Source organism: Capnocytophaga sp. oral taxon 332 str. F0381, from assembly GCF_000318275.2.
Lineage (GTDB): Bacteria > Bacteroidota > Bacteroidia > Flavobacteriales > Flavobacteriaceae > Capnocytophaga > Capnocytophaga bilenii.
This window is the reverse complement of sequence record NZ_KB291331.1, coordinates 1-48,064: the sequence shown is the minus strand read 5'-3', so window position 1 is coordinate 48,064 and position 48,064 is coordinate 1. Positions and strand designations below refer to the sequence as shown.

Sequence of the window (48,064 nt, the reverse complement as noted above, 5' to 3'; positions counted from 1 at the left end):
AGATAACTGTAAACCTTTTTTAGGACGTGACAGAAGATAAGGGGAAAGATAGCCCTCTAAACCCCTTCAAATCAAAGAAACTCCAACGTTTAAAGACGTAACACCTACTTATTAAAAACTGTGTAATTAAACAATAATCGTATCTTTTATTAAGATTTTTGTAAGAAAGCCTTAACATCGTATTTTGTTGATAGTAAGTGAGTTTAAAAAATATTTTCCTATTTGATATAGTTTGGCACGATTTTTTCATATTAAAATATGTAACGTTTGATTTACACTTGTGTATACTATAGAATAGATGAATGATGATTTCTAAATAAGATTGGTATAAAATTAAAATACTGAGAAGAAATTGCTAAAAGAAACATTGTTAGATAAGAAATCATTAAAGCGAAACATTCTGAAAAAACTAAATTACATTGTGTTGTTGGGAAACAACTCCTATAGAGAACATTGCTAAAGTTTTTAATTGCTTACCAAGTCATTCATTGGGACAACTAACACGAAGTTAGTAGTAGTATTTATATTATATGCATTGAGAAAGGCTTCCTTTTTTGTGAAAGGAAGTCTTTTTTTACGAATATTGTGTTTTGTATTGTTTTTTTTTGTACATTTGCACGCTTTATAAACTTATAAATAATTTTATTATACAACAAGCAATTATGAAAAATTCCATTCTTTTAGTGGAGGACGATATAGTTTTCTCAAAGATGCTAAGTCGTTTTTTAGAACGTAATGGTTATGATGTAATAGGGTGTTATACGCTAGAAGAAGCGGGAAAAAACCTTGATATGTCAATAAAAATGGTTTTTACAGACCTTAGATTACCCGATGGAGATGGTATCAGCTTCCTCAAACGTGTAAAAAACGCTTACCCTACAATGCCTGTAGTGGTAATGACAAGTTATGCCGAAGTATCTACAGCGGTAGAAGCTATGAAATTAGGAGCTTTTGATTATATATCGAAACCTTTTCAGCAAGAAGACGTGCTGAATGTAATAAAAAACGCCCAAAATAGTATGCACAACATAGCTACAGCGGGCACTATTTTTACCGAAAAACCAGCCGATAATAGCGTACCTGCTAAAGTAGCCAAACTACCTGTTATAGATGACGATAACCCTTATATAGAAGGGGTAAGTGCCGCTTCTAAAAAGTTAAGCAAGTTTATCAACCTCGTAGCGCCCACCGATATGTCTGTTTTGATAATGGGTGAAAGTGGTACAGGTAAAGAAGTGGTTGCAAAATCTATCCATATGAAGAGTAGCCGTCGCAATAAGCCTTTTATACCAGTAGATTGTGGTGCTATTCCTAAAGAAATAGCAGCAAGTGAGTTTTTTGGGCACGTAAAAGGTTCGTTTACAGGGGCTATTACCGATAAAAAAGGTCATTTTGAGGAGGCTAATGGCGGTACTATCTTCCTTGATGAAGTGGGTAACCTAAGCTATGAGAACCAAATACAGCTACTGCGCGCTTTGCAAGAACGCCGTATAAAACCAATAGGTAGCTCTAAAGAAATAGAAGTAGATATCAGGGTGTTGGCAGCTACCAATGAAGATTTGTTGGAGGCTGTGAAAAAAGGCGAATTTCGCGAAGATTTGTACCATCGCTTGAATGAGTTTTCTATCAACGTGCCTTCATTGAATGAGCGAAAAGACGACTTGATGATTTTTGCATCTTACTTTTTAGAAAAAGCGAACCAAAAATTGCATAAAAACGTGCAGGGCTTTACCGAAAAAGCAGTGCAAAAGATGTCGATGTACACTTGGGGGGGTAACTTGCGCGAACTCTCAAATATGGTGAAACGTGCTGCACTACTTGCTACGGGTAATTATATTACAGAAAATGAGTTGCCCGATATGGTGATACACGAAACGCGTCATTTCCCTACCGAGCGATTTACGTTTTCAACTAAAGAAAATGAACGCGAACTCATTATAGGGGCATTGCACGAAACGCAAAACAATAAGACGGAGGCTGCAAAACTATTGGGCTTTACGCGTAAGACACTTTACAACAAGCTAAAAGCGTATAACATTGACGAATTTTAGTATAAGACAAATAACAAATGAGAAATAGCAACATTGCCAAAGTTTTTTGAACTTTGGCAATGTTTTTTCTTTATGAGATGCTATTCCAAGCAGCCGCTCATTACCTTAGAGGAAGCCAGAGCACAAGCACAATGGCTAAAAAGAGTAAGTGTTTCAAAAAAGAAGAAAAAAAGAGAGAATTATGAATTTTGAATTATGAATTATGAATTTTGAATTGGTGGGGCGAGCAGTGATTGATTATCAGAGCGATTAAGAGGGTGTCCGAAAAGTTTTGTTTTGTGAAGGCGATTTGCCAATCGCCCCTACAATGTGAATAAAAGCGATTGATTATCAGAGTAATTAACTTTGGCAAACTCTGAAAGTTTGCCAAAGTGTGTGGCGTAATCGTGCTTTTAAAACTTTTCGGACAGGCTCTGTGTGGTGCAATCATACTTTTAAAAGCTTTTCGGACAGCTTCTTTTTATATAGAACCTAAATTAATTGATATAGGGGAAGCAAATCAGAAATATGCTCCTCCTTTTGATAACTAATAAATAGATAGAAAACAAAATACGCTTTTTAGTTCTATATTTGCAGAAAAAAAACTATTCTTATGATAAAAACCACTATTTTCATCTTGTTTATACTTATAGCCTTATGGCTTACGGGCTGTTGGGGGTATAAAGCAAAACAAAATAAGGCTAATACTAATGCTGAGCCTGAATATGAATGGGGAGTAGCGGTGAATACTCCCATAGGTTACCCTATACGTTTTTATGCCGCTATGGTAGGTGGAAGACCCATTGTAAGAGAGTTGTACACTGAAAAAGAAGAACCCGATTGGGGAAATGCTTTTGGTTATGAAAGCACTTCAATGGACAAGCTACCTAAAAGCGTAGATATGGTATGGCTCTCCTATAAAGAAGATTGCTTCTATAGGCTCAAAACGGCTATTGATTACGAAAAGATAGCAAAACTTTTTAGAGAAGGTTTTAATCAGAGAGTACCTAATGGAGAAGTAAGACATAAAACCTATGATACTATAGTAGTGGGTATTGCCCCTGGTGGCGTAGTAGTGTTATGGGTAGGTAGAGGTTATAAAAAAATTACTGAAATAGGAAGATACCAAGCCGAAAAAATAGATTTGAAAGAGCCACCTGGCTTAGATAGTCACGAACGCCTTATATTTAGCAAAGAGGATAGAGAAGAGGTTTTAAATAGTGACTTAACAATTCCTAAAGCAGTACGCGAAGCCAATAAAAACAAACCTATCCCCTTTGGCTTATGGGATAGTTATAGAAACCATCAATACCAATGGTTCCCTGTCTATGAAATTCCCAATGGAAAAATAGGTGATGTCAATTACCGCTATTGGAATGGAGAAGCTGGAGCTACCTTGTATACTGATTTCGTTTCCTATATGGGTAAAGAAGATTTCTTCTATTTAGAAGAACCTATTCAAAAACGTCCCTTGTTTAAAGAATTAGTAATTTGGTATAAAGCAGAAAACGGAGAAAAATATTTGGCTGAAGTAAGTTTTGATTGGGAAGCAGTAGTAGCAGCTTATCAAGAAGTATTTGGAAAAGAAGCAGATAAGGTAACCGCTCACTTAGATATTCGCGTAAATCGCGACAATAGTTATCTCACTTTTCAGTTGATAGGCGACAATGGCGAACAAACTTTTTTAGAACCTAAAACATTAGAAATTTCAAAATTTACAGAGGAAGATGTTATTCCTCCCACTCCTTTTGATTAGAAAAAAACGTAATGGGTATATATGATATTTTTTTTTTTGAGAAAAACACCTTTGGGCTATGTCAGATGCAACCACTACCAGGTGGGGGCTATAAACCCTGTCAGGCAATGGTAACTCAATGGAGCGGTGCTTATGAGAACGTTACCTATGAGGAAAACAACGGGCATCCCCTTTTAGAGGACAGTAAAGCCACCTGCCCCATAGGCGGAAAGGACTGTATCAGCATCATCAACCACGGACAAGTAGCTGAGATAACAGAGCAAAACATTCGTAATGCACGACAGGAGGTAATAAACATCTTGTTTCCATTAATGCAATTAGAAGAGAATGATAACTTTGTAAAAACGAGAACACCTTGTATTAAAAAGGCTTATTTTACAGATGAGCGAGGAAAACGAATCAGTGAAAAGAACTTTCGGCTTAATGATAGTTTATGTTTGGAGATGACGGGGAATTATCTCAAAGATGAAGTGGTTAATATTGAGTTGCCTAATGACACGGTTGATTTTCAGCATGATGAAAAGATATTAGAAGAGAAGATACTCCGTGATTACAAGCTTAAAGCCGACCGAGATAAGATAATACTAAAAATAGTGAGGTTGCAACCTACTGCTGTCGTTACAGCTATAATCACATTAAAGAGCACCAATCAGCAATTAACAGCTGAACTTAAGCAATCTGAATGGGACACTGAAACAATGGACTTGCCACAAAGAATCTTTCAAAGAGGAGAGTATGATTGTGTGCCCACAATGGCTCAAATTGCGGCAAATTACTTGGGTTTTTCTAATCCTAACTTTAGGGAGGATCAGGACAAAAGAAAAGATAGTGGGCTTAGTGCTCTTAATAGCATTGGATATTTAACGACAATAGGTTTTGATGTGAAGGCTTTTTTAGACAACCCTAATGACCCTTATTTTGCGAAGGGGATTCCTGATAAGAAAAAGAAAGAGGCAATACAATTTATAGTAGAGAGCCTACAAAACAATAAGCCTGTATATTTATGCTTTGCAGATGAGGAAATGCAAGAGAAGGGAATGGGGCACGCTATACTGGTTACGGCAATTAGATACAAGCTCGATTTTTCAACCTTTGGCTATATAGAATTTAGAGACCCAAGAAGAGATAAAAATGGAGAAGGTGTACTTTCAAGTTTTAACAGCTCACAATCTAAGGTGTATATAATTCTAGCCTTATCACGAAAAACAAATGACTTAAATAACACATCAGAAAAATGAAAAAGTTTTTATTGTATTTATTTTTACTGTTCTCTTTCACTGCTATAGCCCAGATAAAAACAGACACCATAGTGTTTTTCTATAACAAGTCGGCTTATGATAGTTTGGCAAAGGTGCACGTAAAGAGGTTATTGGAAGTTTCTAAAAAATACGAAAAGATATATAAAGATACTAAGTATTACACAGGAGATTTTGACAGCATAGAACGTTTCTCTATGCCCGAATTCCACTTTAAAAAAAGTGTTGTCGATTATGAAGATGGTGAAAATCTCATTTCTTATATTGATTTTAAGAACAACCCTGAAGAGCAATGCATTATGACAGTATACAAAAATAGAATACTGTCTTTTACCTCGGTTGATTCAGATGTAATAGCAAGGACGAATCAGGGCGACTACAATTATATAGGTCATTTGGGGTTTAGGCACATAGTGGATTATACAGTTTTTTTTAATCCTCTGTTAAGAGGGACTTTTTGCTTTCATATAGATGAAACCCTATGTATTTTATTAGGCAATAAGGTTTTTGCTGTACGGTATTGGCCAGATCATATAGAAATAAAAGAGTTTAACGAGTACTTTCTCCCTAAACTAAACCTAATAAAAGAAAGAGCCAAAGAGAAAAAAAAACATTATTCAACACACGAATACATACCTGAGCGACCAGTGGAGAAAAGGGTGCGGTTAAAAGTAATTGAAAGGTAGTAAAATATAGTTAACAACTTAAATAACACATCATAAAAATGATTACATACAAAGGAAATACAACCCCAAAAGTAGGTGATGATGAGTGGTATGAGTTAAGTGCTACCACCTTGCCTGAAGATACCGAAATCCATTGGCGACTTTTTAGAGAGGTTGATGGTGAGTGGATAAAAGTAGACTTTGAAGATATAGGCAGAAAAATCCGATTAGAGTTTTCCCAAAAAGCATTGGGAGAACGCTTTTTATTGCGTGCCTATACCGCAAAGGGAGAACGCCTTACTTTGGAAGGCTTAGAAATCATTCCAAGCAAAGGAGAAGCAAAAATCACTGACTTACTCATTAGGGATAGCAGCAAGAAAGCGACTAAAGAAACTTATGGCTTTGGAGAACAAATTACGGTCTGTGTAAAAGCTATTGATATGCAAGGAGAAGAAGTTACTCTGCAAATATGGGATAAGAAGGTAGGCACAGAAGCTCCTAAAGAAGTGCCTCTTTGGGAAGGTAAAGGTAAAATACCTCTCAAAGGTGTTCTATGGTTTGAAAATATTACGTTAATGGATGTAACTGCAATGTTCTTAGGGAAAGAAAAAAACTACTATCTAACCCTTAGTATTGATGGAAAAATTATAGATGCAAAGAAAAACACACCTTTAAAGTTAAAAGGGTTTCAAGTAAATAAGCCTTCTTTAGGAATTTCTCCTGTTTTGGTAGGTACACCTGATAGAGATTTTTCTTTAAAAAGTGAGGAAGAGCGAACAATTGAGTACACTATAGAGTTGTTCGACCACAAAAACAACCCTATTGCTAAATTAAAAGATACAGATGATATTTATTATCAAGAAAAGTTTAAAATCACTGTCAAACCCGATAGAAAAATAGAAAAAAAAGTACTTTTTCTGAATATAAAAGACTCTAAAGGAGAGCGTATTGCAAATAACTTAGAAGCCAAATGGGAAGAAAAAACAGAAAGGTTTGAGTGTAATTTCATTTTTCCATTATCTGCATATAATGAAAAAGACGAAGAATATGTTGAGGAATATAAAACAGTAAATAATAAATTAAAGAAATTTGAATTAGATATTGAAGATACTTTAAAAATAAAAAATGGCAATGGAGAAAAAGAAAATAAATATATTATAATTCCTTTTACTTACAAGAGAAACTATGAAGAATTAATAGGACGTCGGTCAGCATTATTATCTAATAAAAGTTGTGAAGATCATTATATTGAAAATGGAGAATATAAAAGTATTTCTTCTGTTGTAGATGATTTCATAAAAGAATTAAATGATAACTCAGGGAATTTCAATAATTTTGTTGCTAAAAAAGCTACTGAACTATGGAAAGCGGCTGTTGCTGATAGTCATAAATCAAATAAATATAGTAACATCGACGATCGTTCTCTTTATTGGGCTAGAATAAAAATGCAAGTAGCTCTAAAACGGCATCCTGCATTTAAAAATGACATTGATCACAACAAAAATAAGATAAAAGAAGGTAGCAAATTAGAGAAGATTATCCGCATATTTGAAAAAAATAGCCGTAATTATAAAATAAGTTTCTCTGAAGCAGGTAATAAGAAACGAGTATTAGTAACAGGATTTGATCCTTTTTCTTTAAATAATAATATATATAGAAGCAATCCGAGCGGTGTATGTGCCTTAGCTTTTAATAAAACAATAATAGGAGATTATTTTATACAAACTTGTATCTTTCCTGTAAGATATGAGGATTTTGATCAAGGTTGTGTAGAAGAGGTGGTTTCAGATCTTATTGCTAAAAAAGAAGTAGATTTTATAATATCTTTAAGTTTAAATGGAAGTTGGTATCATTTTGATATTGAGCGATTTGCAGCAAAAAACAGAGGTGGGGGGCAGGATAATATGAATATCGGTATTTACAAGGAAAACGATAAATCAAGATTTAAAAACAATGAAATAATTGGGAAGGAATTTTATGAAACTACACTACCTGTTAATAAAATTATTACAGATGAAATAGCAAGTCATTTTGATGTCAAAAAACAAGTGTTTTTTTATGACCAGAGTTATGAGTCTACTACAGGTGTAGAGAAAAGTGTTCCTAAAAAAATTTCAGACATCCTTGGAGAGAAAACAATATTAGATGAAGAAGATATAAAAGTAGCTAATATTCATAATAAAAATGAAAATTGTATAGATATAACACCTGAAGGGAAGAGTATAAGAGGATCTGGAGGGAATTATCTTTCTAATGAGATATTTTATAGAATTGCAAGGGTTAGGGATAAAAATTTTAGTAATATAAAAACGGGACACATTCATATAGCTAATCCAAAAGAGGATGCATATATTCCAGATTTATTAAAAATAACTATTAGATTATTTGACAGAGAAGAAATTATTGAAGAAATAAAAAAAATGTTAGAAAGATGTTTCACAAAATAAAATATTTATCATTATTCATACTAAACTATTATTGTTATTCACAAAATTGTGATGGTTCAATTACTTTTAAGATGATAGAAGAAGGAAAGACTATTTTATTTAACAAAGAGCTTAAAGGAGATGTTATTTACGATAAGTCAAAAACTTATACATTAGAAACAATTCCTATTCCTATTCGAGAGATATATTTTACAGGAGACTTTAAAGAGGAAATGGAAAAAATGGTAATAGATGGACTTTCTTGTGTATATTCAGAAGAAATAATCATAAGAAATATAAAAACAAATGAGTTAATGCACATTTTTTTTGAAAATGTGCAGTATTTAATGGGAAGTATAGACTTTGAGATTAGTTTTAGAAAAGGTTTTTATTTTATTGATGTTATGAAGTATAATAATGAAATAGAGTCTATAAAAATATTGTGGAAGTACAAAAAAGACAATACAACAAACTAATCATATTGCTTAAAGAGCAAAAAATCATAGTTAGTAAGATATGAAAAAATCATATATTATCTTTTGGTTTATTTTTTTAAAAAATTCAAGGAGCAAAAAGATAAGAAAACTAGTAATGAATAGTAATAAAAAAATATTAGAAGAATTAAATGAATATTAAGCTTATAGCTATAGGAAAAACCGATAGTGCTGCATTACAGCAGCTTATTAGTACTTACGAAAAAAGATTGGTTCGCTATATTAATTTTGAACTACAGTTACTCGCTGATATTAAAAATAGTAAATCGCTCACTGAGGAGCTGCAAAAAATAAAAGAGGGGGAGCTCATTCTTAGTAATGTAGAGTCTTCTCACTACCTTATTCTTTTGGATGAGCGTGGTAAAGAATATACATCAGTAGCTTTTGCTGATGAACTTCAGAAGAAAATGAATACAAGTATTAAACAGCTTACTTTTGTTATTGGGGGTCCTTATGGTTTTTCTCAGGAGGTATATAATAGGGCTAATGGTAAGTTATCGCTTTCTAAACTTACTTTTTCACACCAAATGATACGGCTCTTTTTTATAGAGCAATTGTATCGTGCTTTTACGATTTTGAGGAACGAGCCTTATCATCATCAATAATTTTTGTATCTTTGCCCGCTTAAAAATAAAAACTATGATAAAAAAATTGTGGCCTTTAGCTATAGGAGGCTTGGCTTTAGGAGCTACAGAGTTTCTAATAATGGGTTTATTGCGTGTAATAGGTGAAGATATGGGTTTGACGGATGCTATTACAGGGAGGTTTATTTCGGCTTATGCTATAGGGGTAGTGATAGGGGCTCCTACGCTCATTGCACTGGCTGCTTCGTACAACCCTAAGAAGATACTATTATTGTTTATGATACTATTTACACTCTTCAATGGGGTTTCTGCCTTTTCTACCAATTACATTACTTTGTTATTAGCTCGTTTCTTTTCGGGCTTGCCTCACGGTGCTTTCTTTGGGGTGGGGGCTATTGTTGCCAAGCAATTAGCTCCTAAGGGTAAAGAGGCTTTTGCTATCTCGATTATGTTTGCAGGACTTACAGTTGCCAATTTGGTAATGGTGCCGTTACTCACTTATGTGGGTGCTATAATAGGCTGGCGTATGGCGATGGGCTGTGTTTCGGCTTTAGGGCTGCTTACGATGTTGTCTATATTTTTCTTCTTACCTAATGTAGAGCATAAAAGGGATATTGGTGTGAAACGTGAAGTACGTTTGTTCTTTAATCCGAGATCTTTATTGGTATTGGCTATTACGGCTTTTGGTTGCGGTGGTCTTTTTGCGTGGTTTAGTTATATACAGCCTTTGATGTTGGAGACGGCTCATATAAGCTCTGATATGAAATCGGTAGTGATGATTGTAGCTGGTGCGGGAATGGTGGTAGGTAACCTGTTGGGAGGGTGGCTTACCGACCGCTTATCGCCTATCAAAGCTACTATTTATATCTCTTTATTGCTTATTACTGTTTTGTTGTTGGTTTTCTTTTTTTCGCATATACAGCCTATAGCGTGGGTACTTACATTCGTATGTGGTGCAATGTCGATGTCATTAGGTTCGCCGCTTAATATGCTTATTTTTCGCTGCGCACCACAATCGGAAATGATGGGTGCCGCTTTTATGCAAGCAGGCTTTAATACGGCTAATTCTATTGGTGCTTATGTGGGCGGACTGCCGCTGCTTTATGGGCTTAGTACTAACTATCCTTCACTGATGGGTGCTGGCTTGGCTACTATAGGATTATTGCTTACTTTCTACTTGTGGCGCGTTATTAGGTTCTAATTTTTTTACTTTTAAGAATGATTCGTGTTGCTCTATAGCTATTTCTATTTTAGTAACAATTTCTTCTACGGTATCATTTTCATAATCTATCTGTAAAGGAGGTTTAATAATCATAGATTGTTGAACCCCTTTCTTTTTTATATTGATACCTTTTTTATCAAACGAACGCCTAAACCCATCAATCACTATAGGCACTACTATGGGTTTGTATTGTTTGATGAGATGTGCTGTGCCTTTGCGGATAGGTTTCCAAGGAGAGGTAGTACCTTGTGGGAAAGTAATCACCCAGCCGTCAGCTAATGCAATGCCTATGTTTTCTACATCGCTTTGGCGTACCTCACGATGTATTTCTTTCCCTTTTTCACGCCACGTTCTATTCACAGGAATAGCACCTGCATAGCCTAATATTTTGGGTAATATCCCCGATTTCATCGTTTCAGAAGCGGCTACGTAATAGATGTTTAACTTCGGATTCCATAAATAGAACATATTATCAAGGGTATCTTTGCGTCCTTTTAGGCTTGCGTTGAACACGTGATACATAGCGGTAACATCGGCAAAGTATGTTTGGTGATTTGATATAAACATTACGTTCTGAGGGGGTAAAGCACGTATAATGTCCGACCCCTCAATCTTTAGCTGATTGAAACCATCATAACGACTATGGGTTATAATTCCAAATATGCGTATAAGCCATTTTTTAACGAAGAGGAAATGCCCAAAAGGGTCTTTTTTGAATAAAACCATCTGAAGTATCCTTATTAGTATTAATAAAAATGCCAATGCACATATTTTTGTACATTGGCAACTTTACTGTTTTTAGTTAATTGAGAAGTTTTTACGGCTACCAATATAGCGTTCTTTACACTCGTGGTATATTTTTATTGCTTCTTCAGCATTACCCCAACCGTGTATAGCTACCTTTTTCTTTTCTAAGTCTTTGTATACACTAAAGAAGTGTTCAATTTCCTTGATAAGGTGCGGGTTTAGGTCGCTAAGGTCGTTCATTTTGTTCCAAATAGGGTCTGATACGGGCACACATATTACCTTTTCATCAGGTCCTTTTTCGTCTGCCATATGGAATACGCCTATAGGCTTTACTTCCATCACACAGCCTGGGAAGGTAGGTTCGGTAACCAAGACCAACACATCTAACGGGTCGGAGTCTAAAGCTAATGATTCTGGTACGAAACCATAATCGGCTGGGTACATCATTGAAGAGAATATCATACGATCGTAACGCACTTTGCGCAAGATAAAATCGTATTCATACTTGTTTCTACTTCCTTTGGGAATCTCAATCAAAACATCAAATGATAGTTCTTTCTTGTCTGACATTTTATTCTTAATTAGTGTTTATTGCCGCAAAAATACAAAATTATTAGCAATTAACAATTATTATAATGTTTTTTTATTATTGAGCTGACCATTCTACCTTGCGTGATACGTACATCACTGTTGCCAAAATAACGAATAGCCCAATGCTTCCTACTAATAAGGCATAATTTTCAAGCTGAATAATCACGTAAATAAAACCGTATAGCGCTGCCAATGATGCAAATATAAAAGTGGGGAACTTCTTATTCTTCAGTATTGAAATGGAGTACAAACTAATAAGCCCTACAGTCATCAAAGAAGATATAAAGTAAGCAAATGAAAAGCTACTATGTTCAGTAATTGAAATAAGGAGCGTATAGAACAGCACAAGTGCTAAGCCTATCATCGTATACTGAAAAATATGTATTTTTATTTTGCTGATAGATTGTATTAAGAAGAAGATTAAGAAAGTGAGGAATATCACCAAATAACCATATTTAGCAACACGTTCGTTTTGTTGATACTCATCTACAGGGATGATAAAATCTACATCGTAAGTGTATGGTGCTATACTGGGTAACGTGCCAAAGGATTGTTGTGCAAATGGTCGGTTGATGTGTAACACGCGCCACGAAGCGGTAAAACCATTGGCATTAATTTGCTTATCATAAGGCAAGAAATTGCCCATAAAGCTTGGGTTTGCCCAGTTAGAGCTAAGGGTACTCTCGGTAGTCTTTCCTATAGGTACTATTGCTATTTTCTTGCTTCCATCGTATTGTATTGAAAATTCAAATGAAGGATTGGCTAAAAACTCTTGGAAGTTGATAAATCCTGTTTCTAAGGATGCTACATCGTCATTATTATCATCGTAATAGCGCTCATCATTGTTGCGTTGTTCGTAAATAGGTTCAAAGGGGTAATCTTTGCCACCTAATTTGATAGTAACACCATTTTTAATACTTGCCAAGTTGGTAGTTCTGATAAGAATAGTAGCCTTGTTCCACTCAATATGCTCATTGGCGATTCCTTTAGTGCTAAAATCGGGGGCTATATAGTTACCTGAAAAATCCATAGTAGCATTAAAAACTACTGTTTCATAGTTATTGCGCTTTTTGGTTTCAGTTTTTACGTTTGATGTATTTTTTAGTACTTCGGGAAAGAAATAAGCATATCTTATTTCAAAAGTGTTGTTACCATATACTTTATAAGGGATTTTTAAGATAGGACCATAGAAGAAAACCTCGCCTCCCCATTTATTAGCAATTTCATTCACTACTGATTCTTGCCTTTCTTTGCGTTCGCTTACTAAGTTCTGTACGAATAAAAGCGGAATAAGCAATACTAAGGTTAATAAGCCTATTAATATCAGTCTAAAGGTATTAGACTGGAATAAATTGTTTGTTGTTTTATCTGTATCCATAATATGAAGAATTTAAATTATAAGAGGCTGTCAATCCAAAACCAACAGCCTCTTAGTAGATTATTTTGCAATATCAGTAATTTCTATATCAAATACTAAGTTGCTATTAGGTGGGATAACACCATCTGCTCCTGCTTCGCCATAACCTAAAGCCGATGGAATAAATACACGTATTTTATCACCCACTTTCATAGTGAGAAGTGCTTCTTTAAAGCCTGGTATAAGTCCTGCTGATGGAGTGTAAGGGAATGGTATAGGTTTATAACCATTTTGTCTGTCACGCAATGCGTTGTATTTACCAAATTGCTCTTCAACTTCTTTGATATTCGAATCAAAAAGAGTACCATTTTGCAAATATCCAGCATAATTTACTAAAACTAATTGGTTTTGTTGAGGTTTTTCTCCACTGCCTTGTACTACACTTAGTATTTTGATTCCTGAAGGTAATGCTTTTAGTTCAGCTTCTTGTTTTTTGAACTCTTCATTAAGTACTTTTGCAGCCTCAATACCTTTTGATTTTCGTACCTCTATGATTTTAAAGTAGTTGTTAAACACTTCTACAGCATTAAACGCTTTAGCGTCTTTACCATTTGCTATAATAGTAATTTTTTTGATTTTAATGTCTTTTTTAGGACGATTTCTTTCATCGCGAGGAGCTTTAGCAATAATATCTATCACCTCATCGCCTTTTACAGTTTCTCCAAAAACAGCGTGTCTACCATCTAAGTGTGGGGTAGGTACTTGAGTAATGAAAAACTGGCTACCATTGGTGTCAGCTCCAGAATTAGCCATAGATAAAATCCCCTTTTTGCTGTGTTTTAAGTTAGGGTCAAACTCATCTTCAAAACGATAACCAGGATCGCCCATACCTGTACCTGTAGGGTCACCACCTTGTATCATAAAGCCGTCTATCACACGGTGGAAGATAGTACCTTCATAAAAAGGTTTCCCTTTGTATTCCTTTTTTACGAAGTTGTTTTTGCCTTCGGCTAAAGTTACAAAATTTGCCACTGTTACAGGAACTTCTTTGTAATTTAGTTTTACTACTATGTTTCCTTCAGTAGTTTCTATATCAGCAAAAAGCCCATCACCTAAGTCTTTGTATGCTTTTTTCTGCGAACTACAACTAAAAAACACAAACATTGCTGATAGCAATGCAATAAAATTCATTCTTCTCATATGCTTATTTTTAATTATTACTTATTCAGGTCGGGGGAGTACTTTTTCTTGGTTCTTTTCTATCTTAAATACCTCTATTTTGGCTATGATAGGCTGATTGTAACTAATTTTATCTTTATCGCCACGATAACCATACGCCACACTAGAAGGAAAAAAGAAAACACCACTTTCTTGTTCTTTTAGCAATTTTAATGCCGAACGCAATCCTTGAAAGAGTTCTTCTTTATCTACATAGTATTTATATTCCCCATCTGGCTTTTCTTGATACAGCTCATTACCTTCCAAATCAGAAAGGCTATAGTCATAAGTAACTATGTCACCAAACTGTGCTGTATAAGTAGCAGTTGCATTTTTAGTAAGGTAGTAGAACTTAAAACCGTGCTGAGAGTCTATAAAAGTATGTATGGTATCTTTAGCTATAATAGACTCTATTTGAGCTTGTTCAGATGCCAATAAGGCTTTGTTTTTAGCTGCCGATTCCTTCAAAAAAGTACTTGTCTTTTTTGTTATGGGGTGTCGTGCTTGATGATCACCACAAGCACTCAGTGCGAGGGTAACTACACTTCCTAAGATGATTTTTTTTAATATATTCATTTAATAAACTGTGGTAATACGTTTCTAAAATAAGCTACTGCTTCAGCCATATTGCCGTCATATCTACCGCCTGCAGCATTCTGATGCCCACCTCCATTGAAGTGTTCACGCGCCAAAATATTTACATCTACATCTCCTTTAGAACGCAATGACATCTTTACGTAGTTTCCTTCCTGAATAAAGATAACAGCCAATACTGCATCTTTAATAGTAAGTCCGTAATTTACAAACCCTTCTGTATCACCTTTCCTAAAGTTATGCTGTTGTAATTCGTCAGCTGTAAGGGTTATATAGGCTGTGTGATATTCAGGCAAATAAATCAAATTCTTCAGTGCTACACTTAATAGCTGTAAACGATCATAAGAGTTGGTATCATACACATTAGTATTTATAAGGCTGTTATCAGCTCCTCTATCTACAAGGGCAGCCGCTATTCTTAGGGTTTCGCTGGTAGTAGTAGGATATTTAAAATTACCTGTATCGGTCATCAAGCCTGTATATAGGCAAGTAGCTATATTACTGTCAATAAGTTCTTTATCACCCATAGCTTCTATAAAAGCATAAACCATTGCACAAGTAGAACTTTCTTCAGGAGATGAAAAAGTTACTTGCGCGTAGTCATCGGGTTCTAAGTGGTGATCTATCATTACAAAAGTAGCCTTGTGCTCTTCTAACAAAGGTGCAAGCCCATCAGCACGTTTTAGATTATTAAAGTCGAGTGTAAAGATAAGTGAGCTGCTTTGTAATTGTTGCTGTGCCTTTTCGGGGGTACTATCATACACTACAATTTCTTGAGCTGCAGGTAACCACTTCAAAAAGTTTGGAAAATCATTAGGTGATACTACAGTAGCATCATATCCCTTGTTTTTTAGGTAAATACAAAGCCCCAAACAACTCCCTATGGCATCACCATCGGGGTTTTTATGAGGGATAATGCTTATTTTAGGTTGAGCTTGTAAGAGTGTTTTTACAGCAGCTATTTTAGTAGAGTTCATTATAATTTAGCTTTTAATTTTTCTATTAGTTTTGGTACTATTTCAAAAGCATCACCTACAACACCATAGTCGGCAGCTTTAAAGAAAGGAGCTTCAGGGTCCGTATTGATAACCAATTTCACTTTAGAAGCGTTTACTCCTGCCAAGTGCTGAATAGCTCCTGAAATACCTACTGCAATATACAAATTAGGGGCAATAGGCTTTCCTGTTTGTCCCACGTGTTCAGAATGAGGTCTCCAGCCCATATCAGCTACGGGTTTAGAGCAAGCTGTAGCTGCTCCTAATGTTTGCGCCAACTCTTCTATCATTTTCCAGTTTTCAGCTCCTTTTAGTCCGCGACCTCCCGATACTACTACTTGCGCATCGTCTAATGATATTTTATTGCCCAACTTTTCGGTAGCAATAACTTCTATATCAAAATCCTCTGCTGTAAGGGTAGGAGCAAAGGGTACTATTGTAGCTTCAACAGTATTTTGCTGGGGAGCAAAAGCATTGTTGGCAAGACTTATGATTTTTATAGGTGTTGTAATTTTTTCAAGTGTGATGGCTTTATTGCTAAAAGCGTTACACTTCAGTACAAAGTTACTATCGGGTAGCGAAATTACATTATTGGCATACCCAGCTTGTAGCCTGATTGCCAATAGCGGTGCAATGCTTTTAGCTGCTAACGAACTACTGAATATCACCGTTGTAGCCTGTGTTTGTTCAATAGCTTGGGTAAGTATATGCGCTATGGCTTTAGCCGAAAAGTGTACCAAACGTGGCTCATTTACTGCAAGTATTTTATCTACTCCATAGTTGCCTAATATTTCTGTATCATTAGCATTGATAGTTATGGCAGCTACTGTTGTATTTTGCTCAGTAGCGAGTGCTTTGGCATAAGTAGCTACCTCATAGGCAGTTTTTTTTATCTTCCCCTCTTCTGTATCTATATATATAAGAATCATCTTTTCTATTTTTGAATGTTGTTAATTATCTATTGCTCAAAATTACTTCTGCCAAAGTATCTATATCATTAGCATCAATCATTTTGATAGCTTGTTTGGCTGGTAGTTTTTCAAAACCTTCAGTTGTTACACGCTCTGGAGCATTTTCAGCAGGTAGTACATTAATCACCTTAGTGCGGGCAGCCATTAGGTTACGCATATTAGGAATGCGAAGGTCGCGCTCAAGGGTAATCCCTTTTTGTCCGCCAACTACCAGCGGTAGGGCTGCTTTTACCTTTTCTTTACCACCATCTATTTCGCGTTCGGCAGTGGCAGTGTTGCCTTCTATTTCCAATCCTACACATTGGTTAATAAATGGATAATTTAGCAAAGCTGCTATATACCCACCTACTTTACCACCATTGTAATCAATAGACTCTTTTCCTGCCAAAACAAGGTCGTAATTACCTTCTTTGGCTATTTTTGCCAATTGGGTAGCCACCATAAGAGCATCGGTGGGCGAGGCATCTACACGTATAATATCGTCAGCACCCACTGCTGAGGCTTTGCGCAATATAGGTTCGGTTTCAGCAGTACCTACATTGGCTATAGTTACGCTACCACCTAATTTTTCTTTTAGTAAGATTGCCTTTGTAAGGCAAAACTCATCATTGGGGTTGATGACAAATTGTACCCCAGATGGGTCAAACTTGCGTAAATCACTTGTAAAGTTTATTTTAGAAGTAGTATCGGGGACACTACTGATGCATACTAATATTTTCATATGTTATAATACTACTAGTTTTGAACGGGTAAAATTACGGCTTTTTGCGCTAATGAGCAAACTATTTTATAAAAAAAATGTATCTTTGCAGCCTAACTAATTGAAAATCTAATATAAAGCAATGAACCCTCCTATTGATGATATGCGCCTTTTAGGGCAATTATTGCGATGCCCTATAGGCGAAAAAGCGCAAGAAGTGGGCGATTATCTCTTCGCTTCTAATAGCCAAATGATTTATACTACTATTGATAGTTTGATTCTTCATCCTAATATAAAGCTGCTCGAAATAGGTTTTGGCAATGGCAAACACTTGCCTTATTTGTTTGCTAAAGAAGCTGATTTACAATATGTAGGGGCTGAGATTTCGGCAGCTATGGTAGCTGAAGCTATTGCTAATAATCGCCAAAAGATTGAAGAGGGGCGTGTTTCTTTTTGTCAAACTGCTCCTGATGAACTACCTATGCAGGAAGCTCCTTTTGAGTTGTGTTTTTCAGTAAACACTATTTATTTTATTGATGATTTGCTGCGCTATTGTGCGGATATTTATCAACTGCTTGCTGTTGGGGGTAGAATAACATTTACTTTTATTGATAAAGCTGTATTAGAGAAAGCCCCTTTTGCTAAAGAAGGTTTTCAGCTTTATACTCCTGAAGAAATAGCTCAATTATTTATGCAAGTGGGTTTTAAGGTTGTTACTCAAAAGTCTTTTCAGGAAGTGTTATCTACTAAGAGCGGTAAAAAAATCACCCGCTACTATTGGGTAGTAACGGGTGATAAATAAATCTTACCAAGTGTAAGTAATACCTCCTACAAAATTACGCCCTACACCGGGAATAAAGTTTGTTTTATCAGCAATTGTAGGGCGTGGATTGAATACTCGCATTCCCATACGTGCTGGAGGTGGTGTAACTTGGTCTTGTATCAGGTAGCTTGAGGCATATACCTTGTCTAATAAGTTATTGGCTTGGAAAAACAGTGTCCAATTACCTCTCTTAAGTCCTATTTTAGCCCCTAATAGCTCATAAGGGTCTTGATAGTAAGTATTCTTATGGTCTGTAGGAGTTTTGGTGGGCAGTGCTTCTACATTCACTTCGGCAAAAAAGCCTGTAGGGTGCTTATAGTCTAACGCTCCATAAAGGTAGTGGGTGGGGATACCTGCTATTTGGTTTCCTTTTAGGGCTCCTCCGTCAAAAATAAAATCACTATAGTTATAATTTACAAAAAGCGTAAAGCTATCGCCTTTGCTGCTAAATATGTTTTTCGCAAAGGTAGATTGCAGAGCAGCTTCTACCCCTCGGTGTACTGTACCATAAGGAGCATTTACGGTAATACCATTAATGCCTATTTCACCATCGGTAAGGGTGAATATTTCATCTTTCACCCAAGAATAATATGCACTCACATTCCACACAAAAACATCTGTAATATTACCTTTAGTGCCTATTTCGGCAGTTTGTGCTTTTTGTGCTTTTAGCTCAAAAGCTCCTATGTCTTTAGCACTTGAGTTGGCATTGCTACTATTAGGGAAGAGCACACGGGTACCGCTCATTGTTGCTCCTCCTGTGAGGCGAATGATTTCTAAGAATGTAGGAGGTTCATAACTCCAGCTGTAATTGCCATACACTTGTGCGTTTTCGCTAAATTTGTAAATAATACCTGCCTTGGGGTTTATTGCACTATACTTATATTTATTATCTAATTTTCTTACAGGTGCCGGACTTTGCACGCGGCGTAGGTTATTCCCTGCAAAAAACGACATAGGGCGTGAAGAGGCATCGTATAGGTCTTCTATTTTGCGTGTATCATAGCTAGCTTGTACTCCTGCATTTACCCAAAACTTATCAGTAATGCGATATACATCTGAAAGATGTGCTACAGCGTGGTCTGACAAAAGGTCTTGTTTAGCAAACAAAGCCCCAAAATTGCCTTGCTCATTGATGTTGCGCAGCTGGTGCATTTTCCCCTGACTAAGATGTACGCCCACTGATAAGTCATTTTTAGATGTATTGTATTCGTAGGTAAGACGAATACCATAATCGTTGTTGTAATCGTGGCGTATATTGGTAGCTATAGGGTATACAAAAGCGTCATCGGCGTATTGATAGTATAAGGTGGCTGTGAGCAAGCTGTTAGGACTAAAACGATAAGCCGATTTGCTGCCAAATCTCGCTATTTTACTACTGCGGTTGGGTTTGTCGCGTACCACATTAGGCCCAAAAGCATAAGGAGCAGTGAGTTTAGGTGCTGCGTTTATCTGGCGACTATTGCTCTCGTATTGTTGGCGAGTGAGTGGACCTGATATATCAAAATACAAATCGGTGAATGAGGCGTATAAACGGCTTTCAAACTTTTGGGTAAATTGTCGTCCTACGTTTAGCAAAGCATTAAATCGCTTAGAACTATTGTAGGTGCGATAACCATTGCTTTTGCTGTAAGAAGTAGATACAAAACCGTCATTCTTGCCCGATGTAAAACCTGATGACAAGCTACTATTGAAGTAATTGAAGCTACCAGCTTCCATTTTTACGCTTAGTGGTGAGGCGTTATAGCCGTTTTTGGTTACGAAGTTCATAGCCCCTCCAAGCGTAGCCCCTCCGTATTCCATAGCATTAGCTCCTCGATACACTTCCACCAAATTAGAAGCTTGAGGCTCTAATACGCCTATAATGTACGAACCATCGGCAAAATTGATAGGAATACCATCTTGGTATAAGGCTACTCCTCTTGATTGTGGGTTACTTTGTATTCCTGACCCTCTGATGTTAAGGCGTGGCTGGTCGTTACCGCCAAAAAACTCTTGTATAATAACCCCTGGCTGACGTACTAAGGCATCTTTAAGGGTTTGCGAACGCTTTTCTGATAAATCTTTCAGGTTGGCAATGTTAGTACCTCCAGGTACTTTGTCTAATTTTTTGCGCGAAAGAGCTTCCGAATTGGCTATCAAGCTAGGATTGTCGCTCACTACCACTTCATCAAGGGTGATGGCTTCTTTGGGTAACGACAAATCTACATAGGTAATGCGGTTTTCATTGTTTTGAAGCACTACTTTTACCGTTTGCTTCTCAAAACCTTCTTTGATGATTTCCAGTATCACCTCTTTTCCTTCGGGAGTAAAACTCAATGAGTAGGCACCTTGCTCATTGGTATAAGCCGTAATGTTGGGCTGCTGTTGCAAGCGTACTATTACCCCTGCAACTGCAAATTTGGTTTCATCGGTTACCATTCCTTTTATCTTGTGCTGTTGCCCAAATAACAAAGGACTTATCACAAGCATAACCATTAATAATAATTTCTTAAACATAAGATTGTAATTTGTTAATTTAGAATGGTGCAAAATTAACAATTTAATTTGAATCTACAAGTTGAAAAGATTTTTTTATTTTATTTTTTGTACCAGCTCCAGCTCGTCTATGGCTACAGTAGTGGTAAACATTCCGTAGTTTAGCAAGGCTTTTCCTTTTTCTATTTTATCTATAGTGCCTACACTCTTGCTGTCCTTTATGCGTACGCGGTCGCCAACGGCAAGGGCACGCTGTAGTTTTTCTTTGCTGGCGCGCTCTTGGGCAAGACGCTCTTTCTTTTCTTCCTTGCGCTGCTGCCTAATAGTTTCCATTTGCTGGTGGACTTCTTTTTCAGTAGCTTTTTTCTCTTCTTTTTGTTGGGTGCGTTGTTCTTTATCCACTGCTTTTCGCTTGGCATTTTCAGTTTCTATCAGGCGTAATATTTCGGCTATTAGTGGTCGGCGTTTGCCATCGTAAAAATATCGTTCGGCTAACTGGTCTACTTTGTTACCTAATGTAATCATACGTTGGCTTTGGTCGTATAACTCTTGATAATTGATGAGCTTGTTTTTTACTTTGTTATTGAGTTCTTCTAATCGTTTGGCTTCTTCGCGTGCTTTTACTTCTTCATCTTTGAGGGTTTCGGCAGTTTTTTCCATACGAGAGCGTTCTTTTTGTAGCTTGGCAATAGTGGCATCAAAACGCACTTTGCTTTTTTCTATTTTCTTTTTAGCTCGGTTGATAAGCGCATAGGGAATATCGTTTTTCTGTGCTACTTCAAAGGTGAACGAGCTACCCGCTTCGCCTATGATAAGCTTGTAAATAGGCTCTAAAGTTTTGTCGTTGAAGAGCATATTGGCATTAGAAGCGTGAGGAAGTTCATCGGCAAGTATTTTCAGATTGGTGTAATGGGTTGTAATTACGCCAAAAGCCTTGCGGTCGTAAAATTCTTCTAAAAATATTTCGGCTAAAGCACCTCCTAATTCGGGGTCGCTACCTGTACCAAACTCATCTATCAAAAATAGAGTACGATTGTTGCACTTTTTCAAAAAGTAGTTCATATTTTTTAGTCGGTAGCTATAAGTACTGAGGTGATTTTCAATAGACTGGTTGTCGCCTATATCGGTGAGTACGTATTGGAATAAACACATTTTGGAGCGATAATGTACGGGTACTAACATTCCGCTTTGCAACATTAGCTGCAATAGCCCAATTGTCTTCAGGGTGATACTCTTTCCACCTGCATTAGGTCCTGAAATTACGATGATGCGATTTTCATCGTTCAAGCGAATGGTTTGTGGGTAAGTAGTAGCTCCTTTTTTGGCATTGCTAAGGTATAGCAAAGGGTGGTAGGCATCACGTAATATAAGTTCGCGTTCTTGAGTAATTTCGGGCAAAATAGCGTGCATTTGGTGAGCGTATTTTGCTTTGGCATAGATAATATCAACAGCTGTGATATAGCGTTGATAGTCCTTTAACACTTGTGTAAAGCCACTTAAGAAAGCCGTGAGTTCTTGTAGAATACGTTGCACTTCTTGATGTTCGTCATAAAGTAAGTTTGATAATTCGCGTGAGTAGTGTTCCGTTTGTTGAGGCTCTATATATACAATACTTCCCGTTTTTGAGCTGCCCAATAGTGTACCTTGCACTTTACGGCGGTACATAGCCTTTACAGCTAGAACGCGCTTGTTATCTACTATAGTTTCGCGTATATCATCAAGATAATCAGCGGCGTTGTATTCGGCTAAAGCACGGTTAAAGCTGTCGTTTATTTTACCTTTCAGCACACTCAGGCTATGGCGTATCTCGGTAAGAGCTGGTGAAGCATCATTTTTTACTTCGCCGTATTTATCTATTATTTTTTCAATAGCCTCAGTAATTTCGGGAGCGTACTGAATGCTATCAGAAGTTTCCCATAGGGTAGGGTATAGGTCATCAAACCTACGGAAAAAAGTGATATGAGTGTGAGTTACCTCGCTAATACGGTGTATTTTTTGGATAGCTTGAGTTTCGAGGATAGCGTTTTCTATAGCTAATAGTTTGATTTCGTTGATGATACTCTCTGCGTAATGTGAGGGTATGGTATTGTTATTTTCAAACGAAGAAGCATACTCATTAGTTTGATCGAGGGCAAGGAGCAGAGCATCTTCGTCATCAAAAGGCTGAATGCGCAAGGCGTATTTTTTACCAAGTGGGGTAGTGCAAAGTTCGGCTATTTGTGAGAGTACTGTGTTGAATTCTAAATCTTCGTATGTTTTTTTATTCATTTTATAGTCAAATTTGGGCTGCAAAGATATAAAATAATGTTTAATTTTATCCTTCGCTCAACCTTCGCTCATCCTTCGCTGAAGGTTCGGTGGAGAACAATTGGAAAAATTGTGAATTATGAAATTTGAATTGACGGTCATTTGTTATTATTTTGTATCTTTGCCGAAAAAATATTAAACGATGAATATAGCCATTGTATGTTATCCTACCTTTGGGGGAAGTGGTGTAGTAGCTACCGAATTGGGACTTGCCTTAGCTCGCAAAGGGCATCAAGTACATTTTATTACTTATAGTTATCCTGTGCGGTTGGATTTTTTGGAGGTGAATATTCACTTTCACGAGGTACACGTAGAGGAATATCCTCTGTTTCATTATCAACCCTATGAGTTGGCGCTCTCTACGAAAATGGTATATGTAGTAAAAACTTATAACATAGATATATTGCACGTACATTATGCTATTCCGCACGCATATGCTGGCTATATGGCAAAACAGATGCTGAAGCGGGAGGGGATTGAACTTCCGATGATAACTACGCTTCACGGTACAGATATTACTTTGGTGGGTAGTCACCCCAATTACAAAGAAGCGGTAACGTTTAGTATTAACGAATCTGATGGAGTAACTGCAGTATCGGAAAGTTTGAAGCGTGATACGCTTAGGTTGTTCAATATAGATAGGGAGATAGATGTTATCCCAAATTTTATTAGTTTGAAGAAGCATACAGAGCCTAAAGAGTGTAAACGTTCGGTAATGGCACACCCTGATGAGCGTATTATTACTCATATTAGTAATTTTAGAAAGGTGAAGCGAGTGGAGGATGTGGTGCGTGTATTTACTAAAATACAAGAAAAAATACCAGCTAAACTCATAATGGTGGGTGATGGGCCTGATCGTGAAATAGCAGACCAATTGTGTAAGAATTTGGGGATTAAGAAACGTGTATTGTTTTTGGGTAATACTTCGGATATAGAGCAAATATTGTGTTTTTCTGATTTGTTTCTGTTACCCTCAATGTCGGAGAGCTTTGGTTTGTCGGCTTTAGAGGCTATGGTAGCAGGGGTGCCAGTGGTATCGAGTAATGCAGGGGGGATTCCTGAGGTGAATGAAGAAGGAGTATCGGGCTTTTTATGCGAGGTGGGTGATATAGATACAATGGCAGCACGAGCTTTGTATATACTTGAAGATGAAGCGCGTTTAAAGGAGTTTAAAAAAGGAGCTCTTGAGGTAGCAAAACGTTTTGATGAGGAAAAGATTGTTCCGATGTATGAGGCATTGTATTTTGATGTTATACATAAAAAGATACAATAGTATTATAAATATTATATATTATTGATAATCAAATGTATAAAAAATAGCTTATTAAAAAAATCAATTTTTATTTCTCTTTTTTTCGTTTTTATTTTTGAGAATAAAAAAAAGTTAATACATTTGCCTGAAAATTCAATTTTAAAATATAATAAATAATGAGTTCTGAGACATCACTGCGTACGTCACATTTTGTACTTACGCTAAACACATTAGCTTTTACCATTTGCTTTGCCTGTTGGACACTTAATGGAGTGTTGGTTACCTATTTGGTAGATAATGGTATTTTTAATTGGAGTGTAGTAGAAACAGGTTGGCTATTGGGCTTACCTATTTTATCAGGATCTATATTCCGTCCTTTAATGGGAATGCTAACAGATAAATACGGTGGAAAACCTGTATTTAGTACATTGCTTATTTTCTGTGCAATTCCTTTCTTTTTAATGTACTTCGTAAATTCCTATTGGATGTACTTTATTTTGAGTATTCTTTTTGGTATGGTGGGTACAGGTTTTGCAGTAGGGGTAGCTTTCACCTCAGTATGGTATCCTAAAAACTGGCAAGGGCGTGCATTGGGTATTTTTGGTATGGGTAATGCTGGTGCTGCACTTACTACTTTTTTGGCACCTACACTTTTAAAGTGGCTTACAGATAATAATGAGAATTTAGAAGGGTGGCGCTGGCTACCTATAATTTATGGTATTGTAATTTTGGTAATGGGCTTGGCTTTTTTACTTTTTACTAAGAATAAGAAGGCAGCACAAGCTCCTAAATCTGTACATCAGATGCTTACACCACTTAAATCAACAAGGGTATGGCGATTTGGGTTGTACTATTTCTTGGTATTTGGTTTGTTTGTAGCTTTCTCACAATGGTTGTTACCTTATTATATCAATGTATATAGTATTTCTTTGATATTAGGTGGTATGCTTGCTTCTGCATTTAGTTTGCCTAGTGGGGTGATTAGAGCTTTAGGAGGTTACTTATCAGATAAATTTGGGGCACGTGCAGTAATGCATTGGGTACTGCTTTCATCTCTTGTTATTGGAGGCTTGTTGATGCTTCCCAAGATGGAGATTCTAACTCCAGGTAAGGGAGTTGCTTCGCCTAAAAATACGATAGTAGAAAAAGTAGAAAACAATAGTATTACCTTACAAGGGGTGGATAAACCTTTTGTTCTAAAAGAAAAGCCCGAAATACGCGATGAGAATAATATATTTCCTAAATCATACTCTTGGCAAGAAGCTTTGGTGAAAGATAACCAAGCGGTGAAGAAAAAAGAGGTGATAGCGCAAGGGGTTACACTTATTAAATTTGAGGCTCATATATGGGTATATACTATTTTGGTAATCCTCATTGGTATTATGTGGGGAATAGGTAAAGCGGCTGTATACAAATATATACCAGAATACTTCCCTAATGAGGTAGGTATCGTAGGAGGTATGGTAGGCTTGATAGGGGGTCTTGGAGGCTTTATAGGGCCTATTTTGTTTGGTTACTTGCTTGATTTCTCTGGCTTATGGACAAGCTCTTGGATATTTGTATTCCTTACTTCGGCAGCGTGCTTGTATTGGATGCACCGTACCATCAACAAACTAAATAAGAAAGCAGCCCCAGAGTTGCAAGATAAGATAGAATAATTAAAGACTAAATAATTAATAATTGATTACAAATGAGTAAATGGTTAGAAAAATGGGAGCCTGAAAATGAAGAGTTTTGGCATTCCACAGGAAAAAAGATAGCAAATAAAACGCTTACGATTACGACAATAGCACTTACACTTTCATTTGCGTGCTGGTTTTTGTATAGTGCAGTGGTTATTAAATTGCCTCAAATAGGTTTTAATTTTAATGAAGACCAATTGTTTTGGTTGGCTGCTATGCCAGGTTTGGCAGGTGGGCTTTTGCGTATATTGAATACTTTTTTGATTCCTATTTTTGGGACACAAAAGGTAGTATCTATTAGTGCGCTATTGAAGATTATTCCGTTGTTGATGCTTGGATTTGCGGTAATGGATCCTTCATCATCTTATGGATATTTTATGGTGATAGGTTTCTTGCTTGGTATTGGTGGTGGTGATTTCTCATCTTATATGCCTTCTACTTCTTTGTTTTTTCCCAAACGTTTGTCGGGAACAGCTTTGGGTATTCAAGCAGGGGTAGGTAACTTTGGGGTTAGTTTGGTACAATTACTTTCGCCTATTGTTATTAGTTTGAGTATTTTTTCTTTTATGGGCGGAGGCGAGATTGTAGCGCAAGCTGGTAAAACTATCTACTTAGAGAATGTGGCTTTTATTTATGTATTACCACTTTTCTTAGTGGGTATTTGGGCATGGTTTTCACTGAAGAGTATTCCTGTAAAAGCGTCTTTTAAAGAGCAATTGGATATTTTTAGTGATAAACACACTTGGTACTGCACGATTACTTATATTATGACTTTTGGTATTTTTGCGGGTCTTTCAGCTTCTTTTCCGTTGCTGATTAGAGGTTTGTACAGTAAACTTGATAGTAGTATCGACCCATTGCATTACGCTTTCTTGGGGCCGATGATAAGTTCAGGAATGCGAGTGCTTTTTGGTAAAGTAGCTGATAAATTTGGAGGTGCTATTCTTACACATATTACAGGTATTGCAATGACAATACTATTTGCAGTACTTATATTAGGAGGTTATTTGACACCTACTTCGGCGGATCAATTTCCAATGTTCCTTGCTATAATGTTGACTATATTCTTCTTTACAGGGGTTGGTAATGCAGCAACCTTTAAGCAATATCCTACTATTTTTGCGGCTTCGCCACGTAAATCGGCAGGAGTAATAGGATGGACAGCTGCAGTGGCTGCTTTTGGGCCTTTTATATTTAGTGTTCTTATCAGTCAATCAAACCAACTTACAGGTAATTCTAATGCATTCTTTTGGAGTGTATTTGCATTATGTATAGTTGCTACTTGGATAAATTGGTACTTCTATACACGCAAAGGATGTGAACGCCCAAGCTAGTAAAAAATTAGAAAGAAACTAATCAAGGCATAAAAGCCTTATATTTCAATAGGTTTAAGAAAATAAGTGAATTACGAAACGTTCTAAATTACATTAAGAACTTTTGTAATTCACTTTTTAGTTGTAAATTTGCAGCGAGTAAAACAAATATTATGTTCAGAATTTTCACCAGAATAAACAAGAAAGCATTTCGCAATGCAGTTATAGCCACTCTGGGGGTTATAGCTATTACTGTGATAGGTTCTGTAAATCTGCAGAACTACGATGCTGCACTGATGATTTACTTTTTTGGTACCATCAGTATGACTTTTGGTATAGCCTATCGACACACGATGTGGCTACAGCGCCCACCCACCAAAAAGTATTGGCAACGCACTTGGCAATTGTTACGCAGCAAGGATTATTGGAGTCAATTGAAGGACTACGGACGATTGACGTTTAAAAATCTTTTACTTCAGAAGTTTTTAATGCCACGTAGTAAGATGCGTTGGCTGGGGCACTTTTTGCTCTCTGTAGGTTGCTTAATATCTTTTGGGGTAACCTTTGGGCTTACTTTTGGATGGATGCACTTTACTTTGGTTCCTGGTACTACCGATACTTATGAAACTCATATGATGGGATTCACTGTAATGGAATTTAAATTAGGTACTATTGTAGCATTATTTTTATTTCATATACTTGTATGGACAGCTATAATGGTAATCATAGGTAGTGCAATAATGATGCACAGACGAATGATAGACGAGGGACAGTTGGCAACCCAATGGTTTGAACGCGACTGGATTCCACTAATATTACTTATTGTAGTTTCGGTAACAGGATTGGGTATTTGGTTTGACTATTCATTTTTGGAAGGTAAAATGAGTCAGTTTATGGCTATTATACACGCTATAGCAGTAGCGATGTTCCTTATGTGGATACCTTTTGGTAAATTCTTCCATATCTTTCAACGCCCTGCCCAAATAGGAGCAAATGTATATCGTATACAAGGTGCTAAAGAAGGGATGCAAGTGTGCCCACACACAGAAGAGGAATATGCTACTAAAATGCAAATTAATGACCTTAAGGAGGTAACCAAAGAGCTTGGTTTTAAACTTGAAAACAGTGAAGGAATGAGCTATTTGGAGTACAGTCCTGAAGGAAAGCGCTGTATGCTTGCTAAAGCACACTTAAAGGCAAGACAAGCGGATGGGCGTTACTTTGGTTAATAAAAAATCTTTACTCAAAGTAACTTAATAATATATTCAACAACTAAAAAAGATAACTCGTAATATTATGGCAACGTTACCCGTACCCGTAGATGAGATTATAGCAAAGTGGGGGCCGCATAAGCACTATATGACAAAAGAAACTGCTAAAGCGCGTGCTTCACAGACACCAGATGAATTAGTGAAAACCCACTGCTGCTTTTGTGGTTTGCAGTGTGGTATCAAACTGAAAATAAAGAATAAGAAAGTAGTAGGTTTTGAACCTTGGCGTGAGTTTCCTTTCAATGAAGGTCGTTTGTGCCCTAAAGGAGTACAACGTTATATGCAAGATAACCACCCAGACCGCCTATTACAACCTATTAAACGTGTAGAAGGTGTAGGCTTTGTGCCTATAGAATGGGAAGAAGCCTACAGCACTGTAGTAAGCGAAATTAAACGCATACAAGAGACTTATGGTAGAAATGCCTTTGCAATGCTTTCGGGCGTATCACTTTCTACTGAAAAGAGTTACTTGGTAGGTAAATTTGCTCGCGTAGCACTAAAAACTGCTAACTTAGACTATAACGGTAGGTTATGTATGGTGAGCGCTGGTGCTGGTAATAAGAAAGCATTTGGTATGGATAGGTCGTCTAACTCGTGGGCTGATTTGGCTCACGCTGAAGTGATTATCATTACAGGAGCTAACGTATCGGAATGTTTTCCTGTGCTTACCTATAGAGTTTGGGAAGCACGTGATAATGGTGCAAAACTGATTGTAATTGACCCACGTGTAACCCCTATAGCACGTACTGCCGATATTCACTTGCCTATGCGCTCAGGAACTGATACGGCACTAATGAGTACTATGCTAAAGGTGCTTATTGATAATGATTGGCTTGATCACGACTTTATAAATAACTATACTTCGGGCTGGGAAGAAACTGCTAAAGAAGTGGAACACTGCACCCTTGAATGGGGTGAGAAAATCACAGGTGTACCTAAAGAACTGATTTATAAAGCTGCCGAAATGTGGGGCAAGGCTAAAACATCGTTCTTGATGCACGCTCGTGGTATAGAACAACACCGCAAAGGAGTGATGAACGTACTGAGCTGTATCAACTTGGTGTTGGCTACAGGACGTATAGGAAAACCTTACTGCGGTTATGGTACTATTACCGGACAAGGTAACGGACAAGGAGGACGTGAACACGGACATAAATGCGACCAGCTACCTGGTAACCGTGATATAGAAAACCCAGAACACCGTAAAATAGTAGCTGATTTTTGGGGTATTACAGAAGAAGAGCTACCAAGAAAAGGACTAAGTGCCTATGAAATTATTGACGCTATCAATAAAGGGGAAATAAAAGGTTTGCTCTCTATCTGCTTTAATCCTATAGTTTCATTGCCTAATAACAAATATGTAAAAAGTGCTTTAGAAAAATTGGAGTTTTATGCAGGTATAGATTTCTTCTTATCTGAAACGCTACGTCACGCAAATATTGTATTGGCAGGGTCGCTACAAGAAGAAGAAGAAGGTACAACAAAAACTTCGGAAGGGCGAGTAGTGCGTATTTCGGGGGCTGTAAATCCTCCAGGGAAAGCAAAAAGCGATATAGAAATCCTTAAAGAATTGGCAAAACGTCTTGGGCAAGAGGATAAATTTACCTACTCTTGCAGTGAGGATATTTTTAACGAAATTCGTCATATATCTAAGGGTTCATATGCTGATTATTACGGTATTACTTACGAAAAAGTAGAAAAGAATATGGGAGTATTTTGGCCTTGTCCAAGTTTGGATCACCCAGGAACCCCACGCCTATGGGAAGATAGGAAATTCAAAACGAATGACGGCAAAGCACACTTTAACCCAACCCCTTATATTCCACCAGTAGAAGAACCAGATGAAGATTATCCTATAGTGCTCACTACAGGACGTGTGGTAAGCCAATACTTGAGTGGTACACAAACAAGGCGTATTGGAAAGCTTATAGATATATATCCAGAACCTTTGATGGAAATACACCCAGAGTTGGCAGCCAAATACGGTATAAAAGAAGGTGATTTGGTGCGTGTTATTACTCGTCGCAATAATGCAGTATTTCCTGCTAATGTGGTAGAGACCATACGTAAAGACTCTATATTTATTCCTTATCACTGGGGTGGTGTAAATGCGGCAAACCAATTGACAGTAGGTTTGGATGGTCTTGACCCTATATCAAAAATGCCTGAATTTAAGGTATGTGCTTGTAAAATAGAAAAAACAGGCGAGAGAAAGGCAAAAGATTCGGCAGAGTACGCTTACAGAAGCCGTGATGTATTGTACAAAGATGGTGATACTGTAGTGGAATAACTAGTATTACTGATACTAACAACAAAATTACTAAGAGTAAAATAAAAAGAGTAAAACAAAATGGCAGAACAATTTGAGAAATTCAATGATATGGAGTTTTTCTTGGATATGCAGCGCTGTATAGGCTGTCACTCATGCGAGATGGCGTGTGCAGAGTGTGAAACCAACGGAGAAACGACAATGATTCATATTCACTATATAGACAGACGGGAGACTGTACAAACTACTGTACAAGTGTGTATGCACTGTGATGATCCTATTTGTGCGAATGTGTGTCCTGCAGATGCTATAGTGAAAGACGAATATGGTATTGTACATTCAGCAGATGTATCTAAATGTATAGGTTGTGCAAACTGTGTGCTTAGCTGCCCATTTGGGGTGCCTAAAATACCAGACCAAAATGCACTATTGATGCAAAAATGTAATATGTGCTACGACCGTACAAGCGTAGGGTTAAAGCCTATGTGTGCTACTGTTTGCCCAAGTGGAGCTTTGACTTTTGATACAAAAGAAAATGTGGCTAAAAAACGACCTAATAGTACACCTATTAAGAAGTTTATATTTGGCGAAGAGGTAGTTACTACTAAAGTAAACCTGATGATGCCAAAAGGTAGCGAAGAGATAAAGGTATTTTAAAAGCTAAAAACACTAAAAAGACTAACAACAAATGGCAGACAGATATAAAGATATTCCTGATTGGAAAGCAGATTTTCCAATTAAAAGGACAGAGGCAGGTTATGTAGCAAGGCGTGATTTTTTGAAAGTGATTACACTTTTTTCGGGAATTATGGCTGTAGCTAACGTTTTTATACCGGTTTTTAATTTTTTTCATAAAAGAAAAACAATTAAAGATTACTTTGTGTGCAATGTTTCGGACATAAAGGTAGGTACACAGAAAACGTTTTATGTAGATGGAGATCATCGTAATCCTTATATGCTCATAAGGATGGGAGAGAATGATTGGCGCGTATATGAGCAAAAATGTACGCACTTATCTTGTGCTGTGATTTACGATCACGAACATCAGATGATAGAGTGTCCTTGTCATCACGGTTTTTTTGATGCTAAGGATGGGAAGGTGTTACAAGGACCACCACCACGCCCATTACCACGATTGAATGTGATTGTGAAAGACGACAAAATATACGTGGAAGACTATACTTATGAAAAGCAAATTAATCATAAGGCACACTCATAATTAAAAAAATGGAATTATGGCAATAAGAAAAAAACCACTTCAGAAAGTAACCTCACGTATCAATGATATGTTGGGATTTATTATAGCGATCTATATAATGTTTACAGGTATGCAAATGTGGCTACTTTTTGGTACTATCAATAAGGCATTGTACTTGTATAATACGGAAATTGATGTACAAAATTTTGCTACGTGGTCGGCTATAGGTTCAGTAGTCATTTTTGGCTGCTTGTTATTCTTTCTTCGTTATATCCCGATGATTAAAACAGGTAAGATTTTGAAAGGAGACGAAAAAGAAGAAGAATATGAGTACTAATTTAATCGATTCATTCGGACGAAAACATACATATTTGCGGCTATCTATTACAGATAGCTGCAATTTTCGTTGTTTATACTGTATGCCAGATGAACCTTTTGGCAGTACCCCTAATGCCAAATTGATGAATAGTGATGAAATCTTTGGTATCTCGAAGGTATTTGTAGATAATTACGGTATTGATAAAATACGTATTACAGGGGGAGAACCTTTAGTAAGACACGATTTTGCTGAGATTATCAAGAAATTGGCTACACTTGATGTGTCGTTGGGCGTGACGAGCAATGGGGTGTTGTTAGACAAATATTTGACGTTATTTAAAGATAATGGGGTTCAGAATTTGAATATCAGTATAGACTCATTGGATAATGAGCGTTTTAAACAAATTACTAAACGCGACTTGCTACCTAAAGTGTGGGAAAATATACAACGCAGTATAGATGAAGGATTTAAGGTGAAACTAAACGCTGTGATAATGCGAGGCGTGAATGATGATGAGCTATTGCAACTGGTGGGCTTATCACATAGCTATCCTATTGAGATGCGTTTTATTGAATTTATGCCTTTTTACGGTAATGCGTGGGAACGCAACAAAGTAATTTCTATAAATGAGATGCTTTTGGAGATTCAGAAATCATATGATTGTATAAAACTCACTGATGAAAAACACGATACTTCTCGCAAATATAAATTGAGTGAAGAGAGTAGGGGAATTTTTGGGTTTATATCTACAATGAGTAATGCTTTTTGCGGGGGGTGTAACCGTATACGACTCACTTCGGATGGGAAGATGAAAAATTGTCTTTTTGGAGCTGAAGAGTTTGACTTGTTGTCTTTGTACCGAAAAGGAGAAGATTTGACAGCTCTTATAAAAGAAGGTATATGGCGAAAACATAAAGAAAAAGGAGGACAGTTCTCTGAAATGAATACTGTTGATAATAATAAATTAGTAAATAGGAGTATGATAAAAATAGGAGGGTAAAAAAAATTAAAACTTTTTTAAGAAAATGTTTTGTATGTTATTTTTTTTTAATAATTTTGCACCCGATTTTAGAGAATTATTTAGAGGCACATAAGTAGCCTTTTTTTAGGCTTGTCGTGTAGTAATAATTATCATAACGAAATTTATTAATAATTCAAATTATATGAATAAACATTTTTTATTATTAGCGGGAAGTGTATTAGGACTCTTCTCTATTACTTCGGCGCAAGTTTCATTTACAAGTGGTGATATAAAAGCAACTATAGGGATGCGTTTTATGGCTGATGCTGCTTATTATGTAGATGATGTTACACCACTAACTTCAGGTACAAAAATTACTGAAGCACGTGCTCGTTTTGGTTTTAAGACAGGCAACTGGGATGCGTATGCAGATTTTGATTTTGCAGCCCCTTCAGGAGCTAATCGCACACGCGACCTTTGGGTACGTTACACTCATAAAAATGAGGAGGGTGTGTACAAAGCTACTCGTTTTGGCTACCAATGGGAACCTTTTGGAATGACAACCAATACAGGACGTATGGCGTATCACTTTATACAACGTCCTAATTTTCACAATACATTGGGTGGGTCACGTCTTTTAGGTGTTACTTACTACTATGTAAACCCTAAATTTTTCACTCACACAGGTATATTTAGTGAGCGTCCTTATAACGACCAAGCTTCAGGAGATTCTGGTGTTGTTTTATCAGGACGTTACCTTTTCAAAGCAATAGCTAATGAGACAAGCACTTTCCAATTTGGTACCAGCCAGCGATTTGCTTACATCAGAACTTATCCTACATTGACCATTAGCAGTCCGCTAGAAACTAACATAAATCCAAAAGCTACAGCTTTGGGCGCAGAAATGACAATAGAAAACCCTAGAAGTAGTTATCGTTTTGGGGTAGAAAGTATGTTCCATAACGAAAACTTCTTTGTTCGTGGCGAATATATGAAAACTTTCGTAAGCAAAAAAACGGATGGTACAAGTACTTATCAAGCAGGATACGTAGAAGCAGGATATGCCTTTAACGGAGCTACTTATAAGTATGATGCACAAAAAGCTGTACTAAAAGGACTTAGCAAAGCAGGTAACTGGGAAGCAGTAGCACGAGCAAGCTGGGCAGACCTTTACAATGGTGAAAACATAGTAGGTGTAAAAAAAGGAGTACAAATGCGCAGTTATACTTTGGGTGCTAACTATGTAGTGAATAAACACGCTCAACTAATGCTTTCATACACTCATACCAACCTTACTAGTAAGGTTAAAAACGACAAAAACATAGGTATACTACAAGGGCGTATAATGATTAACTTTTAAAAAAACTGAAAAATAACGATTATCATATGAGAAAAATATTTAAATTTGTGCTTGTTGTAGCTTTAATGCTTACAAGTGGTTTCAGCTTTGCAGCTGATAAAATAACAATTGCTGCTGCCGCTAACTTACGTTATGTATTGGAAGAACTAAAACAACAATACCTTAAAGAAAATAAGGGTGCAGAAATAGAGATAGTATTTGGAGCTTCGGGAACGCTTACACAACAAATTGTGAATGGAGCTAATTTTGACCTTTTCTTGGCTGCTAATACTAAATTTCCTGAAGAAGTGATTGCTAAAGGTTTTGGTGAAGGTAGCTCAGTAGTATACTGCTATGGCAAAGTAGCTTTGTGGAGTATGAGTATTGATGTGAAAAAGGGCATAAAAGCTACTCTATCTAACCCTAAAGTGAATCGTATAGCTGTTGCTAATCCTAAATTGGCGCCTTATGGTAAAAATGCAGTAGAAACACTTCAAAAATTGGGCTTATATGAGACAGTAGAGCCTAAAATTGTATGGGGTGAGAACATCAACCAAACAGCACAGTTTGTATCGACAGGGAATGCACAAGTGGGATTTGTAGCACTTTCAACTATTTTGGCACCTGAAATGAAAGGTAAACAAGGTAAGTACTACATTTTGAAAAATGAAGAATGCCAACCTATAGCTCAGGCAGGCGTGGTAATAAAAGGTAAGAATACGGCTGCCGCAGATAAGTTTTTTAAATATATTACTAGTAGCAAGGCTACCGCTATTTGGAAAAAACACGGATACGAAGTAAAATAATGGAAAGTTTCGTAAATACCTTATTACTTACAGGCAAGATGGCAGTAATTACAACTGCCGTCTTGTTTGTATTAAGTTTGCCAATAGCCTATTGGTTGGCTTACTCAAAATTTAAGCTAAAAGTAATTTTTGAAGCCTTATTGTGTATGCCAATGGTACTTCCTCCTACAGTAATGGGATACTACTTTTTGTTGCTTATCAGTCCGACACGCGGTTTTGGTGCATTTTTGAGTGAACATTTTGATATACAATTAGCTTTTACTTTTGAGGGAGTAGTATTGGTGAGTATTATAGCAAATTTGCCTTTTATGATTCAGCCGTTACAAAATGGTTTTATGGCGTTGCCCAAGAGTTTTAGAGAGGCGGCTTACACTTTGGGAAAGAGCCGATGGACGACCTTTTGGCGTGTGTTGTTGCCTAATATCAAACCATCTGTAATTACAGGAATTGCACTTACTTTTGCCCATTGTATAGGTGAATTTGGTGTTGTACTGATGATAGGAGGAAGCATTCCTAACGAGACAAGAGTGGCATCAATTGAGCTATATGACCAAGTGCAGGCTTTGAATTACGATCTTGCTAACCAATATGCTTTTATACTTTTTGCTATTTCGTTTCTTATTCTGCTAATTATTTTTAGTGTAAATAAAAAAAATAAAATTCTTAATTCATAAAATCTTTTTTGATGATTATAAAACTATCACATACTATTTTTACATCGGAAGGTGAGCGCAAATTGGAAGTAAATGAAACAGTTGCTGATGGAGCCTTGGTGTGTTTGTACGGTCCTTCTGGCATTGGAAAAACTACTCTTTTTAGGGTAATAGCAGGACTTATCACACCTGAACGAGCTTACATAAACGCAAATAATAAGGTTTTTATCGATACTCAACAGCGTATTAATTTGCCTCCCCAACAGCGTAATGTGGCTTTTATGTTTCAGGATTATGCTTTGTTTCCTAATATGACGGTGTGGGGCAATATTGCTTTTGCTCAAAAGGAAAAAGATGATGTATACATACAACAATTGCTAAAAGCCTTTGATATGGAGCAACTTAAAAATAGAAAAGTAACCCAACTTTCTGGAGGACAGCAACAAAGGGTAGCTTTGGCACGTACTTTGGCACAAAAAGCTCCTATTATATTGCTTGATGAACCTCTATCATCGGTAGATGCTACAATGAAAAAAGTGATGAAAGAGGTAATTTTAAAACATCAGGAGGCAACGAAAGCTACAGTATTTATTATAAGTCATACCCCTGAAGATTTTAGAGAAGAAGCCACTCAAATCATCAATGTAACAGGAGCTTTATATACCTAAAAAAGAATTAAGATAAAATTATCATCTTATTATTGTGCTTATTATATTTTTTTGTACTTTTGTACCAACTAAAAACGACTACCTAAGATGAAAAAGCACATTACAAAACTCTTTTCTTTTGCTTTATTTACTTCATTTATAGCTACTTCTTGTAGCAACAACAGTACTTCTATCCCTGCTACTGATATTGTAGTAGAAGGTGAAATGGAAGCAGAACTTACTTCACCTCCTAAAGTTCCTGCACCTATAGGCAATCGTAAAGCAACGCGTCTTTACGTAACCTTAGATATTATTGAAAAAGAAGGCGAAATAGTAGACGGTACTAAATATTTATTTTGGACATTTGGAGGGACAGTACCTGGTAGCTTTATACGAGCTCGTGTGGGTGATGAAGTAGTTTTTACGCTTAAAAATCATCCTGATAATAAACTGCCACATAATATTGATTTGCACGCTGTTACAGGAACAGGGGGCGGTGCAGCAGTATCATTGGTAGCTCCTGGACAACAACGTACTTTTACTTTCAAATGTCTTAATCCTGGATTATTTGTTTATCATTGCGCTCAGTCGCCTGTGCCATTGCATATTGCCAATGGTATGTACGGGCTTATACTAGTAGAACCCGAAGGAGGGTTACCCCCTGTAGATAGGGAATATTACGTAATGCAAGGTGATTTCTATACTGTTGAAGGGCATGGTGCTGGAGGTACTCAGGCATTTAGCCAAGAAAAAGCTTTGGCAGAAACTCCAGATTATGTAGTTTTTAATGGTAAAGTAGGAGCACTTACTAATGAAAGAGCTTTGGTAGCCAACCCAGGTGAAACAGTGAGACTTTTTGTAGGGAATGGAGGTCCTAATTTGGTGTCATCATTCCACGTGATAGGTGAGATTTTTGACAGAGTGCGGGTAGAAGGCGGTTCGCTCATCAATGAAAATGTACAAACTACAATGATACCTGCGGGAGGAGCTGCTATTGTTGAATTTAAGGTGGAAGTGCCTGGTGTATATGTGCTTGTAGATCATTCTATTTTTAGAGCTTTCAACAAAGGTGCTTTAGGATTATTAGTAGCACAAGGAATGGAAAACCCTACTATTTTTGGAGGAGAAGCACCTAAACCTTATCAAGCTACTGATGTGAAAGTACAAAAGACAGAACCTAACACCCCACAAACTGCTAAAAATAAAACTTTATCAGAACAATTAGAAGACGGACAGAACGTATATCGCCGTACTTGTGTAGCTTGTCATCAGGTACAAGGACAAGGACTTACGGGAGCTTATCCGCCTCTTGCCAAAGCCGATTACCTAAATGCCGATGTGAATAGAGCTATAGAATTTGTAGTAAAAGGGCATTCTGGAGGAATTACCGTAAATGGGCAAAGCTACAATGGTGTAATGCCACCACAGCAACTTAATGATGAGCAAATAGCCGATGTACTTACCTATGTGTATAACAATTGGGACAACAATAAAACAATCGTAACGCAAGAACAAGTACGGAAGGTAAAGTCTCAGAAAAAATAAACTAGCTATCAAAAAAATATACGGAATATTACAAAATATTTCGTATATTTGCATTTTAAACGTTAATCATTAAACATTCATTATTAATAATGTTATCAGTATCCAATTTATCCGTACAATTCGGCAAGCGCGTTCTCTTTGATGAGGTGAACGTAACCTTTACACAAGGCAACTGCTACGGCATCATCGGTGCCAATGGAGCAGGCAAATCTACTTTCCTTAAAATCCTTTCAGGCAAGCAAGAGCCTACTTCGGGGCGTGTCATCCTCGAACCAGGCAAACGTATGTCGGTGCTTGAGCAAGACCACTACGCTTATGATGATTACACTGTACTTGACACTGTGATTATGGGTAATAAAGTCCTTTCTAAAATTAAGAAAGAGATGGACGACCTCTATGCTGACTACTCTGATGAGCACGCTGAGCGTATTGGTGAGCTACAAATGCAGTTTGATGAGATGAATGGCTGGAATGCTGAAAGTGATGCTGCTGCTTTGCTCTCTAACTTGGGTATTGCCGAGGATATGCACTACACTATGATGTCGGAAATGGACGGCAAACTCAAAGTGCGTGTGCTTCTTGCGCAAGCCCTCTTTGGCAATCCTGATGTACTTATAATGGACGAGCCTACTAACGACCTCGACTTTGAGACTATTGGCTGGCTAGAGAACTTTTTGGCAAACTATGACAATACGGTGATTGTAGTCTCTCACGACCGTCACTTCCTTGATGCTGTTTGTACTCATATCTCGGATATTGACTTTGGAAAAATCAACCATTATTCGGGTAACTATACTTTCTGGTACGAAAGTAGTCAGTTGGCAGCCCGTCAGCGTGCGCAACAGAACAAAAAGGCGGAAGAGAAAGCTAAAGAGTTACAGGAATTTATTGCGCGCTTTAGTGCTAACGTGGCAAAATCAAAACAAGCGACCTCTCGTAAGAAGATGTTGGAGAAACTCAATATCGAGGAAATTAAACCATCGTCTCGTCGTTACCCTGCTATCATCTTTGACCGCGACCGCGAGGCTGGCGACCAAATTCTACACGTGGAAAACCTCGCTGCGTCTATTGATGGACAAGTATTGTTTAAGAATGTGGACATCAACCTTGCTAAAGACGATAAAGTTGCCGTGATTTCTAAGGATTCGCGTGCCACTACAGCCTTTTACGAGATTCTGAACAACAACCTTAAGCCTGATGCAGGTACTTTTGCGTGGGGTATCACCACCTCACAGTCTTACCTGCCTGTGGATAACTCCGATTTCTTCACTCAAGACCTTTCGTTGGTGGATTGGTTACGCCAATGGGCAAAAACAGAGGAAGAACGCGAGGAAGTATACGTGCGTGGGTTCTTGGGCAAGATGCTTTTCAGTGGCGAGGAAGCTCTTAAAAACTGCAAAGTGCTTTCAGGAGGTGAGAAAGTGCGCTGTATGCTTAGCCGTATGATGATGTTGCGTGCTAATGTGCTAATGCTGAACGAACCTACTAACCATTTGGATTTGGAGAGTATCACTGCCTTCAACAACTCGCTGAAAAACTTCAAAGGCACAGTGCTTTTCACCACCCACGACCACGAATTTTCGCAAACTGTTGCTAATCGTATCATCGAGCTTACTCCTAATGGTATTATTGACCGCTATATGACCTTCGATGAGTATATGGATGATAAAAATATTCAGGAATTGAGGGAAAAGATGTACCGAGGATAGTAACTAATAGCACTTTGGCAAAGTTTATGGCACTAAAAGGTGATTAAATGAGCTTTGCCAGAGTTTTTTGAAAATAATATTAAAAACTATAAAAAAATGTATAGAGGATTTAATTTAGAATTAGATAAAGATATTTTTTCTGACAAGGAAATAAATTATTATAGTAGGATAGCTGAAACAGAAATTTCAGATTCAATGAAAAATTTTTCTCATCTTTATATATCAATTTTTAAAGACAAGAATATTCTAGATGCTAAGCAAATAATGAAAGAGTATTTTCCTCAATATAATAGATTTGATATATTTCTCTCACATTCTCATAACGATCTAAATTTAGCATTAACTATAGCAGGGATGTTGAAAAAAGAATTTCATTTAAATGTTTTTGTAGATTCTATTGTTTGGAAAAATTGTACTGATTTATTAAGAAGTATAGATAATGAATATTGTAGAATAAAAAAAGGCTCATATGACTATAATAAAAGAAATTATAGTACATCTCACGTTTATTTAATACTTATGAACTCATTAAATATGATGATTGATGAGTGTGAGACATTATTTTTTCTAAATACCCCTAATTCTATTTCATTAGAAGATAACCTTGATAATCTAGATGATTTAGATAGAACATTGTCTCCTTGGATTTTTTCGGAAATACAAACAAGTAAAATTATTAGAAAGAAAATTCCTAATAGAAATATTCCTTTAATGGAAAGTACAAATTGCTTTAGTACAGATTTAAAAATAAGTTATCCGTTAGAGTTAGATCATCTAACAGAAATGTCTCAAGATGATTTTTTTAAATGGATATATAGTGATTATAATAATCCAAATAAAGCATTAGATGGCTTATATGAAATCTATCCTTTAGAGAAACATAGTAATATAAATCGCTTTTAAATGGAAAAGAAACTAAAACATTTAGAATTTATACAAAATGCCATTAATAGAATGGCAAATAATTCATTTATCATTAAAGGTTGGTGTATTACACTTGCCGTAGCATTAATTGCTCTGTTAGAGAAGGAAGATATAAACAAATGTTATATTGCTTTTTCTTTTCTACCATTGTTATTCTTCTGGTTTCTTGATGCTTATTTTATAAAAGTAGAGAGACAATATAGAAAACTATATGACGAAGTAAGAAAAGAAGAAGATGAAAAAATAGATTTTTCTATGGATATATCATCCTATGAAGAATGTTACAGAAAAGTTTTCTTTTCTTATACATTATTTCTTTTCTATCTATCTTTAATTGGAATTAGTTTAGTAATAACCTTTCTAATAAAATAAACCTATGGAAAATATTAATCAAACAGAAAAAGATTTAGAGTTATATTTAGCTCGTTTCTTTGATATATATGATATTGAGAAGCTAATAATATATTTATCAGTAACTAATAAAACTGATAAATATAAAGGTTTTTCTATTCCTATTTTTGAAATTAGTGAAGCTTTATTAGGTCAAAAAGAATTTTGTTTATCTAATCCTATTCCTCCTGAAAGAATAAATCCTTCTGATAAAAAAGATAAAAATTTATTAGAGTTTTTCTATATTTTGGATGTAAATTTAAAGAATGAATTAGAAAAAATGAAAGGAAAGGGTGTTACTTTAAAAGCACGAGTTAAAACTTTTGATGAAAAAGAATTTATATCTAACGAAATGAATATAGATGATTTATTTAAAGTAGAAGATAATCTTCAAAAAAGATAATATTAACTCGTCTGAATAGAATGTTAAGTTGTGGAAACACAATATTAACGCCGTAAAACGAATATTAACTCGGTAGGATACAATATAAGGTCCATAGGGCGCAATATAAAGTAGAAATTTATTAATTTTATTTGTTTAACCAATAAAAAAGACAAGAAAAATGGCTACAAGATTTATTTCATTCGAAAAATTGATATGGTGATAAGGAAATCGCACAAGGCAGAATATCAGAATGTTTGTAAGAAAAAGTTAGAGAGAATTTAACTATCAATAGAGTGACTAAAAATATCAAAGAATATGAATGTTAATATTATAAATCAATTACAAGACTATTTGTCTAATGCAGGTGAAGCTGTGCAACGTGTTTTATTTGTTACAGAAACCAAAAATCCTATTTATGAAGATAGTCAAGAAGTATTACAATTAGCCCAAAAACAGATAGTAGCACCTTTAGGAGCTATGCCTAACGAAGAAGTGTATGCTTTTATTGGTGTGCATTCTAAAACAGTAATTTCAGGAAAAAGGGATAGTGTAGGCTTTGTAATAACTAATTTTAGAGTCCTTACCCAAACAGATGTTTCAGTAATAAGTACGCCTAAGAAGGCTAACAGTCATCTCTTTACTAATAAGGATAACCTCGATAACCTTTCTAATCAATTATGGCAAAATTTTATCATTAAGGTAGATGAAACGATCCCAAAAGAGTATGTAACTATGTTGGAAGCTCCTCTAAAAGCTGTTCTTGCTATTGTTTTACCTGAATTGAAGAAAGAAGGATATTTACCTGATGAAATTAAGAATGCAACAGACCTTAAAGGCAGAATAAAACAATTAGGAATAGAAGACCAATTGAAATTCTACGCAGAAAATGAAAAGAAATATAAGAAATTTGCTAATAAACATAAAATAGAAGGCATTCTGTTAGGAAGTTTAGCAGCTCCTCTCTTGTTTGGTGGTCTTTATGGCTTTGTACTTACCAAGGAAGGCTTGATAAGTAGGGATTTGATGGAAGAAGCTGTAAGAAGTAGTTGGCAAGAAATCAAAGAACACCCAGCACAAAAGAGTCAAGAAGGAGATGCTTTCACTGTAGGTGATAAAAAACACTTTATTCCTGCACATCAAAAGGAATATATAGAAGCTTTTTTAACGCTTATCAATGAAATAGCACAGGGTAAAGTTTCTCTAAACTCATAGATTAATCATATAAAAATGAAAATCATAGGAATCAGTGTGCGCACTACCAATCAGAACGGACAAGCGATGCAAGACATCGGAAACCTTTGGCAACGCTTTCTAGCGAGCAACTTTTGGCAAAAATACCTAATAAGGTAAGCGATGCTATTTATAGCATTTACACTGATTACCAAAAGGACTATACCGAGCCTTACACTTGTATCATAGGAGTGGAAGTTACCACGCTCAGTACAATTCCCGACAGCTTAGAAGGTAGGGAATTTCCTGAACAAACCTTTCAAAAGTTTGTAGCCAAGGGTGTAATGCCTCAGGCAGTAGGGGCGATGTGGCAATATATTTGGGACAACGATGCTACGCTCAATCGCACTTATCTATATGACTATGAACGCTACACCGAGAAGTCGCAGCAAGGAGATGCTTCCGAAGTAGATATTTTTATAGGCATAAAGGATTAATAAAAAGTAGTACAATGAATGACTTTGAGCAATATATAAGGGAAACTGAACCTCATCGGCGTGAAAAAGGTGAGGCGTGGCAGACGGCTATTGGCTTGCAGGCGGTAGACGGACTGAAACCTTCAGCTTATCTTGTTCAAACGGCTAAGCAACATATTGAGGGGGATATTACCATTGAAGAGGCTAAACATCTCATTGATAGTTACTACCAATCCAAAACCTTACGCCTTGACAATACAGAAGAACGCACTGAGGAAGCCGACAAAGTCTCTGCACGCATCACTGAACTACTTACCGAATCGGCTTTTAGCTTTTCCCCAGTGGCATATATAGGCATTCATCGCAAGTTATTCACTGGTATTTATAAGTTTGCAGGCAAATTACGCGATTACAATATTACCAAGAAGGAGTGGGTACTGGGTGGAGATACAGTCCTCTACGCTAGTGCGCACAATTTGCGCGAGACTTTGGACTATGATTTTGAGCAGGAAAAGCATTTTTCTTATCAAGGATTGCAGGTAGAGGAAGCGATTAAGCATATTGCTAAATTTGTGTCAGGTTTGTGGCAAATACACCCTTTTGGTGAGGGAAATACACGTACGACAGCGGTTTTTACAATTCAATATTTGCGTACTTTTGGCTTTGCAATGAGCAATGAAGCCTTTGCTTATCATTCTTGGTATTTTCGTAACGCCTTAGTACGTGCTAACTACAACAACCTTGCTAAAGGAATAACAGCAACTACCGAATATATAGAATGCTTCTTTAGAAACCTAATTTTAGGTGAAGAAAATGAGCTTAAAAATAGGTATTTATTAGTAGGTGAAGAAATTCAAAGTGCAAAAGAGGAAATTCCAAAGGGCAAAATTTGCACTTTGAATTGCACTTTGGAAGAAATGGCAGTGCTACAATACTTACAACAATACCCTACCGCTACCCAAAAGGTAATAGCCAATCATATAGGAAAATCGGAACGTACCATAAAAACCATTACTGCAAATTTGGTAGAAAAAGGACTTATTGAGCGCAAAAATGGCAAACGCAATGGTTTTTGGGAAGTGAAAACAAATTAAAAAACAATAAAACAATGAAAACTACAGATTTAACGAACTGGAACAACTACAAAGAAACTAAAGAGGCAAAAAAAATTATAAAGATATTTGAAGAAGGGAGTATGAATAGTATTCTTGCAGCTTTTGTAAAAGAAGAAGCTGCAGCCCAATTTCCTGCCTATATACACATTATCACTAATGTATTTGAAAATTCACTAATTCCTTATGATGTGCCTATAAAAGATCTTTTTAACTATATACTTGATAGGGGACTGAAAGGGTATATAGTAGAGTGTAAGCTTGACTTTGATATTTTTTATCCTGAAAACTATGATTTTCTTATACCAAGAATGATTCCTCTTTCTATTGCACTTTATGGCTTGGATAGAGTAGAGGATAACGATTGCTACATTCCTTATCTTTTTTACCACAATTTTAAAAAATTAAAGAAAATAGCAGAGACTTTTGGCGTAGAAATGCCTCCTTTACCCTCAAGAGAGGACGTAAAAGAACGGGTATTGTATTATTTGGAGTTTTGCCGTGTGTGGAATGACTTCCGTATTGAAAACGACCTTACTATGGCTGAAGTATGTGCTTTTATCTATGATTTTGCCCCTAAATATATTGAGGAATCAAATGATTAATGGTAATGAAACGCCTAGTTTATAGAGATTTTTATATTCAGAAATTTCTTCTTTATCTTCTATACTGAAATTGTCACTATTCACTAAAGAAGGGTAAATAATAAGGCAATCTATCAATCTATCATCATCTATTTTTAATGTTTTATAAACATCTTTTAAGCGGGCATAACCACTTATTTGGCGAATATCGTCTATTACTTTTCCTTCTTTATAAATGGTTTTGTACTTAGCATCGATGACCATTTTGTATTTAGGGCTGTTGAGTAAGAAATCTAATTCGGTATAATCGGCGGTGAAGTGATAAAATATTTCTTGCTTAGGAAATATTTCTTGCAATTTTTTATATACATATAACTCAAAAAGTTTAGGCATATCTATCCAAAAAGGAGGAATAGCTACTTTTTGCTGCGATGTTTGGGTTATATTATAAGAAAAACGTTTCAATATATGATTTCCGATACGAATGGCTTCTTCATATTCTTTGAAAAATGGATTTGTAGCTATATTTTTAAGTGTTTTATAGGGTATTTCATCTGATATCAACTCAAAGTAGGGGATACAATGGTTAATAAGCTGTTGTATCTCTCTATCATTTTCAGCAAAATAATTAGGATGGGTATTCTTAAAGCTGATAACAAACTGCAATACTTTCTTCAGAAAACGATTTTCAAGATTATCAATTCCAAATTCTTGGTATTGACATAAATGTGTAGTATACTTGTTTTTAAAGATATTTTGCTTGAGCTGTTTACTAAGTTGTATTTTCCCTTTAATACGATTATTGAAATCTTTCTCTACTATGTAGTAAGATTTTTTTAGTCCTTTACGTACAATATGTTTTAGTAATAATAAAAACTGTATTATTAGAAAAGGCGTGAGCCTATCTTTCTGTTGTTCAATAGTTATTAGAGGCTCCTCCCAATAGATTTTGATAAGATTCTGAGTGTATTTGGGATCTATATTAGCAGAGTAAATATCAAATAGCATTTTTTGGAAGTTAATTTCTAGTTCCTGCTCTTGATAGTTCATTTTGGGTTCAACATATACAAATTCTTGTCCTGCAAGCCAATCAATACCTATGTAGTAATCGGCTTTTAGAGTAACTGAATTTTCATTTACTTCCAAAGAAAAAGGATAAATAGTTTGTCCTCTTTCTGTTTTGAATACTCTTACAGACTTTGTTTTGAGCATTTCAAAAAGAGGATTATTTTCTATATTGACGATATAGTCTTTATGTTCGGATAGAAGGATAGGCATTTAAAGAGGTTTTAAATCATTTATTTTGTCTTCAATATCTTGTCCTATAAGTACGCCATCTTTCACATATTCAAGTAAAATAGGCTTAATTTCGTACTCCCAACGGATGTTAATAGGCGTATGTTTTGTAATGAAATAAGAGTGTCCTAATTGTACATCTTCTTTTTTAAATTCAGGAGATAGATTATCCTTAAATAAGTTGGCTACACTATCAAATAGGCTTTTAGCAAAGTTATTACCTAATTCATTAGTAAGGTCTTTAGGTAAAATATTTACGAAGGCAAAGCGGCGGCGGATAGCGTAGTCTATATGCCCTACGGAGCGATCGGCGGTATTCATTGTACCTATAATGTAGAGGTTTGGGGGTAGGGTAAGGGAGCTGTCGCCTTCGATGGAGTACATACTTTGAACAGCTTCGCCTCGATATTCTAAAGCATAGATAAGTTCGCCCAATACAGCAGAAAGGTTTGCACGATTGATTTCATCGATGATAAGGACGTAGTTTTTAAGCTGTATTTTATCAGCTACTATAGGTTTATAAGAATTTTTAAACTCATAGTATTTTTCTACAATTCTAATAAAATAAGAAGCGTGATGTCTTGCTAGAGCGCCTATAGTTGTTAGCTTGCTAACACCTTGTCTATCTTTTACGCCTGAACTAATAATATTTTTAATTTCGCCATAGTTCATATTTAAACCTTTGTTATGAGCTTCCCAATTATCACCTTTGTACTTGAATCGTTTGTCATCAGCATCAAAAATATAAATAGCCTCAGTAAGAGGATATTTATAATCTTCACTTTGGGCTAATTCTTCTTTGATATGTTCAATGAAAGCCTCAAAAACCTCTTCTTCTTCTAATACTGGAGTACTTAGGTGGGATTTATGCCAATTGTTTAGGGCATTTTTAGCAAATTCACCTAATATTTTGTTTTCAGCAGTATAAACGATACCATCTCCCTCTTTATTAGGTTCAGCCACAATACCTCTTACAAAATCTTCATAGGAATAACTGGGGTGAAACTGAATAAGTTTGAATTGCTCGTTGTTGTTTAAAGTATCATTTTCTCCTAAACCTAATAATGCTTTGGCAATGCGTTTGGCTTCGCGGGTTTTACCTGTACCCGGAGGTCCTTGTAGGATAATTTGAGGTTTGTGATGAAGAAGTGCTATAACTTTTTCTATTTCGTGATTTTCAGTATTTTCATTCATAATGTTTAGTAGGTATTGAGCGTATTTTACACCATTAATAATTTTTGATTCATCATTAGTTATATCAGTAAGTGTTTTAGTGCGCAGTGTATTATGAGCATTCCATACTCCTTTTTTTATCCATTCAATTCTACGACAATGCTGATATTCAGCTCTTTCTTCATCATAATAATAATGAGAAGTTATTTTACCATACCCCAAAAGTGTTGCAGTTCCTTTTTTTGCAATAATAATATCTCCTATATTCATTTTATTGAGAAAATCATTAATTGCAGAGGTATTGTTACGCTGGTCATTAGTACCTCCGTAATTGTTTGTCAACTGTCACGTCCTAAAAAAGGTTTACAGTTATCTT

General features: G+C 36.2%; 42 protein-coding genes and 1 pseudogene. 31 read left to right on the top strand and 12 right to left on the bottom strand.

The features are described 5' to 3' along the window. The first annotated feature begins 662 nt into the window (after window positions 1-662). The 8 genes from HMPREF9075_RS09465 (at window position 663) to HMPREF9075_RS09430 (ending at window position 10,412) form a co-directional block, all read left to right on the top strand. Window positions 663-2,051, top strand: coding sequence for a sigma-54 dependent transcriptional regulator (locus tag HMPREF9075_RS09465; protein ID WP_009416337.1), 1,389 nt, complete (start codon window positions 663-665; stop codon window positions 2,049-2,051). Window positions 2,052-2,643: 592 nt separating this feature from the next. Continuing rightward, complete coding sequence (locus HMPREF9075_RS09460; protein WP_009416333.1) at window positions 2,644-3,786, top strand: DUF2931 family protein; 1,143 nt, start codon at window positions 2,644-2,646, stop codon at window positions 3,784-3,786. Between the two features lie 11 nt (window positions 3,787-3,797). Then, window positions 3,798-5,024 (top strand): PAAR-like protein, encoded by a 1,227-nt coding sequence (locus HMPREF9075_RS12915; RefSeq protein WP_009416332.1) that lies wholly within the window; start codon window positions 3,798-3,800, stop codon window positions 5,022-5,024. Then, the gene (locus tag HMPREF9075_RS09450) at window positions 5,021-5,728 is read left to right on the top strand and encodes a hypothetical protein (protein WP_009416331.1); all 708 of its coding nucleotides are present in this window, start codon (window positions 5,021-5,023) and stop codon (window positions 5,726-5,728) included. The genes HMPREF9075_RS12915 and HMPREF9075_RS09450 overlap by 4 nt, the downstream gene beginning before the upstream one ends. 38 nt (window positions 5,729-5,766) lie before the next feature. Then, entirely contained in the window at window positions 5,767-8,154 is a 2,388-nt protein-coding gene (locus HMPREF9075_RS09445; RefSeq protein WP_009416330.1) for a hypothetical protein, read from the top strand. Between the two features lie 71 nt (window positions 8,155-8,225). After that, entirely contained in the window at window positions 8,226-8,609 is a 384-nt protein-coding gene (locus HMPREF9075_RS09440) for a hypothetical protein (protein WP_062079421.1), read from the top strand. A 149-nt stretch (window positions 8,610-8,758) separates the two neighbouring features. Beyond that, window positions 8,759-9,232, top strand: coding sequence for a 23S rRNA (pseudouridine(1915)-N(3))-methyltransferase RlmH (gene rlmH, locus HMPREF9075_RS09435; RefSeq protein WP_009416327.1), 474 nt, complete (start codon window positions 8,759-8,761; stop codon window positions 9,230-9,232). Between the two features lie 34 nt (window positions 9,233-9,266). Further along, entirely contained in the window at window positions 9,267-10,412 is a 1,146-nt protein-coding gene (locus HMPREF9075_RS09430) for an MFS transporter (protein ID WP_009416326.1), read from the top strand. Here HMPREF9075_RS09430 and HMPREF9075_RS09425 read toward each other — a convergent pair. From HMPREF9075_RS09425 to HMPREF9075_RS09390, 8 genes are all read right to left on the bottom strand, one after another. Then, the gene (locus HMPREF9075_RS09425; RefSeq protein WP_009416325.1) at window positions 10,371-11,159 is read right to left on the bottom strand and encodes a 1-acyl-sn-glycerol-3-phosphate acyltransferase; all 789 of its coding nucleotides are present in this window, start codon (window positions 11,157-11,159) and stop codon (window positions 10,371-10,373) included. The two genes, HMPREF9075_RS09430 and HMPREF9075_RS09425, sit on opposite strands and share 42 nt — an antisense overlap. A gap of 72 nt (window positions 11,160-11,231) precedes the next feature. Next, window positions 11,232-11,750: an inorganic diphosphatase gene (locus tag HMPREF9075_RS09420; protein ID WP_009416324.1), complete on the bottom strand. Its 519-nt coding sequence runs from the start codon at window positions 11,748-11,750 to the stop codon at window positions 11,232-11,234. A gap of 76 nt (window positions 11,751-11,826) precedes the next feature. Then, window positions 11,827-13,149, bottom strand: a complete 1,323-nt coding sequence (gene creD, locus HMPREF9075_RS09415; RefSeq protein ID WP_009416323.1) for a cell envelope integrity protein CreD — start codon at window positions 13,147-13,149, stop codon at window positions 11,827-11,829. 60 nt (window positions 13,150-13,209) lie between these two features. Further along, on the bottom strand, window positions 13,210-14,328 hold the full coding sequence (locus tag HMPREF9075_RS09410) for a peptidylprolyl isomerase (protein ID WP_034557431.1): 1,119 nt from the start codon (window positions 14,326-14,328) through the stop codon (window positions 13,210-13,212). A gap of 21 nt (window positions 14,329-14,349) precedes the next feature. After that, window positions 14,350-14,922, bottom strand: coding sequence for a gliding motility-associated peptidyl-prolyl isomerase GldI (gldI, locus tag HMPREF9075_RS09405; protein WP_009416321.1), 573 nt, complete (start codon window positions 14,920-14,922; stop codon window positions 14,350-14,352). Further along, window positions 14,919-15,917: a bifunctional oligoribonuclease/PAP phosphatase NrnA gene (locus HMPREF9075_RS09400; RefSeq protein WP_009416320.1), complete on the bottom strand. Its 999-nt coding sequence runs from the start codon at window positions 15,915-15,917 to the stop codon at window positions 14,919-14,921. The genes gldI and HMPREF9075_RS09400 overlap by 4 nt, the downstream gene beginning before the upstream one ends. Next, complete coding sequence (locus tag HMPREF9075_RS09395) at window positions 15,917-16,864, bottom strand: electron transfer flavoprotein subunit alpha/FixB family protein (RefSeq protein ID WP_009416319.1); 948 nt, start codon at window positions 16,862-16,864, stop codon at window positions 15,917-15,919. The genes HMPREF9075_RS09400 and HMPREF9075_RS09395 overlap by 1 nt, the downstream gene beginning before the upstream one ends. A gap of 25 nt (window positions 16,865-16,889) precedes the next feature. Continuing rightward, window positions 16,890-17,627, bottom strand: a complete 738-nt coding sequence (locus HMPREF9075_RS09390) for an electron transfer flavoprotein subunit beta/FixA family protein (RefSeq protein WP_009416318.1) — start codon at window positions 17,625-17,627, stop codon at window positions 16,890-16,892. Window positions 17,628-17,748: 121 nt separating this feature from the next. Between HMPREF9075_RS09390 and HMPREF9075_RS09385 the strand changes: the two genes are divergently transcribed. Continuing rightward, window positions 17,749-18,408, top strand: a complete 660-nt coding sequence (locus tag HMPREF9075_RS09385; protein ID WP_009416317.1) for a class I SAM-dependent methyltransferase — start codon at window positions 17,749-17,751, stop codon at window positions 18,406-18,408. A 3-nt stretch (window positions 18,409-18,411) separates the two neighbouring features. On the opposite strand, the gene HMPREF9075_RS09380 is transcribed toward HMPREF9075_RS09385, so the two are convergent. After that, entirely contained in the window at window positions 18,412-20,928 is a 2,517-nt protein-coding gene (locus HMPREF9075_RS09380) for a TonB-dependent receptor domain-containing protein (RefSeq protein WP_009416316.1), read from the bottom strand. Window positions 20,929-21,003: 75 nt separating this feature from the next. Beyond that, on the bottom strand, window positions 21,004-23,175 hold the full coding sequence (locus tag HMPREF9075_RS09375; RefSeq protein WP_009416315.1) for a MutS domain V protein: 2,172 nt from the start codon (window positions 23,173-23,175) through the stop codon (window positions 21,004-21,006). A 181-nt stretch (window positions 23,176-23,356) separates the two neighbouring features. Between HMPREF9075_RS09375 and bshA the strand changes: the two genes are divergently transcribed. The 22 genes and pseudogenes from bshA (at window position 23,357) to HMPREF9075_RS09265 (ending at window position 45,240) form a co-directional block, all read left to right on the top strand. Next, the gene (gene bshA / locus HMPREF9075_RS09370) at window positions 23,357-24,487 is read left to right on the top strand and encodes an N-acetyl-alpha-D-glucosaminyl L-malate synthase BshA (RefSeq protein ID WP_009416314.1); all 1,131 of its coding nucleotides are present in this window, start codon (window positions 23,357-23,359) and stop codon (window positions 24,485-24,487) included. 155 nt (window positions 24,488-24,642) lie between these two features. Next, complete coding sequence (locus tag HMPREF9075_RS09365; RefSeq protein ID WP_009416313.1) at window positions 24,643-26,124, top strand: nitrate/nitrite transporter; 1,482 nt, start codon at window positions 24,643-24,645, stop codon at window positions 26,122-26,124. Between the two features lie 32 nt (window positions 26,125-26,156). Continuing rightward, the gene (locus tag HMPREF9075_RS09360) at window positions 26,157-27,482 is read left to right on the top strand and encodes an MFS transporter (protein ID WP_009416312.1); all 1,326 of its coding nucleotides are present in this window, start codon (window positions 26,157-26,159) and stop codon (window positions 27,480-27,482) included. 152 nt (window positions 27,483-27,634) lie between these two features. Further along, entirely contained in the window at window positions 27,635-28,690 is a 1,056-nt protein-coding gene (locus tag HMPREF9075_RS09355) for a hypothetical protein (protein WP_009416311.1), read from the top strand. Window positions 28,691-28,757: 67 nt separating this feature from the next. Then, on the top strand, window positions 28,758-31,022 hold the full coding sequence (locus HMPREF9075_RS09350) for a molybdopterin oxidoreductase family protein (RefSeq protein WP_009416310.1): 2,265 nt from the start codon (window positions 28,758-28,760) through the stop codon (window positions 31,020-31,022). A gap of 60 nt (window positions 31,023-31,082) precedes the next feature. After that, window positions 31,083-31,658: a 4Fe-4S dicluster domain-containing protein gene (locus HMPREF9075_RS09345; RefSeq protein WP_009416309.1), complete on the top strand. Its 576-nt coding sequence runs from the start codon at window positions 31,083-31,085 to the stop codon at window positions 31,656-31,658. Window positions 31,659-31,689: 31 nt separating this feature from the next. Then, window positions 31,690-32,220, top strand: coding sequence for a ubiquinol-cytochrome c reductase iron-sulfur subunit (locus tag HMPREF9075_RS09340; RefSeq protein ID WP_009416308.1), 531 nt, complete (start codon window positions 31,690-31,692; stop codon window positions 32,218-32,220). A 16-nt stretch (window positions 32,221-32,236) separates the two neighbouring features. Beyond that, window positions 32,237-32,536: a hypothetical protein gene (locus HMPREF9075_RS09335; RefSeq protein WP_009416307.1), complete on the top strand. Its 300-nt coding sequence runs from the start codon at window positions 32,237-32,239 to the stop codon at window positions 32,534-32,536. Continuing rightward, window positions 32,526-33,518, top strand: a complete 993-nt coding sequence (gene moaA / locus HMPREF9075_RS09330) for a GTP 3',8-cyclase MoaA (protein WP_034557425.1) — start codon at window positions 32,526-32,528, stop codon at window positions 33,516-33,518. The genes HMPREF9075_RS09335 and moaA overlap by 11 nt, the downstream gene beginning before the upstream one ends. A gap of 163 nt (window positions 33,519-33,681) precedes the next feature. Then, complete coding sequence (locus tag HMPREF9075_RS09325) at window positions 33,682-34,839, top strand: porin (RefSeq protein ID WP_009416305.1); 1,158 nt, start codon at window positions 33,682-33,684, stop codon at window positions 34,837-34,839. Between the two features lie 26 nt (window positions 34,840-34,865). Beyond that, entirely contained in the window at window positions 34,866-35,624 is a 759-nt protein-coding gene (gene modA / locus HMPREF9075_RS09320; RefSeq protein ID WP_009416304.1) for a molybdate ABC transporter substrate-binding protein, read from the top strand. After that, window positions 35,624-36,298: a molybdate ABC transporter permease subunit gene (modB, locus tag HMPREF9075_RS09315; RefSeq protein ID WP_009416303.1), complete on the top strand. Its 675-nt coding sequence runs from the start codon at window positions 35,624-35,626 to the stop codon at window positions 36,296-36,298. The genes modA and modB overlap by 1 nt, the downstream gene beginning before the upstream one ends. An 11-nt stretch (window positions 36,299-36,309) precedes the next feature. After that, window positions 36,310-36,945 (top strand): ATP-binding cassette domain-containing protein, encoded by a 636-nt coding sequence (locus tag HMPREF9075_RS09310; RefSeq protein ID WP_009416302.1) that lies wholly within the window; start codon window positions 36,310-36,312, stop codon window positions 36,943-36,945. Window positions 36,946-37,032: 87 nt separating this feature from the next. After that, window positions 37,033-38,469, top strand: coding sequence for a copper-containing nitrite reductase (gene nirK / locus HMPREF9075_RS09305; RefSeq protein WP_009416301.1), 1,437 nt, complete (start codon window positions 37,033-37,035; stop codon window positions 38,467-38,469). Window positions 38,470-38,558: 89 nt separating this feature from the next. Beyond that, the gene (locus tag HMPREF9075_RS09300) at window positions 38,559-40,178 is read left to right on the top strand and encodes an ABC-F family ATP-binding cassette domain-containing protein (protein WP_009416300.1); all 1,620 of its coding nucleotides are present in this window, start codon (window positions 38,559-38,561) and stop codon (window positions 40,176-40,178) included. 96 nt (window positions 40,179-40,274) lie between these two features. Continuing rightward, a complete protein-coding gene (locus tag HMPREF9075_RS09295) occupies window positions 40,275-41,081 on the top strand; it encodes a hypothetical protein (RefSeq protein ID WP_062079419.1) in 807 nt (268 codons plus the stop codon). Next, entirely contained in the window at window positions 41,082-41,474 is a 393-nt protein-coding gene (locus HMPREF9075_RS09290; protein WP_009416298.1) for a hypothetical protein, read from the top strand. It begins immediately after the preceding gene. Between the two features lie 4 nt (window positions 41,475-41,478). Continuing rightward, window positions 41,479-41,895 carry a hypothetical protein gene (locus HMPREF9075_RS09285; protein WP_009416297.1) on the top strand — a complete coding sequence of 139 codons (417 nt, stop codon included), beginning with the start codon at window positions 41,479-41,481 and terminating at the stop codon, window positions 41,893-41,895. A 297-nt stretch (window positions 41,896-42,192) separates the two neighbouring features. Then, window positions 42,193-43,089, top strand: a complete 897-nt coding sequence (locus HMPREF9075_RS09280; RefSeq protein WP_009416296.1) for a hypothetical protein — start codon at window positions 42,193-42,195, stop codon at window positions 43,087-43,089. A 15-nt stretch (window positions 43,090-43,104) separates the two neighbouring features. After that, window positions 43,105-43,544 (top strand): annotated as a pseudogene (locus tag HMPREF9075_RS09275) (GyrI-like domain-containing protein). Between the two features lie 14 nt (window positions 43,545-43,558). Beyond that, the gene (locus HMPREF9075_RS09270) at window positions 43,559-44,617 is read left to right on the top strand and encodes a Fic family protein (RefSeq protein WP_009416294.1); all 1,059 of its coding nucleotides are present in this window, start codon (window positions 43,559-43,561) and stop codon (window positions 44,615-44,617) included. 14 nt (window positions 44,618-44,631) lie between these two features. After that, entirely contained in the window at window positions 44,632-45,240 is a 609-nt protein-coding gene (locus HMPREF9075_RS09265) for a hypothetical protein (RefSeq protein ID WP_157049247.1), read from the top strand. On the opposite strand, the gene HMPREF9075_RS09260 is transcribed toward HMPREF9075_RS09265, so the two are convergent. Next, complete coding sequence (locus tag HMPREF9075_RS09260; protein WP_009416292.1) at window positions 45,229-46,497, bottom strand: hypothetical protein; 1,269 nt, start codon at window positions 46,495-46,497, stop codon at window positions 45,229-45,231. The genes HMPREF9075_RS09265 and HMPREF9075_RS09260 overlap by 12 nt on opposite strands. Further along, window positions 46,498-48,030, bottom strand: coding sequence for an AAA family ATPase (locus HMPREF9075_RS09255; protein ID WP_232305094.1), 1,533 nt, complete (start codon window positions 48,028-48,030; stop codon window positions 46,498-46,500). Window positions 48,031-48,064 lie beyond the last annotated feature (34 nt).

What these genes read in the sequence shown, in the direction of transcription:
- HMPREF9075_RS09260 (WP_009416292.1), bottom strand. Translation starts at nt 46,497, where the DNA reads ATGCCTATCCTTCTATCCGAACATAAAGACTATATCGTCAATATAGAA.
- HMPREF9075_RS09365 (WP_009416313.1), top strand. Translation starts at nt 24,643, where the DNA reads ATGAGTTCTGAGACATCACTGCGTACGTCACATTTTGTACTTACGCTA.
- creD (WP_009416323.1), bottom strand. Translation starts at nt 13,149, where the DNA reads ATGGATACAGATAAAACAACAAACAATTTATTCCAGTCTAATACCTTT.
- HMPREF9075_RS09420 (WP_009416324.1), bottom strand. Translation starts at nt 11,750, where the DNA reads ATGTCAGACAAGAAAGAACTATCATTTGATGTTTTGATTGAGATTCCC.
- HMPREF9075_RS09350 (WP_009416310.1), top strand. Translation starts at nt 28,758, where the DNA reads ATGGCAACGTTACCCGTACCCGTAGATGAGATTATAGCAAAGTGGGGG.
- HMPREF9075_RS09285 (WP_009416297.1), top strand. Translation starts at nt 41,479, where the DNA reads ATGGAAAATATTAATCAAACAGAAAAAGATTTAGAGTTATATTTAGCT.
- HMPREF9075_RS09395 (WP_009416319.1), bottom strand. Translation starts at nt 16,864, where the DNA reads ATGATTCTTATATATATAGATACAGAAGAGGGGAAGATAAAAAAAACT.
- HMPREF9075_RS09440 (WP_062079421.1), top strand. Translation starts at nt 8,226, where the DNA reads ATGATAGAAGAAGGAAAGACTATTTTATTTAACAAAGAGCTTAAAGGA.
- HMPREF9075_RS09335 (WP_009416307.1), top strand. Translation starts at nt 32,237, where the DNA reads ATGGCAATAAGAAAAAAACCACTTCAGAAAGTAACCTCACGTATCAAT.
- modA (WP_009416304.1), top strand. Translation starts at nt 34,866, where the DNA reads ATGAGAAAAATATTTAAATTTGTGCTTGTTGTAGCTTTAATGCTTACA.
- HMPREF9075_RS09450 (WP_009416331.1), top strand. Translation starts at nt 5,021, where the DNA reads ATGAAAAAGTTTTTATTGTATTTATTTTTACTGTTCTCTTTCACTGCT.
- HMPREF9075_RS09325 (WP_009416305.1), top strand. Translation starts at nt 33,682, where the DNA reads ATGAATAAACATTTTTTATTATTAGCGGGAAGTGTATTAGGACTCTTC.
- HMPREF9075_RS09355 (WP_009416311.1), top strand. Translation starts at nt 27,635, where the DNA reads ATGTTCAGAATTTTCACCAGAATAAACAAGAAAGCATTTCGCAATGCA.
- modB (WP_009416303.1), top strand. Translation starts at nt 35,624, where the DNA reads ATGGAAAGTTTCGTAAATACCTTATTACTTACAGGCAAGATGGCAGTA.
- HMPREF9075_RS09340 (WP_009416308.1), top strand. Translation starts at nt 31,690, where the DNA reads ATGGCAGACAGATATAAAGATATTCCTGATTGGAAAGCAGATTTTCCA.
- gldI (WP_009416321.1), bottom strand. Translation starts at nt 14,922, where the DNA reads ATGAATATATTAAAAAAAATCATCTTAGGAAGTGTAGTTACCCTCGCA.
- HMPREF9075_RS09460 (WP_009416333.1), top strand. Translation starts at nt 2,644, where the DNA reads ATGATAAAAACCACTATTTTCATCTTGTTTATACTTATAGCCTTATGG.
- HMPREF9075_RS12915 (WP_009416332.1), top strand. Translation starts at nt 3,798, where the DNA reads ATGGGTATATATGATATTTTTTTTTTTGAGAAAAACACCTTTGGGCTA.
- HMPREF9075_RS09270 (WP_009416294.1), top strand. Translation starts at nt 43,559, where the DNA reads ATGAATGACTTTGAGCAATATATAAGGGAAACTGAACCTCATCGGCGT.
- HMPREF9075_RS09430 (WP_009416326.1), top strand. Translation starts at nt 9,267, where the DNA reads ATGATAAAAAAATTGTGGCCTTTAGCTATAGGAGGCTTGGCTTTAGGA.
- HMPREF9075_RS09310 (WP_009416302.1), top strand. Translation starts at nt 36,310, where the DNA reads ATGATTATAAAACTATCACATACTATTTTTACATCGGAAGGTGAGCGC.
- HMPREF9075_RS09410 (WP_034557431.1), bottom strand. Translation starts at nt 14,328, where the DNA reads ATGAGAAGAATGAATTTTATTGCATTGCTATCAGCAATGTTTGTGTTT.
- HMPREF9075_RS09465 (WP_009416337.1), top strand. Translation starts at nt 663, where the DNA reads ATGAAAAATTCCATTCTTTTAGTGGAGGACGATATAGTTTTCTCAAAG.
- moaA (WP_034557425.1), top strand. Translation starts at nt 32,526, where the DNA reads ATGAGTACTAATTTAATCGATTCATTCGGACGAAAACATACATATTTG.
- HMPREF9075_RS09390 (WP_009416318.1), bottom strand. Translation starts at nt 17,627, where the DNA reads ATGAAAATATTAGTATGCATCAGTAGTGTCCCCGATACTACTTCTAAA.
- HMPREF9075_RS09345 (WP_009416309.1), top strand. Translation starts at nt 31,083, where the DNA reads ATGGCAGAACAATTTGAGAAATTCAATGATATGGAGTTTTTCTTGGAT.
- HMPREF9075_RS09360 (WP_009416312.1), top strand. Translation starts at nt 26,157, where the DNA reads ATGAGTAAATGGTTAGAAAAATGGGAGCCTGAAAATGAAGAGTTTTGG.
- HMPREF9075_RS09385 (WP_009416317.1), top strand. Translation starts at nt 17,749, where the DNA reads ATGAACCCTCCTATTGATGATATGCGCCTTTTAGGGCAATTATTGCGA.
- HMPREF9075_RS09445 (WP_009416330.1), top strand. Translation starts at nt 5,767, where the DNA reads ATGATTACATACAAAGGAAATACAACCCCAAAAGTAGGTGATGATGAG.
- nirK (WP_009416301.1), top strand. Translation starts at nt 37,033, where the DNA reads ATGAAAAAGCACATTACAAAACTCTTTTCTTTTGCTTTATTTACTTCA.
- bshA (WP_009416314.1), top strand. Translation starts at nt 23,357, where the DNA reads ATGAATATAGCCATTGTATGTTATCCTACCTTTGGGGGAAGTGGTGTA.
- HMPREF9075_RS09265 (WP_157049247.1), top strand. Translation starts at nt 44,632, where the DNA reads ATGAAAACTACAGATTTAACGAACTGGAACAACTACAAAGAAACTAAA.
- HMPREF9075_RS09300 (WP_009416300.1), top strand. Translation starts at nt 38,559, where the DNA reads ATGTTATCAGTATCCAATTTATCCGTACAATTCGGCAAGCGCGTTCTC.
- rlmH (WP_009416327.1), top strand. Translation starts at nt 8,759, where the DNA reads ATGAATATTAAGCTTATAGCTATAGGAAAAACCGATAGTGCTGCATTA.
- HMPREF9075_RS09400 (WP_009416320.1), bottom strand. Translation starts at nt 15,917, where the DNA reads ATGAACTCTACTAAAATAGCTGCTGTAAAAACACTCTTACAAGCTCAA.
- HMPREF9075_RS09425 (WP_009416325.1), bottom strand. Translation starts at nt 11,159, where the DNA reads ATGGTTTTATTCAAAAAAGACCCTTTTGGGCATTTCCTCTTCGTTAAA.
- HMPREF9075_RS09375 (WP_009416315.1), bottom strand. Translation starts at nt 23,175, where the DNA reads ATGAATAAAAAAACATACGAAGATTTAGAATTCAACACAGTACTCTCA.
- HMPREF9075_RS09280 (WP_009416296.1), top strand. Translation starts at nt 42,193, where the DNA reads ATGAATGTTAATATTATAAATCAATTACAAGACTATTTGTCTAATGCA.
- HMPREF9075_RS09295 (WP_062079419.1), top strand. Translation starts at nt 40,275, where the DNA reads ATGTATAGAGGATTTAATTTAGAATTAGATAAAGATATTTTTTCTGAC.
- HMPREF9075_RS09290 (WP_009416298.1), top strand. Translation starts at nt 41,082, where the DNA reads ATGGAAAAGAAACTAAAACATTTAGAATTTATACAAAATGCCATTAAT.
- HMPREF9075_RS09380 (WP_009416316.1), bottom strand. Translation starts at nt 20,928, where the DNA reads ATGTTTAAGAAATTATTATTAATGGTTATGCTTGTGATAAGTCCTTTG.